Here is a 56,625-nt window from a genome sequence, read left to right as displayed (position 1 = left end):
GATCCACAAGGGTGCCGGCCCTGAGCCGTTTCACGTGAAACCGACGACGGCGAACTAGCGGACCGCGGTCAGCGCACGGTCGATGACCGCACGGTAGAGCGTCGACAGGTCGTGCCCGCTGGCCGCGACCGCCTGCGGCAGCAGCGACATCTCCGTCATGCCCGGGGCGACATTGACCTCGAGCACGTGGGCGGTGCCGTCCGGGGCGAGGATCAGGTCGGTGCGGGACAGGTGCCGCAGGTGGAGCGCGCGGTGCGCGCGCACCGCGACGTCCGACACGAGGGCCGCCTGGTCGGCGGTGAGTCGCGCCGGTGCGAAGAACTCCGTCTCGCCGGCCACGTAGCGCGCGGCGTAGTCGTACCCGCCGTCGGCCACGATCTCGACCGCGGGGAGAGCCTCCGGGCCGTCCGCGCCCTCGATCACGCTGACCGCGAGCTCGATCCCGTCGACCGCGCGCTCGATGAGCGCCGTCTCGCCGTAGGCGAAGCACTCCACCATCGCGCGCGGAAGGTCCTCGGCGCGGGTCACGACGGTGACGCCGAGGGCGGAGCCGCCCTCGGTCGGCTTCACGACCAGCGGCAGCCCGATGCGCCGCAGGATCGTGTCGAGCACCGGCTGTGCGCCGAGATCCCGGAACAGGCTCTGGGGGAGCGTCACGTAGTCGGGCGTCGCGATCCCGGCGCCGAGCAGCGCGGACTTGGCGATCGGCTTGTTCCACACCACGCGGCTCGCCCGCGGACCCGTGCCCACGTAGGGCAGGCCGATCATGTCGAGCACGTCGCGGACGGAGCCGTCCTCGCCGGAAGCCCCGTGCAGCAGCGGCCAGACGACGTCGGGCCGGGTCTTCTCCAGGAAGGGCAGGAGGTCGGCGTCGACGTCGTGCAGCAGGACCTCGAGGCCGGTCGCGCGGAGCGCCTCGGCGACGCGACGTCCGGAGCGCAGGGAGACGTCGCGTTCGTGCGAGAGACCGCCGGCCAGGACGACCACGAGCGGAACGCTCCGGCCGACGTCGGGCCTGGAGCTGAGGGGCGAGCCGGCGGTGCCCGGCGCGGCCGGGACGGGTGCGGGACTGGTCATCGAGGACTCACTCGGTCGGGACGGAGAGGGACGGACAGCTGCCATCGTGTCAGACGCGCAGGTCAGCGGCGTGACCGGCGGGTCCGATCGTCGACGCGGCGCGTCAGGCCAGGTCGGGTGCGGGGCCCTCGACGTCGTCCGTGTCGGGGTCGGGCTGCCCGGCGGTGCCGAAGAGCTGTACCAGCTCGGACTCGCCGTGCACGACCCCGGCCAGCCGGCGCACGCCCTCGCGGATGCGCTCCGGGGTGGGGAAGCAGAACGAGAGACGCATGTGGTCGGAGCCGCTGCCGTCGTAGTAGAAGGCGGTGCCCGGCACGTACGCGACGCGCGCGGTGACGGCCCGCGGCAGCATCGCCCGCGCGTCCAGGCCCTCGGGGAGCCGCACCCAGACGAAGAAGCCGCCCTGCGGCACGTTCCAGGACGCGCCGGGCAGGTGCTCGCCGAGCGCGCCCACGAGCGCGTCGCGCCGTTCGCGGTACGTCTCGCGGTAGGCCTTGATCTGCGCCTTCCAGTCGCAGGTCTCCAGGTACGTCGCCACGGCGAGCTGGGAGGCGTTCGAGGGCGACAGGACCGCGGACTCGCTGGCGAGGACGAGCTTGTCCCGCACCGCGTGCGGCGCGATGACGAAGCCGACCCGGTAGCCCGGCGCGAACGTCTTGGAGAAGGAGCCGAGGTACAGCACGCCGTCGGTGTCGTACGAGCGGAGCGCGGGCATCGGCTCGGTGTCGAAGCCGAGCAGCCCGTACGGGTTGTCCTCCACCACGAGGACGCCGTGCCGGCGGCAGATCTCCAGGATCTGCGGCCGCCGCTCGATGGACAGCGAGACACCGGCGGGGTTCTGGAAGGTCGGCACGGTGTACAGGAACTTCACGCGCCGGCCCGCGGCGGCGAGACGGGTGAGCGTCGCGTCGAGCTCCGCGGGGACCAGTCCGTCGGCGTCGAGCGGCACCTGGACGACGTCGGCCTGGTAGGAACGGAAGACGCCCAGCGCGCCGACGTACGACGGCGCCTCGGCGATCACGACGTCGCCCGGGTCCACGAAGATGCGGGTCACGAGGTCCAGCGCGGACTGCGACCCGGTGGTCACCACGACGTCGTCGGGATGGGCGGACACACCTTCCAGCGCGACGACCTGCGTGATGTGCTCGCGCAGCGACTCCTCGCCCTGCCCCGAGCCGTACTGCAGGGCCGTGGTGCCCTTGGTGACGATGAGGCGCTGCATCGCGTCGGCGATGACGTCGAGCGGCAGGCCCTCGAGGTACGGCATCCCGCCCGCCAGCGACACCACCTCGGGGCGGTTCGCCACCGAGAAGAGCGCCCGGATCTCCGAGGCGCGCATGCCGTGCGCTCGCGCCGCGTACGAACCGAACCACGGGTCGAGGCGGGTACCGGCAGTCTCGGGAAGCTCGTTCACGCACGTCAGTCTCGCACGCACCGTGTGCGAGACACAGTGGTCGTTCGTAGTGAAACGGTGAGATCAATCGGGTGGTGCCAGGGAGACCGGCTCGCGCCGGGCCCGAGCCGGCGACAGAAGAGCGCGTGCCCGGCACCACGTCCGGTCACGAGGACCAGGGGGCCGGGCACGCGCTCCTTGCACGCGGTGAGGGGACGGTCAGCCCGCGAGGACCTCGTCGATCTCCTCGGTCAGCGCGCGCTTCGGGCGGGCGCCGATGATCGACTTCACGACCTCGCCGCCCTTGTAGACGTTGAGCGTCGGGATCGAGACGATGCCGTAGTCCATGGCGGTCTGCCGGTTCTCGTCGGTGTCGATCTTGACGATCTTGATCTTGCCCTCGTACTCGTCGGACAGCTCCTCGAGGATCGGCGCGACCATGCGACACGGGCCGCACCAGGTGGCCCAGAAGTCGACGAAGACAGGAATGTCAGAGTCGAGGACCTCGGCCTTGAAGGTGTCGTCGGTGACCTTGATGGTGCTCATCCAGCATCTCCTTGTTCATGGCCCCGCGCGGGGCCGAGGGGGCAGGGTCGGTGGGCGCCGACCGGAGATCAGTCGTTCAGCGAGTCCAGGAACGCCTGGGCGTCGAGCGCCGCGGAGCAGCCCGAGCCGGCGGCGGTGATCGCCTGGCGGTAGGTGTGGTCGACGGCGTCGCCGCAGGCGAAGACGCCGGAAAGGTTGGTGCGGGTGCTGCGGCCCTCGACGAGGATGTAGCCGTTCTCGTCCAGGTCGACCTGGCCCTTGACCAGGTCCGTGCGGGGCTCGTGGCCGATCGCGACGAACAGGCCGGTCGCGTCCAGGTCGCGCACCTCGCCGGTGACGGTGTCCCGCAGGCTGAGCCCGGAGACCTTGCTGTCACCCGTGATGCCGGCGATCTCGCTGTTCCACGCGAACTCGATCTTCGGGTCCGCGGTGGCGCGCTCCGCCATGATCTTCGACGCGCGCAGGTCGTCGCGGCGGTGCACGACGGTCACCTTCGAGGCGAAGCGCGTGAGGAACGTTGCCTCCTCCATCGCGGAGTCCCCACCGCCGACGACGGCGATGTCCTGGTCGCGGAAGAAAAACCCGTCACAGGTGGCGCACCACGAGACGCCGCGCCCGGAGAGCCGCTTCTCGTCGGGCAGGCCGAGCTCGCGGTAGGCCGAGCCGGTCGACAGGATCACGGAGCGGGCGCGGTAGGTGTCGCCACCGCCCGTCACGATCGTCTTGACGTCGCCGGTCAGCTCGACCTGCTCCGCGTCGTCCCAGACGACCTTGGCGCCGAACTTCTCCGCCTGCTCCCGCATCGCCTCCATCAGGTCAGGGCCCTGGATGCCGGCGGGGAAGCCGGGGAAGTTCTCGACCTCAGTGGTGTTCATGAGGGCGCCGCCCGCGGTGACCGAACCCGCGATGACCACGGGCGCGAAGCCGGCACGAGCCGCATAGATGGCCGCGGTATATCCCGCGGGGCCGGACCCGACGATGACGACGTCGAGCACAGGGGCGTCGGTGGTGCCGGCGGCCGGAGCGGTGGTCTGTTCGGTCAAGGTGTTCTCCTCGAGTTCCATTGGCACACGCAACAACACGCGGGCGGGTCCCAGTGTTCCAGCCCTGGCCACGCACGGCTCGACCGTGGACGTGAGTCTCGACACACGGTATCGACATCCGTCGACGTATCCGGTAACAGAGCCGGTCCTGTCACGACAGAACACCGGCGGGAACGAACCAACTGCATGAACGTGGTTCGGACCCGCCGGTGTTCCGTATTGGTCGGTGCCGTCGTCGACGGCGGTCGGTCAGCTCAGCACGACCTCGTTCAGCTCCAGCCGGAAGCCGTCCGAGACCTGCGGCAGCTCGGTGACCCAGATCGTGAACGAGTCGCTCACGACGGGCTCCGACAGCTCGAAGGTGGTGGTATCCGAGAAGGTGCCCTCCGCGAGCACCTCGCCGCCCTCACCGCCCTTGAGGATCTGCACCTTGCCGCCAGGGGTGTTGGTGAGCAGCTCGATCTTGGTGACGGACGCCGGCTCGCGGAGCCGCAGCTCCAGGCCGAGGAAGTCCTTGAACCCGCCGAACGCGGCCCGCTGGTAGGTCGTCGTGAAGTAGAACGTGGCCGGGTCCGTGTCGAAGGCCCGCTCGACCGCCTCGGGATGGTCGAGCGTGCTGCCCTCCCAGTCGAGCTCGCCGAGCAGCGTCCCGGAGTCGATGACCGGTCGCGCCTCGGTCTCCGTGGGGGCCGACGGCTCGGTGCTGCCCCCGCCGTCCGCTCCGGCGGAGGTGGAGACGGACGGGGAGGGCGGGGCGTCGGCGATCACGTCGGGCGTGGGGGACAGGACCGCGTTGATGGCCCAGATGAGTCCCGCCACGACGGCGACGCCGACCAGGCCGAGCACGATCGGGGTCGGGTTCACGCCGCCGCGCTTGGGCGCGGGCTGGGTGGCGAAGCCGCCGTCCTGCTCGTAGTAGCCGCCGTTGTCGGGCGGGTAGCCGCCGGGCGCGTAGGACTGGGGCGGGTACTGCTGCGGCTGCTGCTGGGCGTACTGCGCCTGGTCGTAACCGGGCTGGCCCTGCGCGACCGGCTGGCCGTACTGGTCGTACCCCGCCGGCGGGTAGCCGGCCGGCGCGCCCTCGGGGGGCGGAGGTGGCACCGGGGCGTGCTGCTGCCCGTACGCCTGTGGCTCGTAGGTGTAGTCGTTCTGCTGTTCGGGATAGCCGGCGGGCACGTTGCCCGCCCCCATCGCCATGGTCTCGTCGTTTCGTGCGATCCGGCCCGTGGCGGGACGCCGCACGGGCGGGACTCCTTCGCCTCCGAACGCCTCGGCGATGGACTGCCGCCGCGGCTCCTCCGGCTCGGGTTGCACGAATCCAGGCAGCGATGCCACTACGGAAACCTCTCCCCACGGCGCGAGGGCCGTGGTGACGTCGTCGGGGTTCTTCGGCCCGTCGGTGCCGCCGGACGTGTTGAACGTCCGGGCCACCAGGCTGTCGATCTCGGTGTCCACGTGCGGGACCAAGCTGGAAAGGGGCGCCACGGCGCCGGAGTCGTCGACCTGCGCGGGCAGGGGGATCAGAGTGTCCTTCGCGATCCACTCCGCCTCGAGGTCCTGGCCGGGCCAGCGCGCGGTCATCGCGTAGTAGAGGAGGGCCACGAGGCCCTGGGCGTCGAGCTCCGCGGGCTTGACGTTGAGCGTGTCGCCCGAGGCGAGCCCGCCGTCGAGCCCCAGGCCCGTGATCCGCACCTGGTGGCCGTCGACCCGCAGCGCCTCGGGGCGCAGCGCGGCATGGTGCACGCCGCGGGCGTGCGCCACGGCGAGCGCGCTCGCCGCCTCGCCGACGATCGCCCGGGCCTGCTGCTCGTCCACCAGGCCGCTCGAGATGATCTCGGTCAGCGTGGTGCCGGTGTGCGGCTCGGTGACCACGTATTTGCGGCCCTCGGGGTCGGAGCCGGCGTCGAGCACCCGGACGAGGCGGGGATCCGTCACCAGTGCCGCGCGCCGCGCGGCGTCCAGGGCGTCGCCCGTATAGGGCCCGGTCACGAGGGTCACCCGGACGTCGCGGTCCAGGATCAGGTCGTGCGCTTCCCATGCGGTGGCCGCGGCAAGGTCGGTGGACGCCTGCTGACGCAGCCGGTATCTCTCGACCAGCACGGTGCCTGGTTCGACAGTGCTCACGCGGACCTCCTCGCTCGGTCGGGGGACAGTAGCAGGTACGTGACCGCCGGGATCACGCACCGTCGCCATGCTACGCGGAACCGCTGCGGGCCCGCCGGAACGTCGTCCGTATGTACGAAAGCGCAGCCCACACGTGTGAGCTGCGCTTCCCGTACGACGACGGCGCGCGTCAGCGCCGGAAGCGAGCCAGGACGGGGCCGAGCAGCCGGTCGAGCTCCCGGACCCGGAACAGGCGCAGGAGCAGGACGTAGACGCCGAGCATCACCAGGCCGCAGAGCGCCGTCACCCACAGGCCGCTGAGCATCGCGAGCACCCAGCCCCTGCCGAAGGCGAGTGCGTCGAACCCGCCGACCAGCTGGTAGACGCCCCACCCGGCACCGCCGGCGACCGCCGCGGCGAGCACCGCCTTGGCGTGCAGCACGAAGATGCGCCCGCCGTCGAGGCGGCCGCCGAGCTTCCGCTTGAGGCCGCCCGTGCGCAGCAGCACCGTGATCCAGTTCGACAGGGCGTAGGCGCCACCGGCGGCGACGACCCAGAGCTCGATCGGCAGCCAGAGCTGCGCGGCGACCAGGCCGGCCACCAGGGCGACCGTCGACGGCACGGTGATCCAGAAGACCGAGCGGCCGTCCTCGTAGGCGTAGTAGACCCACTTCATGAGCGCCATGCCGCCGAGCGGCACCAGCCCGAACGAGAGGGCCACCAGGACGGGCGCGATGAGGGCGGTGTCCTCGGCTCCCGCGGTCGGGACGATGAACGCGGTGAGCGGCCCGGCCAGCACCACGAGCGCCGCCGTGGCGAACACGGTGAAGACGCCGATGGTGCGCAGCCCCAGGGACAGATCGTCGCGGACCCTGTCGGTGTCACCCTCCTGCGCGGCCTTGCTGATCCCCGTGAACAGCGCCGTGGCGATGGAGACGGTGACCAGGGAGTGGGGGAGCAGGTAGATCAGGAGTGCCTGCGTGTAGGACGCGTTACCGGCGAACGACTCCGTGGCCGTGCTCGCGGCACCGGCCTCGGACGCGACCCGGGTCAGGTACAGGACACCCGCCTGCTCCAGGACCACGGCGGCGAACGTCCACATCGCGACGGCGCCCGCCGAGCGCAGGCCGATGCCCCGCAGGCCGAGGCGGAGGTTCCAGCGGAAGCCCGAGCGGAGCAGCGGGACGAGCAGCACGAGGGCCTGCGCCACGATGCCGAGCGTGGCCGTGCCGGCCAGCAGGACGGTGCGCGGGGTGTTCCACTCGGCGAGGTCGTTGATCCCGGCGTCGGCGCCACCGAAGACGGCCAGGAAGATCCCGAAGCCGAGCACGGAGACCACGTTGTTGGCCACCGGCGCCCACATGAACGGACCGAACTGCTCGCGGGCGTTCAGCACCTGGCCCAGCAGCGTGTACAGGCCGTAGAAGAAGAGCTGGGGGATGCACCAGTACGCGAAGACGGTGCCCAGCGCGAGCTGCTCCGCCGACCAGCCGTCGGTGTAGAGCATCACGACCCACGCGGCGGCACCGGTCAGCACGGCGGTGATCGCGAGGATGCCGACGGCCGAGATCGTGAGCAGCTTGTCGACGCGCTCCTGCGCGTTGTGCGCGCGGAACGCCTTGACGATCTGCGGCACGAGGACGGCGTTCAGCATGCCGCCCGCGAGGATCGCGAACAGCACGTTGGGCAGCTTGTTCGCGACGTCGAACGCGTCGGCGACGGTGCCCGTGGCGCCGATGGCGGCCACCAGCATCAGGTTGCGGACCAGCCCACCGAGGCGGGAGGCGGCCGTGCCGGCCGCCATCACAATCGAGTTGCGCCCCAGGTTGTTGGTCGACGACGCCGCGGCCGTCGGCGTCTCGGGCGCGCCCGGTCCGCTCGCGGCATCGGCGCTCGGGTCCGACGCTGGGTCGGTCGATGCGGTCACGGCGTTCTCCTGGGTCAAGCGACTACTCCCGTGGTCTGGGCCCCTGCCCGGCGCTGTTCGGCCGACGTGTGCGGCGGCCGAAACCTTACTCTGCCCGGACGGCCACGGAGTCCGCCGGCGCCGCCGGTGCGGAACCCGGCGCCTCGGCGGCCGTTCCCGTGGCCTCCTCTACGTCCTTGCTGGTGGCGCGGTACGGCGACCGCCCGCGGCGCACCGTGCGCCAGATCCCGGCCAGGAACAGCAGGGCGACGAGCCCCGCGGCGATCCAGGTGCCGAGCTCCTCCCAGCCCGCGCGGACGCGGACCTGGAACGACGAGTCGTCGTTGATCTTGGCGCCGTTCGGGGTGAGCACATGAGCGTCCACCCGGACGTCGCCCGAGCCGATGGCCCGCACCGGCACCTGCACGTCCATCTCCCGGCCTGCCGGGATGACCTCGGTGATGCGGTCGTCGACGGTCAGGCGCGGGTGGTCGGGGCGCAGCACCACCGTGACCGTCGCGTCGACGTTGAGCGTGTTGCGCACGCGGACCGGGATGTTGCCCTTGTCCGTGATGAAGTTGACGTCCTGGCGCGGCACCACGCTGACGGACTGCTTGGTGAGGGCGTTCGACGCCTCCAGGGTCTGCTTGACCAGCGTCTCCCGCAGCCCGGTGTCGGCGCGGTGCGCGACGGCGAGCGGGGCGATCAGGTGGGTGACACCGGGCTCCCAGATCTCGCGGGCGCGCTCGCCGGCGACCGACGAGAACGTGACGACGGCGTCGCGCGCCCGCTCCAGGGCCCTGACGCTTGACACGCCCAGCTCGGCCTTGGCCGCGCTGCGACTCGCCAGCTCGGCGCGGGCCACGTCCGGGGGGTCCTGCGCGAACAGCGTGTCGACGGTCGTGACGTCCACCCAGCCCGCCTCGTCGAGCTCGTCCAGGATCTTGCTCGCGCCCTCGGCGTCGGGCGTCCAGGTCCGCGGCGCGACGATCAGCAGCGACGGCGGGGTGGCCGGCGTCTGCGTCACGACGGCGGCGGTCTCGGCGAGCAGCCGCTGCGCGCCCTCGGTCGGGGTGGCCGCGCTGGTCGCGGCCTTCGTCGAGGTGGAGCTCTCCGCGGAGGTCCCGTCGTCCGCGCCCGACAGGTCGGTGGCGGAGAGGAAGGCCCGCGTGAGGGCGCTGTCGGCCACCGCGGCGCGCGCGGTGCCGCCCGGGACGCGGAGGTCGGCCCGGCCCGTCACGGTACCGGCGCCCTCGTACGCGAGTCCGCCGCTGCCGACGACGACCTGCCGGCGTTCCGCCGCGACTGCCAGGCTGAGGGTCGCGACGTCGGGCACGACGCCGTCGGCCGGCCAGGCCAGGTTGGTCCGCCACGACTCCGGGACCTCCCAGTTCCCCTCGCGCGGTGCCTGGAGGAAGCTGCGCGTGCCCGTGGTGCGCACGTTCGCGTGGGCGAGCGCGGCGAGGTCAGGGTCGTGGCTGGGGAGGGTGTACGTGGTGGTGTCCGCGGCGGCCGCGGTCATGCGCTCGGACCAGTCGATGAGCGCCGGGTCGTCCGACGCCGCGGCCACGCCGATGGTGTCGGGGTCGATCGCCAGCGACACCTTCGCGTTCTCCGCGACCTGCAGCACGCCGTCGAGGCGCTGCCCGGTCGCCGTCTGCTGAGCCAGCTCGATCTCGGCGGTGCTCGGGTCGGCCGGGTCGATCGCGGGGCTCGTGACGGCGGCCAGGACGCTGAGCTGCATGGGCGTCCGCTCGAGGCCGTCGGCGTCGTACACGAGGAAGGAGCGGGCGATGCCCAGGCGGCCCGAGGCGTCGCCGGCGGCGACGGCGAGCTTGCGCGCGCCGAAGCCCTCGAAGGTCTGGGCACCCGGGTCGTAGGTGAACGAGACGCTCTTGGACGCGCCCGGTTTGAGGTCCCCGACCGACTTCGGCACGGGCACGCCCCGGACCGGCTCGAGCAGGCCGGCCGTGGCCCACTCCTCGATCGCCAGGCGTGACGTGATCGCGACGTAGTCGATCGTCAGCTGGGCTACGGCGTCGGACACCGTGGCGTCGCTCGTGTTGGTGACCTCCGCGCGGATGGTCACCTCGTCCCCGGGACGTGCGACGGGGTGCGAGATGTCGGTGACGGCGACGTCGAGCGCCCCGGCCTCGGCGGAGGTGGTCGTGGCGAGCGGCTGGGTGACCGCGGCGTCGGTGGTGGCGCGCGCCGGCGTCGGACCGGTGGCGGCCGCCGGGGGCAGCGCGGACCCGACGAGCACCGCGCCCGCCAGGAGCACGGCGCCGAGCGTGCCGGTACGGCGGGCCGCCCGGCTGCGGGCGGGACTGCGGGAGAGGTCGGGCTGCTGCTTCATGGCAGGTCGGGGCGCTCCGTGGGGAAGGCGTCGGCGCGCAGCGCGTCCCGGAGGTTCCTCGAGGAGACGAGGAGATCCAGGGCGGCCGCGGCCAGTCGCTGCTCGTTCGGGTACGACAGGCGCTCGGCGAGCTCGTCCACCCTGACCCAGAGAGCGTCCTCGGCTTCGCCGTCCGGATCGTTCTCCACGGTCAGGTGACCGCCCTCCGCGCGCAAGAGGTAATGGTGCACCACCTTGTGCACCCGCCGGTCCTCACCGGTGAACCAGTAGTCGATCACGCCGAGCTCCGCCTGGATGGAGCCGCGGATGCCGGTCTCCTCGCGGATCTCGCGGATCGCGGCCTCCTGCGGGGTCTCGCGACCCTCGAGGTGGCCCTTGGGCAGGCACCACTCCAGCCGGCCGGTGCGGTTGCGGCGCAGCAGCACTGCCGCGCTGAACTCCTCGGGGCGCTCGGACTCGGCCCGCAGGACGAGTCCGCCGGCCGAGGTCTCGTCCACGATGGGCAGGTGCACGGGGGCGGTCGCGGCGGCGGCACGCCGGGCAGGGTTCACCCGCAACGGGGCCCCGCCGGGCGGCGGGGGCACCTCCGGGCGACCGTCTGGACCGTCGCTCGCCGGAACAGGGGTGGACATGCCCCAACACTACCGACTGACCACCCTTGATCTGGTCAGGTGAGGGGGTGCGGGCGGTTTCGGGCAGAGCTGGTCCCCGGTGAGTGGGGCCGCGCAGCGTCTGGGAGAATCTTGGGCTGTGTCTACCCCTGAGCAGGATCTGCTGCGCCGCGCGCTCGGCGTGCTGACCGAGATGGCGCCCGCCGCGCTCGAGCTGGGCGAGCAGTTCCGCGCTGCCGGTCACGAGCTGTCGCTCGTCGGCGGCCCGGTCCGCGACGCCTTCCTCGGCCGCGCGAGCAACGACCTCGACTTCGCGACGTCGGCCTCGCCGGACCAGACGCAGCGGCTCCTCGCGCGCTGGGGCGACGCCCACTGGGACATCGGCAAGGAGTTCGGCACCATCGGTGCGCGCCGGGGCGACGTCGTGGTCGAGGTGACGACGTACCGCACGGACAAGTACGACCCGGCGTCCCGCAAGCCGCTCGTGGAGTTCGGGGACTCGCTCGACGGCGACCTCTCGCGCCGCGACTTCACCGTGAACGCCATGGCCGTGCGCGTGCCCGACCTGACCTTCGTGGACCCCTTCAACGGGCTCACCGACCTCGCGGCCGGCGTGCTGCGCACCCCCATCGCGCCCGAGCGCTCGTTCGACGACGACCCGCTGCGCATGATGCGCGCCGCGCGGTTCGCGGCCCAGCTCTCGTTTCACGTGGAACCAGGGACGCTCGCCGCGCTGGTCGCGATGGCCGAGCGGATCGAGATCGTGTCGGCCGAGCGCGTGCAGGCGGAGATCACGAAGCTGATCCTGAGCGACAACCCGCGGGCCGGGCTCGAGGTGCTCACGGACACCGGCCTCGCCGAGCAGGTGCTGCCGGAGCTGCCGGCGCTCCAGCTCGAGATCGACGAGCACCACCGGCACAAGGACGTCTACCAGCACTCGCTCACCGTCCTGGACCAGGCGATCGCGCAGGAGACCGGCGCCGACGGCGCGGTGCCCGCCCCGGACCTGGTGCTCCGCCTCGCCGCGCTGCTGCACGACATCGGCAAGCCCGCGACGCGCCGCTTCGAGTCCGGCGGCGGCGTCAGCTTCCACCACCACGAGGTGGTCGGCGCCAAGCTGACCGCCAAGCGGCTGCGGGCGCTCAAGTACGAGAAGCAGGTGGTCAAGGACGTGTCCCGCCTCGTCGAGCTGCACCTGCGGTTCCACGGGTACGGCGACGGCGCCTGGACCGACTCCGCCGTCCGGCGGTACGTGACCGACGCCGGCCCGCTGCTGGAGCGGCTGCACCGGCTCACCCGTGCCGACTCGACCACGCGTAACAAGCGCAAGGCCAAGCGGCTCTCCGACGCGTACACCGACCTGGAGGACCGCATCTCCGCGCTGCGCGAGCAGGAGGAGATCGACGCGATCCGACCCGACCTCGACGGTACGCAGATCATGGCGATCCTCGGCATCTCGCCGTCGCGCGAGGTCGGCGAGGCCTACAAGTACCTGCTGGGCCTGCGCATGGAGCGCGGCCCGCTGGGCGAGGAGGCGGCGACGGAGGAGCTCAGGAAGTGGTGGGCCGAGCGGGCCTAGACGTGCGTCGGGTCGAAGAGGGCGCTGACCGACTCGCCGGTGTGGATGCGGCGGACCGCCTCCGCGAACGCCGGGGCCACGCTGATCACCGTCAGCTTGTCGTGGTTCAGCAGACCGGTCGACGGCACCGTGTTGGTGGTGACGATCTCGACCACGTCGGGGTCGGCCGCGATGCGGTGCGCGGCGTCGTTGGCGAAGATGCCGTGCGTGCAGGCGATCCGGACGCTGCGCGCGCCGTGCTCCCGGAGCAGGTCGAGGATCGCCAGGATCGTCGAGCCGTTGGCGATCTCGTCGTCGAGCACGATGATGTCGCGGCCGGTCACGTCGCCGATGAGCGAGGTGATCTCGACCCGGTCGCCGTCGAACCGCTCCTTCGCGGCCGCCGCCACCGGGATGCCGAGCATCTTCGCGAACGCCGACGCGCTCTTCGCGTTGCCCAGATCGGGGGAGACCACCGTGGCCTTCGAGAGGTCGCTCGGCAGGAAGTGCGCCGCCAGCTCCCGTAGCGCGTTGAGCTGGTCCGTCGGCACCCGGAAGAACGCGTGCACCTGCGGCGCGTGCAGCGTCATCGTGAGGATGCGGTTCACGCCCGCCGTCTCCAGCAGGTCCGCCACGAGGCGGCCACCGACCGAGATGCGCGGGGCGTCCTTCTTGTCCGAGCGCGCGTACGCGAAGTGCGGCATGACGGCGGTGATCCGGGCGGCCGACGCGCCCTTCGCGGCGTCGATCATCAGCAGGAGCTCCATCAGGCTCTCCTGCGCGGGACGCACCACTGGCTGTACGAGATAGACGTCGCGCTCGCGGCAGTTCTCCAGGAGCTGGACCTGCAGGCAGTCGTTCGCGAAGCGCTGGATGTTGATCGGGCTCAGCGGGACGTCGAGATCAGCACACATCTCCCGAGCGAAACGCTGGCCCCCGGTTCCGGCAAAGACCCTCACCTCGGCCATGGCTGGAGTCTACGGAACGTCGAGCCGACACGCCCGGCCGGAGCAGGCATCATGTGGATCGTGAGCCTCACCGAGTGGCAGGTCTGGGAGCCCTTCGTCGACGCGCTGCGCCGGTCGGCACCGCCCGGGACGGGCGTCAGCGAGTTCGCCGGCACGGTCGGCGGCGGCACCTGGGACGGGACCTACCTGGACGACGGCGACGCCGCCGCCCGCCGTGCGCACTATCGCGAGGCCGCGCGAGAGGCCGCCCGGACCGGCGGGCGGGGGCCCAAAGCAGAGCTCGATGACGCCCTCCGCGCGATCGCGGACCTGGCACCCGAGGCCGGGCAGCCGGTGCGGGTCGTGGCCGCGGCGGACCCCGACGACGACGTGGTCGAGCTGGTCACGCTGCCGCCCGCCGTCGTGTCCGGCCCGGTCACGCCGGTGCTCGAGGTGGTGCTGGAGCCCGGCGCGCTCCCGGCGCGGTACCGGGAGACGATCTCGCCGCCGCCCGACGGCACCCCGGCGGCGTCCGCGGACGCGGACGCGGTGACGCGGGTGGTCGCGGAACGGATGCCCGACGCCGCCGGCGCGGCGCCCGAGGAGATCGACGAGGCGGAGGCGGCCCTGCCCGACGGCGCGCGGCTGACCGCCGAGGTGCGGGCCCTGTACGCGGCGGCCGGGTCGGGCAACCTGCGGCTCGAGCCGCAGGAGGACCTGTTCGGCGGGTTCGAGATCGTGCCGCTGCACGGGAGCTTTCTCCGCGAGGCGTTCCTGCCTGCGGCCCGGTTCAGCACCTGGACCGCCGACGTCGGCACGTCGGCGCCGGCGGATCCCACCGGCCGGGTGCAGTCCGCGGTCGGGTCGCCGCTCTGGTTCCCCGTGGGCACGGACGGCGCCGGCAACGTCTGGGCCGCCGATCTCGCGCCGGGGCCGGACGGGCACCTGGGGCAGATCGTGCTGCTCGACCACGAGCAGCGGGCCGGGGCGACCTACCGGGCGGAGAGCCTGGCGGCGCTGCTCGCCGGTCAGGTGCCCGGATCCGATGATGCCGTTCCGGACAGGTCCGACGGGCCGGACGGCGGCGAGGCCGGCCCCGGCTCGGCGTCGGACCCCGAGTTCCTGAACCTCGACCCGGCCGCCTGGGCGGAGCGGCTCGACGCCGGAACCGTCCCGACCGGCCTCAAGGCCGCCGGATTCGTGCCCGACCGCGCGGTGCCGCCCGCCCTGCCCGAGGCGATCGCGGTGGCGAACCGGCTGCTGGAGCTGCGCGGTCAGGAGCTGATCGAGGTCACCCGGCTGACGCGCCCGGCGGCGGATCGTCCGCGGCGCAAGGGTCTGCTCGGCCGTCTCTTCGATCGCTGACGACGGCGCGCAGGCCGGCCGCTCGTGCTCGACGCCCTGCAAGGTCGCGGCACCTCACGCCCGGGTGCCGCGCGTTTCGTCGATGAGGTTCGTGCGCCGGACTCTGCTCCCTCGGAAGACCTACCCCGTCAGAGGGTGCCGGGACCGGTGAACTTCGTTCAGCGGGGGACCGGTTGATTCACCTGCGCTGAACAGTCCGGCACAGCCGGTGATGTCGGGTCAGGCGTGAACAAAATTCAGGAGGGCCGGCACGTGCCGATTGGGTGCTGTCTGCCTTCGGCTGCCCGGCTGCCCGGCTGCCCGGCGGCCCGCCGCCCGACGCGACGAGGGCGGGAACCCGGATGGGTTCCCGCCCTCGTCAGGCACGCGCGGCGACCGGCCGCTCAGGTGTCAGTGCCCGCCCTGGAACTCGCCGTCGGTCTCGGGCCGCTTGATCAGCACCGCCAGCGCGATGGTCAGGGCCATCACACCGGCGCCGATCGCGAACGCCAGGCTGGCACCGGACGTCAGGGCGTCGGCGGCGGACTCCCCGGCGGCCGTCAGCGTGTCCGACCGGAGCGTCATGATCGCGATGAACAGCGCGATACCCGCCGCACCCGCGACCTGCTGCACGGTGTTGATCGTGGCCGAGCCGTGCGAGTACTGGTGCGGCTTGAGCACACCGAGCGCCGCGCTGAACAGGGGCGTGAACACCGCGGCCAGGCCCAGGCTCAGCAGGACGTGCGCGCCGAGCACGTAGAACGGCGAGATGCCGGGGTGCAGGAACGCGAGCATCCCGATGCCGAGGGTCACGAGCACCGTGCCGGGCACGAGGATCGGACGCGGTCCGACCCGGTCGTACCAGCGGCCGACGACCGGACCCAGGAGGCCCATCGCGAGCGCGCCGGGCAGCACGATCAGCCCGGACTGGAGCGGCGACAGGCCCATCGCCTCCTGCAGCACCAGCGGCAGGACGATCAGGGTGCCGAGCATCGCGAGCATCGCGACCGCCATGATGCCGATCGCCACGCGGAAGTTGGACTCGAGGAACGTGCGCAGGTCCAGCAGCGCGGACTCGGTCCGCTGCCGCACGATCTGCCGCCAGATGAACAGGCCCAGGAACACCAGGCCGGTACCCAGCGGGATCCACGGGTTCAGCCCGCCGCCCGCGTGCGCGCCCTCGCCGAGGCCCGACAGGCCCCACACCAGACCGCCGAACGCGACCAGCGTGAGCAGCAGCGACAGCGGGTCGAGCGTGTGGTGCTCCTTCTCGTTGACGTCGCGGATCCAGAGCAGGCCGGCGACCAGCGCCAGCACCGCGATCGGCAGGACCACGCCGAACACGCCGCGCCAGCCGAGCGGCTCGAGGATCGCACCGGAGAGCGTCGGGCCGAGCGCCGGCGCCGCCGCGATGACCAGACCGACGTTGCCCATGACCCGGCCGCGCATGTGCGCCGGCACGATGGTCATGATCGTGGTCATGAGCAGCGGCATCATGATGGCCGTGCCCGTCGCCTGCACCACGCGGCCCGTCACCAGGACGCCGAAGCCCGGCGCGATCATCGCCAGCGCGGTGCCGACGGTGAACAGCGACATCGCCAGCAGGTACGCGCCGCGCGTGCCGAGCCGGTTGATGAGGAACCCGGTCGCCGGGATCACGACTGCCATCGTCAGCAGGAACGCCGTGGTGAGCCACTGGCCGACCGTCGGGGTCACGCCGAGCTCGTCCATGATCGGCGGCAGGGCCACCGACATGGTGGTCTCGTTGAGGATCACGGTGAAGGCGCTCGCCATCAGCAGCGCGATGGCCCGGAAGTGGCCGGGGGCGAGCTTGTCGGGGCGCGCCTGAACCGGGGCGTCGACCACGGCGCCGCCCGACGTCGGGCGGCTGGTGCGGTCGTCCAGCGGATCAGCGGTGTCAAGGATTTCGGTCGTCATGGGGATTGCCCTCTCGGTACGGTGCGCGGGCCGAGATCGAGAGCGACATTGCACACGACCTACGTCTAACGACGCCGGACCATCGTGGAGTATTCCCGGCGATGATCGCGACCTGTTTTTGTCGACGTCTGCGGTCAGCAGAAATCATCGGTCGGTCGTCGACCCGGACCGGACTCAGTTCCCCGTTGCGCCGGCCGGCTCGGCGTCGCCGGCCGCCGGGCCGCCCGAGGGGGAGACCGGCTCGGTGACCGGCGTCGCGACGCCGAGCGTCACGCCCTGCCCGGCCATGAACGGCTCCGGGTCCACGGCCTGGCCGTTCATCCGTACCTCGTAGTGCAGGTGGCAGCCCGACGACGTCCCGGCGCCCGCCGGGTCGATGCGCGAGTCGCCGCCCATGGAGGCGATCTGCTGCCCGGCCTGCACGGTCTGGCCCACGCGGACCAGGTTGGTGCCGGTGAGCAGGTGCCCGTAGGTCGAGTCGAGGCCCATGCCGTGCTCGATCCGGATCGTGTTGCCGGTGCCCCAGCCGGTCGCGCCGGAGATCACCACGCGTCCCGCCGCGGCCGCGTACACCTGCGTGCCGCACGACGCCGCGATGTCCTGGCCCAGGTGGTACGTCGACGCGCCCGCGATGCCGGTGTTGCGGGGGCCGAACCCGGACGCCTTGGTCCCGACGGCCGGGTTGGCCCAGCCGCCGATGCCCACGGCGGCCTGACCGACGGAGCCGGACATGCAGGGAGCGGCCGCCGCGGCGCCCTGGATGGAGCGGGACAGCCCGGCGAGGTCCTCCTTGTCGGCGCCGCTGACCAGCTGCATGACCTCCAGCGCCTGGTCCCAGTACTTCTGGTAGTGGTACGGGTCGGCGTTGCGCTGCGCCTTGTGCGCCGCGATGGTCGGCTCGAGCGTCTCCCAGCCGGTGATGGCGAGGAGGCGGTCGTAGAACCGGCCCGACGACTGCACCGGGTCGAGCCGCTCCTCGACGGTGCCGTACCACTTCTGCTCCTGGAACATGCCGATCGAGGAGGTCAGTGAGCCGTCCGGGTTGCGCACGCCGAACCGGTCGTCGCCGTAGTTCAGGTTGCGCATGCCGGACTCGCCCAGCGCCGTCATCACGGTGATGGCCTGCGCGCGGGCGGGCACCCCGCGCTCCTCGCCGACCTGGAGGATCACGGCAGCGTTCTGCAGCTGCTCGGCCGTGAAGCCGCCTGCGGCGTCGACCTGCCCGGCGGGTACCACCGACGCCGACATGCTGCAGCCGTTCTGCGACTGGTTCTCGCTGACGGCGCCGCCCACGAGCACGACCATCGCGATGACCGCCGCGGGGACCGCCAGGACGGCGGCGGCCAGGACGGCCAGCACGAGCACGGCACGCCGGGTCGAGTCGTCCTTCTTCCTGCCGTTGCCCGACCGCGAGGTCCGGACCGCCTGCGACACGGCCCGCGTCGCGAGCCCGACGGTGTCCCGCCCGCTCACGACCCCTCCGGCGGCCTGATCTGCTCGGCCAGCCAGGGTGCCGCGCCGTCGACCCTGGTCAGCAGCACCGTGTAGGCGCCGATGTCCGTGGGCACGGCCACCTCGGCGAGGAGCGTGGACGTCTCGTCGGTGACCTCCGGCTCACCGGTCACCTCGGTGACCGGCACGAGGCGCGGGTCGACGTCCTGGTAGACCGGCTGCGCCTGCGGCGTCAGGAGCGGCTTCAGGCCGTCCCACCAGGCGTCCCCCGCCTGGTCCTTCGCCGCGAACGCGGTCATGGTCGCCAGGGCCGCGTCGCGCGCGGCCTGCCGGACGGCCTTGTCCCACGTGGCCTCGACCGGCTCGGCCGGCGCGGCCTCGTCGAACTCCGGCTCGGCCGTCACCTCGACCGCCGGGTCACCGGCGCCCGGCTGCTGGTCGACCTCCTCGGTGGCGGGCGCATCGCCGGCGTCGTCGGACGTGCCCACGGGGTTGTCGAAGTCGTCCTGCCCGCCCGGCGTGACGACGTCGCCCACCTCCGCGGTCGGGTCGGCCGCGGGACCGCCCTCGCGGGGCCACCCGATCCAGGTCCCGATCGCGAGGACGATCACCGTCAGCACGACGATCACGGTGCGCTTCATGAGCGGCCCAGCCCCCGCATCTGTCGCCGTCCGGGGTTGTGCACGATGGCGGAGGGCTGCGGGCCGGCGCCCGGTGCCGCGCCGCCCTGCCGCGCCGCGTTCAGGGACTGGGCGAGCCGGGCCGCGCTCTGCGAGCGCTCTCCCCGCCGGCCGAGGCCGCGCACGGCCCCGAGCACCTGCTTGGCCTGTCCGGCCTTGCGGACCACCGTGAGCGCCTTGGACGCGCCGGCCGCCGCGGCGGACGTGCCACCGCTCGCGACCATGGCACCTGCCTGCAGCGCGATCGACGTCCCCGCGCGGCCGGCGCTGCCCAGCCGGTCGGTGAGCCGCTCGCCCGCCGTCGGCGGCAGGTGGGGCGACGGCTCGTTCGACGCCTTCTCGCCGGCGTTCGTCGCGTCGGGCACCTGGTCCCCGGCGGTGCGTCCGCCGTCGGGCGAACCGTCCTGGACGGTCCGGGCCGCGGTGGTCCAGGCGCTGCCGCCGGACCCGTTGCCCGGGCCGCCGTCCGGCCCGCCGTCGGGGCCCGAGGCGTCGACGGGGATCGGGACGGTCCGGTTGTCGTCGGACATGGCCCGCCCCGCTGCGACACCCGCCGCCGCGCCGGCGGCCGCGCCACCGACCGTCCCGGCACCGGGGGTGCCGTCCATGGCGGACGGGCCCGCCGCCGGGGGCGCGTCGCCGTCGACCTCCACGGCGTTGCCGTTCGGCTGCACCGGGGCCGGGCCGAGCCCGACGCCGGCCCAGGACTTGGCCTTGTTGTACCGGTCGCGCCACTTGGCGGTGCCGTCCCACGGCATCGCGGCGGGCTCGCCGACCTGGGAGGGGACGCCGGCGGCCGCGAGCTTGTCGGCCAGGGCCCGCAGGCCCTGCCGCACGCTCGCGCCCATGAGCACGTAGAAGACGGCGCCCGCCACGACCAGCGTGTTGAAGAGGTACAGCCGCACGAGGAACGGCAGGCCGCTCGTCGCGTCGTAGAAGCCGAGCAGCATCTTCATCCACGCGACCAAGAACATCGTGGCCATCGCGACGAGGATGCAGCCGAAGCCCACGCTCGCGAACGTGCGGAAGAGCTGGGCGCGCGTACCGCTGGAGATGACGCCGACGGGCAGCTGCCAGAGCAGCTTGATCGCCGACCAGCCGAGCAGCAGCACCGCGAAGATGGTGCCGCCCACGATCACCACGGACAGCAGCAGGAACACGAACCCGGTGGTGAGCAGGCTCAGCGTGGAGACGACCGTGCCGGCGTCGACCGTGGACGCCGCCTCCTGGTAGGCCGCGTCGCAGCCGCCGATCTCGTCGACGGCGTTCTCCCGGCCCACGTTCTCGGTGTAGGTGTCCTCGCAGCCCGTACCGTCGATGACCGAGCCGTAGTTGATGATCTGGTGCGGCGCGCGCAGCAGGGTGTCCACGAGCTGGCCCTTGAGGCCGTCCCGGATCACCGTCGCGTCGCGTTGGAAGGACGCCCCCTCGGTGGCGAAGCCGGTCGCGATGTCCATGCCGGCGTCCCGCGACTGCACGATCACGCCGTTCTGCCCGCCGACCACGGCCATCGGGTCGGCGAGGAACCCGGTGGCCAGCGCGGCGATCACGCAGCCGATGATCAGCTCCATGAAACCGCCGGCGTAGCGGCCCTTGAGCAGCCACCACCCGACCACGAACGCCAGGATGATCAGCATCAGGTTCAGCAGGCCGACCTGCGCGATCATGCCCTTGACGATGACGCTGAGCCCGGCGAGCGGCGCCAGGATGTAGCCGAGCCAGTCCATCCCGAGCACCCAGTCGAGCACCCAGATCTGCACCGCGACCATGTCGCGGTACCAGACCCAGAACATGCCCGCGAGGGTCGAGAAGATCTCGGAGTCGACGTTGAGCGGGTTCCACGGCGAGCCCGTGTCCCACTGGAGCGTGAACCGGTTGTAGTTCACGCCCTGCGTGTCCTCGAGGTTCAGCCCACCCTGCGGGTCGGCGAACGCGAGGGGCGCCAGCCGGATCATGCCCCGATCACCGCACCGGAGGAGCTCGTCGGCGTCGTCTTGACCGTCTGGGCGCGCTTCTCCACGAGCGGCGCCATGACCTTCGCCCGGCCGTACCGGGCCTGGAAGTCGCGGATGAGGCACTCGCCCCGGCGCTCCTCGACCACGCCGACGGCGGAGTCCGTCACCGGGGCGGTGCCCTCGGTGACCAGCTTGACCAGGCCCTCGTCGACCTGGGCGTCGGTCGGCAGACCGTGCAACCAGCGCAGGCCTCTGCGGGCCAGGTTGGAGTCGCGGTGGCGCAGCAGCACGCGGAACGGGATCAGACCGCGCACCACCTCGTTGCCGAAGTCCTCCTCGGCGTCGTGGCTGCCAAGCAGGAGCGCGGCCTTGTGCTTCCGGCCGTCGCGGATGAACGTGCCGATCTCCTCGGCCGCCTCGGGCGACGACATCGTCTTGGACGCCTCGTCCGCGGCGAAGATGTCGAGCCGGGAGCGGTCCGCGAAGCAGCGGTACCGGGCCAGGGCCGCGATGAGCGCGAACGTGGCGCGGCCGAACACCTTCTCGGCCTTGAGCTCGGCGAAGAGGTGCCCGTGCTCCATGTCGGCGCGCGAGGGCAGCTGCATCTTGTGCGTGTGCAGCACGATCGCGGGCGAGCTCAGGTCGAGCGGCGGCAGCGTGTCGTCGAACAGGGCGCGGCCGAAGTCGAGCTCCGAGAAGATGCGCATCTCGTCGGCCAGCATCCGGGCGCCCGGGAACTCGCAGTCCTCCTCGAGGTGCCGGGCGAGCGAGCCGAGCGACGTGATCTTGTGCCGCCACATGTACTCGGTCTGCAGCACCTTGGACAGCAGCACGTTCTGTTCCGACTTGGTCTGCACGGACAGCAGCACGGTGAGGAAGGCGCGAGCGACGCGGGGTGCCTGGGCGGGCGGCAGGATCCGCAGCGGGTCCATGGAGACCGTCGCGTCCTCCGAGATCTCGACGACCTGCGAGCCGGGGATCTCGGAGACGGCGATGCCCCACTCGCCCATCTCGGTGTGGTCCACCGCCATGAGCGTGGCGCCCATGTCGACGTTGTCCATGGCCACCGTCTTCATGCTCACCGACTTGCCCGAGCCCAGCTCGCCCACGAAGCCCATCGCGAGCGCCACGTCCAGCTTGTCGGTGGCGCCGGCCAGGTTCACGAACACCGGGTTCGGCCGGGCGGCCCCGTTCGAGATCTCCAGGGCGAACAGCGCGCCGGAGGTGTCGCCCAGCTCGGTCGTCGCGAACGGCACCGCCGCCGAGAAGGCCCGCGCCGTGGTGATCTGCGAGTACTCACGCACCGCGCGAGGCGTCGGCATGCCCGGCAGCGTGGCGTCGAAGAGCGTGGGCTGGATCGTCGGGTCGGTGCGCAGCGAGAACTGCATGGCGGCGAAGTACTTGGTCAGGTCGCGGGCGTCGTCGAGCGCCTGCTCCGGGGTGTGGCCCGAGACCGTGAACATGGTGGTGGCGTCGACCTCGACCTCGAGCTCGTCGGCGTCCATGACCGCCTGGTACTCGCCCAGGGCGCGCGCCGTCGTGTCCAGGGACGAGCCGGCGCGCTCCTCCTCGGAGCGCTGGTCGAACTGGTCGTTCAGCGTGCGGACGGCGCGCCGGTTGCGGTTGGTCACCTCGTCGCGCGAGCGCACCGTCATCCGGATGGCCCAGTCGCACGGCACACCGGACTCGTCGACGCGCCCGATCCACTCGCACCCCGGGTACACGATCCCGCCCGACGGCGTGTCGCTCACCACGAGCGTCGTCTGGTACGACGCGAGCTCGGGGTTGGTCGGGTCGAGCACCTTCACGTACGGCCGCTTCAGGATCTGCAGCGGGCCGAGCTTCTTCTCGGAGTCGGTCTGCCCCGCCGGGTCGATGAGCGCGGACGGCAGCACCGAGGGACCGGACAGGTGCATCTCGGCGTCGAGCGAACCGTCGACCGGCACCGCGGTGTCGAGCCCGAGGCCACGCTGCATCGCGTGGCCGAACATCCACGCCATCTCGGCCACGGACGCCGGCTGGGGGTCGAACGCCGAGGGCATCTCCTTGCGCAGCGCCTCCGCCTGGGCGGCGCGCTCGCCGATCGCGTGCCGGCCGGGCACGGAGCGCGGCATCATCAGGGTGTCCTGCAGCGTGGTCCAGCTCGCCTGCAGCGGCTCCATGAAGGCCTTGGCGCCGGGGTTGGCCAGGGGCGCGGCGATCCAGTGCACCCGCCGCCCGATCGGGATCTGCTCCAGGAAGTCGAGGGTGGCCTCGCACTCGGCGGCCCACGCCTCGCGCTCGGTCAGGTCGACGCCCTCGATCATCGCGAGGACCACGGAGGCCGGGTCGGTGGCCGCCGTCAGACCGAGGTGCAGGGACTCGCCGCGCAGCGCGCGGTAGAGCGCGGTGTGGTGGCGCCGCGCCGCGTGCTTCTTGTCGTCCGGCTGGAACGCGTAGGGCACGGGGGACACGCGCCAGACCGCCCACACGGTCCCGGTGCGGGTCCACATGAGGCCGTCGGTCAGGGCCGAGATGTGGCTCAGCATGGGGGCTCAGTCCTCTCGCGGGGTGGTCGGCGGGGTGGTGGGTGGGTTCTTCTGCTGGCCGGCGAGCAGCTGCCCCACACCGGTGAGGTCGCTGTTCCTGCGGTCCGCCGCCGCGGTCGCGGCGGCTGCCGCCCAGTCGGCCGGCGAGCGTCTGCTCGGTGGCGCACCGGGCTGTTGCCCGGGTTGCGGGCCTGGCCTCGGGTCGAGCCGCCGGCCCTCGAACGTCGCGTCCGCGGGTCCCCGGGCGGTCAGCTCCGGCAGGAGCTCGGTCGGCACGGGACGCACCACGGTCGGCGGGACGGCCTCGGCGGGCCGGACCGCGGCCCGGACGGGCTGGGCCACGTGAGCGGCGGCCCCAGGCACCACGACCATGACGCGGTGCGTCATCAGGCGCGGCTTGGGCAGGGCGACCTGTCCGCCCGACAGACGTCCCGGGCTGGAGGTCAGGTTCATCGCGTCCATGACGAACGCGACGGGGTTGCGCCCGGAGCTCGGGAGCTTGCCCGTGGCCCAGACGACGCCCACGACCACCCCGACGGCGACCACGATGTTCATGAAACCGCCGAGCTGCGCCCACAGCGGGGCGGTCTTCCACAGGGCGAACGCCACCACGGCGCCCGCTCCCACCTGGGTGATGGTGTACGGCCCACCCCAGATGCGCCCGCCACTGGGCAGCTTCCCCACGAGCATGGGAATGCGGCGGGCCTTCGTGTAGAACTTCGCGGTCTCGGTCACCGGACACCCTCCTCACCACACGCCGGGCGCGCGGACGCGCCCGTCAGACCAACCCTGTGCCTTGCCCCCAGCGCCTTGCCCATGTGTCTGACCTGCCGGTACCGGCCGTCAGAGAACTGTCTGCGTGTTCACGATCGCCGGGGCGGAGTCGAACTCGTCCCGGGCGAGGTCGGAGGTGACGTTGATGCCACCGTTCACGAGCCACAGGACGATCCCGCCGACGATCGCGGACATCAGGATGGCCGCGATCGACATCTTGGTCTTCACCGCGGTGATGACGACCATGAGGATGACGACCACGAAGGTCACGGACTCGATTGCGCTCTTGACCTCCTCGGACTTCACGGTGATGAGGTCGAGGAAGCCGTCGGCCATAACGATCTCGCTGATCATGGTTTCTCCTTCGTTACTCCCCGGCGGTGCCGGGGTCGATCGTGCCGGATGGCGTCGTGTCGATACGGACCGCCGGCTCAACGCCGGCAACCTCCCAGCGGCCGTCCCGCGCGACGAGCGTGAGGACGTACTGGGCGGTCGTCTTGTTGCCGTCGAGCCTGGTGAGCTCGGCGGTGATGAGGGCGTGCGTGCCGTCGCCGTCGGCGGGGTCCTCCGTGACCTCGTGCGAACCCTTGATGCCCGTCACGGCCACGGCCGAGTACGGGGCGGGGGTGATCGCCGAGACGGAGGTGCCGGGGGCCAGGTAGCGCGTGATCTCGCCGTCGCCCGCGATCATCGCCGCGAGGAAGCCGGTGGCGGACTGACCCGCGGCCGACGTCGGGGAGATGGTCTCGGAGTAGTCGAGGTCCGGGGCGTCCGCCGCGGCGGCGGGTCCCGGGACGGGTGAGGGCAGCGCGAGCGCCGTGACCGCGAGGTCCGGGCCGGAGTACCTGGTGTCCGTGCGCTGCACGAGCACGGGCACCTGGAAGTAGCGGCGCACCCAGACGAGCGCGACCTCGGCCTGCTCGCCCTTCGCGTCCGCGGGCGGCGGCGTCGAGCCCGGGGCGGGCTCGGCGACGTCGACGCCGACCGTCACGGACCAGACGGCGTTCTCCGCCTGCTCCACCTGCGCCACCGACGAGTCGCGGATGGTCAGGCCCTCCTGGGGGAGAGTTCCGACCGGGGCGTTCGTCAGGGAGGCGATGAGCTGCTGGTCGTTGCTGTCGGCCCGCAGCCAGGTCTCCACGAGCTCGACCGCGCGCTCGGTGGCGGCGGCGGACTCCGCGGTGCTCGCCGAACCCGCGGCCACGGCGACGGGCGCCGGCTCGGGCCGCAGCAGGGTCCACGCCAGGGCGGCGGGACCGGCGAGCAGCGCGAGCGCCAGCAGGGCGCCCCAGGCCTTGGTGGCCAGGGCCGGACCGTTGGACCACTCGACGACCTGCGGGGGAGGGTCGCCGTCGTTCCCGCCGCCGCCCGATGCCGGGGGAGTCGCGGGCCGTTCGGGTCCGCCCGCCCAGGGCGAGGCGGAACCGGGGGCGCCGTCGGCGGGGGCGGGCAGCTCGGCCGGCTTGGCGGCCTTCTTGCCCCGACGGCGCACGAGGAGCGAGCTCATCGGGTGTGCACCTCGTTCTGCAGGTCCGCGCGGATGCGCTCGCGGGCCTCGCGGGCGCTGCGCACGCGGGGGCTGTCGAGCGCCTCGGTGAGGCGGATGGTCGTGTCGTTCTCTCCGAGGGGGTCCTCGGAGAGGGATGCGATGAGGTCGCGCACCACGGGCGCCACCTCACCGCGTGCGGCGTGCACCTCGGCCGTGTCGCGGAGCAGCGACCACGTGTGGTCGAAGGCCGTAGGCCCTGGGTCCGCGCTGCCGAGGTCGGTGCTGCCGAGTCCGGCGCCGGGCGCCTGGTCGAGCTCGTCCTTGCTCATCTCGCCTCTCCCGTTGTTCCGTCAGTTGCGTCTGCTGAGCACAAATGGCTGGTGATGCGTTCGTGTGACATCGGTCGAGCAGGGGTTTTGCTCGACTGTGACGCAGGTCACATGAGCTCCGGACGAGCGGGCAACAGTGGCGGGCAACACCCTCCCGGTGGACTCGGGGCAGACGGAGGGGGGAACCGCCATGCCTGCACGCACACCGGCACCGGCATCAGGAACGCTGATGCGAGAGCTCGACCACGACTGGGCAGACCTGGTCCGTACGCGATCGTTCGCCACCGAGATCGATCGCTTCGTCGCACGGTTCCCCAGGCTCGCGGGACTGCGCAGGGGTGAGCCCGTGCGCCTCGCGCCCGAAGAGGCGGACGAGGTGCTGTACGCGCTCATCGTCGAGCACGCGAGCGGCAGCTTCGCCGCGGGGCGGGCGGTGCTGCAGTGCATGCTGCCCGCGGTCCGCACCATCGTGCGCAAGTCGCGCCGGCACTACCCGGACGTGCAGGACCTCGAGCAGGAGGCCGCCGCCGCGATGTGGGACGCGATCACCCACTACGACCTCGCGCGCAGCAGCCGCGTCGCGATGTGGCTGCAGGGGCACACCCTGACGCGCGTCGTCGGCGACCGGGCGCCGCACGCACGGGGCGGGCGAGCGAGCCGCGGCCCCCAGGTGGCGGAGATCCCCACCGACACGAACACGCTGACTGTCCTCGAGCGGCCGACGACGCCCGACGCGGGGCCCGACGCGGTCTACTCGCTCGCGAGCCTCTCGCTCGGCACCACGGGCGAGGTCCTCGACGTCATCGCCTGGGGGCTCGACAAGAGCGTCCTCACGCGGGACGAGTCAGCACTTCTGGCGCGGCTCTACGCGCCGGACCCCGATCTCCCGGAGTACGCCGAGCTCGGCTCGGGTCGCGGGAACTATCAGCGGCGGGTGGCCCACGAGCTGGGCATCTCGCACGCAGCCTTGCGCCAGCGGGCGAGTCGCGCAGTGCGACGGCTGGCGGAAGCCGTTCAGTCCGGTGGTCTGTCTGGGGGACAGCCGGGCGAACGGGACGGTGAGGGACGACGGCGGCCGACGGGCTGAGCACTGGGGGGTGCGTGATGCCCTGAAGGTCGTTCCAAGTCTCCTCATCGCGAGAGGGCCCCACCGCCAGCGGGGCCCTCTCGTTCTGTCCGGCTGCCTCGTGGCACTCGGTGTCGTCAAGGTTTTGCCGTCGATTCCTCCTCGAACCGCACCGCCGCGGCCGGCCCTATCTCACGGGCTGACCTGCGAAGTCAATGCCACAACTGTGGTTCTGACATGCCAGCGAACGATTGTCTGAGGGTCACTCAATATTCAAGTCTTCTCCACAACTTTGAAGTCTCCTTGACCTAGCGAGCATCCGGAACGCTGATTAGCGTTCAACCTGCCGGGTCCGGCCGTCTGCATGAGGATTACCTGCGGTGACACACCTGTGACACCGCAGGAGGCCTTCGACAGCACGGCGGGAGCACGGTGGAGACAGGCGCAGGCATGGGATCCTCTTCGGGTTCCGCTCCGGGAAGATCCCTGGCGGACTCTGTCGATGGGCTCGGAGGAGACGGCACGTTGAGCAGTGGCACGAAGGTCGCGAACCAGGACCAGCAGGCCCGGTCTGCGACAAGACCCCAGCGACCCGCACCACCCGGGCCGCTCAAACCCACGCGTGCCCGACGCCGGCCCGCCCTCATCGCGCTCGGCCTGGCGCTCGTGGCGCTGAGCGTGCTCGGGAGCGTCTACCTGACCACTTCGCTCGGGCAGACGTACCAGGTGCTGGCCGTGACGAAGGAGGTCGCGCGCGGCTCGGCGATCACGCCGGGCAACATCACCACCGTCGACCTGCCCACGGGGCCGACCGCGCTCCAGCCGATCTCGGCCGACGAGTTCGACCTGGTCAAGGACAGGATCGCGACGACCGACCTCAAGGCCGGCCAGCTCATCACGAAGGACAGCTTCGCGGAGGAGCTGCAGCCCGCCGCGGGGCAGTCGATCGTCGGCGTCGCGCTCGCGCCCAACCAGATGCCGACCACCTGGCCCAAGTCCGGGGATGCCGTGCGCATCGTCGAGACGCCGGCCACCGGCGGCGAGCCGCCCGCCGAGGCGCCGTTCTCGATCGCCGCCACCGTGGTCAGGAGCGATCAGTCGACCCTGGGTGACCAGGTGGTCGTCGACGTGCAGGTCGCCTCGAACAACGCCGCCGCGCTCGCGGCCCGCGCCGCGACCGGCCGGGTCGCGCTCGTGATCGACGCCGTCGGGGCCGGGTGATCCGGTGGCTCTCATCGCCCTGGCCAACGCGAAGGGTTCGCCGGGCACCACGACCGCGGCCCTCGTGCTGGCGCTCCAGTGGCCTCGTCCCGTGCTGCTCGTGGAGGCGGACCTCGCCGGGTCGTCGATCCTGGCCGGGTACTTCCGCGGGCAGCTGCCGCACGACCGCGGCCTGCAGCCCCTCGCCATCGCGCACTCCCACGGCGATCTCGAGGCCGCGTTCTGGGAGCAGACCATTCCGCTCGTTCGAAACGATCCGGACAAGAAGCTGCTCCCCGGCATCGTCAGCCCGCACACCGCCCCCGCCGTCGCGAACCTCTGGGGGCCGCTGGCCAACCAGCTCGTCGCGCTGGAGCGCGGCGGCATCGACGTGCTCGTCGACCTCGGCCGGCTCGGCACCGGCGGCGCGGTCCGGGAGGACCGCGAGCCGATCGTCCGCCTGGCCGACCAGGTGCTGATCACCACGGGTTCGCGCCTGCCCGACATCGCGGTGACGCGGGAGCTGGTCAAGTCCCGCACCTCCGTCGTCGACGCCGCGGCGCGCGAGCTCACCAACCTCACCGCCCTGACCGTCGGGCCCGGCCGGCCCTACGACGCGAACGAGATCGCGCGCACGCTCGGCCTCGGCACCGTGGGCTCGCTGGCGTGGGACCCGGTGAACGCCGAGGTGCTGTCGGTGGGCTCGCCCGCCGGCCGGCGCTACTCGACGTCGCCGCTGGTCCGGTCCGCCGGGCCGGTGATCTCGCGACTCCAGGACCGCACGGAGAAGCGGCGGGCCCGGTTCTCCACCGGGCCGAGCGAGGTGGGCCGGGGCACCGGTCCGCGCCGTCCGCCCGAGCAGTCAGGTGCCGGCGTCCGCTCCGCGTCGTGGAGCGGACAGGGCGCCGGACCCTGGCGGGGTGACGCGTGAACACCCCCGAGTTCCCGGACCTCTCTTCCCTGCCGATCTTCCACGACGCGGACGACCGGGCCCCGGCCCTCCCGCGTCGTGCTCCAGACACCGATGCGGAGAACATGACGGGCCGACGCCCTGCCGCCGTGCAGAACACCTGGAACCCGCCGGCCGCGGAGCCGGGCAACGGGCAGGCACGCACCGTCGAGCCCGACCGGGCTGCGCCCGCACGACCCGGGGGCGGCGCGCCGTCGCCGTCGGGCGGCGGGGCCTCGCCCTGGGTCGGGGCGGTGGCCCGGGCCGGCCGGGAATACCACGGCCAGCCCGGCAACCCGCGCCTGCGCGACTCCGAGTTCTGGCGCCAGGTGAACAGCCTGCGCGGCGAGGTGTCCTCGCGGCTCACCAACGCGCTGTCCACGCGCGAGCTGGACGAGGAGCAGCGCGAGGCACTGGGCCAGGAGCTGATCCAGCAGGTGGTGCGCGACCACAACGACGCCCTGCTCTCGGGCGGTCAGCGCAACTGGACCACCGAGTACCAGGTCGAGGTGACGCGGGCCCTGTTCGACGCGCTGTTCCGGCTCGGCCGGCTGCAGCCGCTCATCGACACGCCCGACGTGGAGAACATCGAGATCACGGGTACCGCACCCGTGCTCCTGCTGATGGGCGACGGCCGCCGGATGTACGCCGAGCCGATCGCCGACTCCGACGCCGAGCTCATCGACTTCCTGCAGTTCCTCGCGGCGCGCGACCCGGCGAACGAGCGCTCGTTCACGCGGGCCAACCCGTTCCTCAACCTGGACCTGCCCGGGCGCGTGCGGCTGGCCGCCGTCGGCTGGGTGGTCCCGTGGCCGCGCGTCACCATCCGCCTGCAGCGCCTGCAGTCGGTGGACCTCGAGCTGCTGCGCGAGAACGACACCATCGACACGGTGCTGGTCGAGTTCCTCACCGCGGCGATCCGCGCGCGCAAGTCGATCGTGGTGTCCGGCCAGGGCCAGGGCAGCGGAAAGACGACGCTGCTCCGCGCACTCTGCGCCGGGTTGGACCCCTGGGAGTCCATCGCCACGATCGAGACCGACTACGAGCTCTACCTGCACCTCGAGCCCGAGAAGCACAAGCGCGTGGTCGCGCTGCGCACGCGTGAGGGCTCGGGCGAGATGAGCACCTCGGGCCGGCGCGTGGGCGAGATCAACACGAACGTCAACGTCTACGAGTCCCTGCGGCACAACATCTCCCGCGTCATCGTCGGTGAGGTGCGCGGGCCCGAGATCGTGTCGATGTTCCAGGCGATGCAGATGGGCAACGGCTCGCTGTCGACGGTGCACGCCGACGGCGCGCGCGACGTCGTCGAACGTCTGGTCGGTATGGCCGTGCAGGACTCGACGCTGTCCGAGACCTACGCGTACCGGCAGGTCGCGCAGTCGATCGACCTCATCGTCTTCCTGCGGGTCGACACCGGGGGTGACGGCCGGCGCGTGCGCTACGTCTCCGAGGTCATCGAGGTGACGCGCGGCGAGGCCGGCAACCCGGTGGCGATCACCGACGTGTTCGAGCCGGGGCCGGGCGGGCGCGCGGTGCCCAAGGTGACGCCGTCGTTCCTCGCCGACCTGGAGAACGAGGGCTTCGACGCCAACCTGCTGAACTACCGGGACGGGCTCTGGGGGACCGCATGACCACGCTGATCGCGGTAGCCGTCGGGCTCGGTGTCGGCCTCGGCGTGTGGTTCGTCGTCGTCGGCGCGCAGCGGTACGAGCCGACGCCGAAGCCCAAGCGAACCACCCCGCCGTTCCACGGGCTGCTCCGGCTGCTCGGCCTGACCAAGGGCGGGCCGCTGTACCCGCAGCGCAAGATCCTCGGCGTCGGTGCGGTGGCGGGCCTCGTGGTCGGCATCCTGACCGGCTGGTGGTCGCTCGTGCTCATCGTGCCGGTGCTGATCGTGGGGCTGCCGTCCCTGTTCCGCACCACCACGCAGTCCAACGAGGTGGAGAAGCTGACCGACCTGACCGCCTGGGTGCGCTCGCTCATCGGCGTGCTGTCCGGCGGCGCCGTCGGCCTGGAGCAGGGCATCGCCGCGACGCTGCACAGCGCCGCGCCGTCCGTGCGGCCCTCGCTCGCCCGCCTCGTCGCGCGGCTGGAGGCGCGGCAGCCGATCAAGCCCGCGCTGTACCGCTGGGCGGAGGAGATGGACGACTACTCGGCGGACATGATCGCGTCGGCCATGATCCTGGAGTCGGACAACCGCACCGGCGCCGTCGCGCCCGCGCTGCGGCAGCTCGCGGAGTCGCTGTCGGCCCAGGCCAAGGCACGGCGCGAGATCGAGACCGAGCGGTCGACCGGGCGCGCGACCGTGCGCTGGGTGACGATCGTGACGCTCGTGGTCCTGGTGGCCACGGCGTTGTCCGGCTATCTGAGCGGCTACGACTCGCCCCTGGGGCAGGTCGTCGCCGTGGTGCTGTTCTGCGCCTACGTGGTCTGCCTGCTGTGGATGCGCCGCATCAGCCTGGGGCAGCCCATCCCGCGGTTCCTCCCCGACGAGCGGGGGGCCTGACATGTGGCCCTGGGCAGTCGCCAGCGGTCTGGTCGCGGGACTGGGCCTGTTCCTCGTGGTGCGGGAGCTGCTCCCGTCGACGCCGCGGCTCCAGTCCGCGCTCGACCGGCTGAGCGGCGACGACAAGGTCGAGCCCATCACGGTCTCCGACGGCACCGAGCTCACCGCGACCAAGCGGTACACGCAGGTGTTCGGGGCGTGGGCGCAGCGGCGCCTGCCGCTCTCCCTGCTGGGCCGGGGCGGGCCCACCCGCGCCGACCTGGACCTGATCGGCAAGACCGCCACCGACCACTACGGCGAGAAGGCACTCGGCACGGTCATCGTGCTGGTGGCCGTGCCGTTCCTCGGGCTGTGCGTCGGGCTGCTCAACCTGGGCATGCCGGTCGGGGTGCCGTTCGGGGCCGCCCTGCTGTTCGCGCTCGGCGCCTGGTTCCTGCCGGACCTCGACGCGCGGTCCAAGGCCAAGCGGGCCCGGCAGGAGTTCACGCGGGCCGTGTCGACCTACCTCGAGCTGCTCGCGATCGAGCGGGTGTCCGGCGCGGGCGCCACGCAGGCCACGTTCGCCGCGGCGCAGGTCGCCGGGTCGTGGCCGTTCCGGCGGATCGCCGCGGCGCTCGAACGGAGCCGGTGGGAGGGCCAGGCGCCGTGGGTGGCGCTGCGCGAGCTCGGCGAGGAGGTCGAGGTGGACGCGCTGGGCGAGGTCGCCTCGATCGTCGAGCTGGCGGGCACCCAGGGCTCGGCGATCCACGACCAGCTGCAGTCCAAGGCGGCGGCGATGCGCGACGCGCAGCTCGACGTCGAGCAGCAGATCGCGCACGACGCGACGGTCCGGATGACGGTGCCGGGCACCATGACCGTATTTGTGTACTTTTTGATGCTCATCTTCCCAATCGGGGTCACTATGTTTCAGACTGCTCCGTGAATCGGCTCGCCCCCGGTGGCGCCGAGGTGTCACACGAGCCGCGTCTTACCCATTTGTTGAAGTCGACATCACCCCAGGAGTCAACATGAACCAGCACCTGAGCCAGGGCCGGACGGTGGCGGCGCGCGCCGCCGCACGTGCGTCGCTGCGTGCGGCCGCGGCGCGCGGTCGCGTCGACGCCCTGAACACGCGCTTCGCCGAACGTTCGGCAGAGCTGCGCCGTCGCCTCGCCGACCGTGCGGGCGAGCCGGACGATGCCGGGCTGGAGTCCATCGAGGTCGTCGTGCTGTCCGTGGTGGGCCTCGGCATCGCCATCGCCCTCGGCGCCGCGATCAAGGGCCTCGTCGACCGCTACATGTCGCAGCTCTAGGGATGTAGTCCATGAATGAGCGCGGTGCCGCCTCGTTGCAGACCGTCATCACCTACCCGATCGTGCTGATGCTCATCTTCGGGATGGTGCAGGGCGTGCTCTACTTCCACGCGCAGAACACGGCACAGTCCGTGGCCAACGGGGCCGTGCAGGCCGCGCGCGTGGAGGGCGGCAGCATCGACTCAGGCTACGCGGAGGCGGCCTCGCGGCTGGCCCGCGGGGGCGACGCGTTCGCCTCGGTCCGGGTCTCGGTGACGCGCGGCGAGGAGATGGCCACCGCGACGGTGACCGGGTTGGCGCCGTCGATCGTCCCGGGGTTCCGCGGGTTGCGGGTGGAGCAGTCGGCGACCGGTCCGGTGGAGCGGTTCACGGCGCCGGTGGTCGGGCCGTGAGCGCCGCCGACGAGCGCGGCAACGTGGCGATCAACACGGCCGTCATCTTTCCCGTGCTGCTCCTGATCGGGCTGCTGCTCATCATGGCCGGCCGGCTGGTGCTGGCCGAGGGCGTGGTGCAGTCGGCGGCGAACGAGGCCGCGCGGTCGGCGTCGATCAGCCGGACGGCGAGCATGGCCGGGATCCAGGCGACGTCGACGGCGACCTCCACGCTGGTGAACTCCGGGGTGCGGTGCTCGTCGACGTCGGTGCGGCCGACCACGGACGCGTTCGCGCTGCCGCTCGGGACCGTCGGCACCATCACGGTGCGGGTCGAGTGCGTGGTGCCGCTGCGGGATCTCGGGCTGCCGGGCGCGCCCGGATCGCGGACGATCAGTGCGACGGGGACGTCGGTGCTCGACGCCTACCGGGGGCGGTCATGACCAAGGGGGCTGGGCGGATGTGGTTGCGGCGTGGGCGGACGGCGGCGACGCCGGGGGGAGCGCGAGCGGCGCGCCAGCGGGGCGAGGTGAACATCCTCGCGGCCGGCATGGTGCCTGCACTCATCATCGCGATCGGCCTGGTGGTCGACGGCGGCGGGCGACTGCACGCCGAGGACGAGGCCGAGTACGCCGCTGACCAGGCGGCGCGGGCCGCCGCACAGCAGATCCGGATCGACCGGGCGCAGCTGGGACTACCTCCCGAGGTGGATCCCGCGCGCGCGACACAGGCTGCCGCCGACACGCTCGGCGCGCTGGGAGTGCAGGGCGGGGTGACCGCCGTCAACGGCGCCACCGTCAGCGTGGGCACTCAGGTCACCTACAAGACGACGTTCCTGACGTTGATCGGAATCAGCTCGCTCAGCGTCTCGGCCGATGCCGAGGCGCGGGCGGTCCGCGGGATAGGACAGGAGGAATCCTGATGAGCACCTCGACAGCCCAGGGTCGTGCGGTGACCGGTGAGCCCGGCGCACCGCGAGGGGGCACCGGCGCGCGCGTGGTGAGGGGGCTGGGCGCGACGCTGCTGTTGCTGGCGCTCGTCGTCGGGATCCCGGTGGGCCTGTGGCTGCTCGGCGGACCGATCTGGACCGGACCGGTCAGCCTCGACCGCGTCGTCTCGCTGCTCAGCAGCCCCGACGTCACCGGGTCGGTGCTGATCGGCCTGATCAAGATCGTCGGCTGGATCGCGTGGCTGACGTTCGCGATCGCCGTCGTCATCGAGGTGGTCGCCGCGCTCCGCGGACACCGTTCGCCGCACGTGCGCGGGCTCGGTGCCCAGCAGCGTGCCGCGGCGGTGCTGGTCGGCGCCGTGATCACGATGCTCGTCGCGGCCCCCTCGGTGTCGCCCGCGATGGCCGCGCCCGTACCGGTCGAGCTGGGCGAGACCGGGACGGTGGCTACCGCGCCGGTCTCGTCGGAGACGGCGACGCTCGCGGGCGGGGCCACCGGTGCCGCCACCGGCGCGACCGAGCGGAGGGCAGCGGCCGACGAGGCGCCGGCGCCCACCTACACGGTGCAGCCGGGCGACTCGCTGTGGCGGATCGCCGAGCAGACCCTGGGCGACGGCGCGCGGTTCAAGCAGATCGCCGACCTGAACTACGGCGTGCCGCAGGCCGACGGGAGCGCGCTCGACGCCGGCAACTGGATCGAGCCCGGCTGGGTGCTGCGCCTGCCCGCGGAGGCGGCGGACGGCGCCGTCGTCCCGACCAGCACGACCGGGACCGACGGCGACGAGCCCGTGGGTCTCGGCCCGTCGAAGGGCGACGACGACGCGGGCGAGACCGTGGACGTGACCAACTCCCGGTCGGGAACCGCCGAGGTCGTCGTGGAGTCGGGTGACACCCTGTGGGGGATCGCCGAGGAGGAGCTCGGCGACGGCACCAAGTACCCGGAGGTGTTCGAGGCGTCGCGCGCCACGGAGCAGCCGGGCGGGGCGCGGCTCACCGACCCAGACCTCATTCTTCCGGGCTGGACGGTGACGGTCCCGGGTGCGGAGCCCGCGCGGGGCGACGGTGCCAAGGACGAGGGAGCCAAGGACGAGGGCACGCGCGGCGACGACGCCGAGCAGGGGACGCCGGGTGGTGCCGACGAGTCGACGTCCGAGGGGGAGTCCGCGGATACGGGCGCGGAGCAGGGCGGGGGAGCCGGGGCGGACGCCGAGCAGCCGGGTGGCGCGGAGGCCGGGGCCGGGCAGTCGGATTCTGGTTCTGACGCTGCCACGCCGGAGGCGGAGGGTACGGGCGACGACGCCGCTGCGGAGGCGGCCGGGGCCGCACGGATCGGTCAGCGCGCACCCGCCAAGGAGCCCGCGCCCGAGCCGGCGGCGCCGTCGGCCGAGGTGACGCCCGAGGGCGCCGTCGAGCCCGAGGACATCAAGGAGCCCGGCGGCGCGGGGAACGACGTCGTCGAGGAGCAGACGCCCACCGACGAGCAGCCCGCGGGCGAGCAGCCGGCCCGGGAGCAGCCCGCCGGGCAGGCCCCGGCCGGCGACGAGCCGAACCGCTCCGGGCAGAACGCCGCCCCGAGGGAGACGTCCGCCCGGGGCGAGGATGCGCGGCAGGACGGCGGGGATCGGGAGAACTCCGGTCGTGACGACGCCGGTCGTGAAGATGCTGGTCGCGAGGGCGCGGACAAGCCGGACCCGGCCGACGCCGCGACCGGTACCGCCGGGATCGGTCGCCCCGGTGGTTCCGACGCCGGATCCGGCTCCGGTGACAAGGAGCCGCGGCCCGAGCAGACCGCCGAGGGGAACCTCGTCCCGGAGCCGGCGCCCGCACCGCAGGAGCCGACCGGGCCCCAGTACGACGAGGTGACGCCCGAGGATCTCGAGAACGATCCCGACCTGGAGCAGGACCAGTCGGCGCCGCGAGGTTCCTCGCTCGACGAGACGGTGCCCGGCAGCGGGCTGATCGCCGACGAGCTCATGCCGCAGGAGCCCACCGAGGGGCAGAGCGACGAGAAGTCGGCAGAAGAGCGGCCGGCCGGCGATAAGCCTGCGGGCGAGGAGCCGGCTGCCGAGGAGACGTCGTCCGGGAGCGGCACGACCTGGGGCAGCGATCCGGCGTCCGACGACGTCGTGACGGGCAACGAGCTGGAGGGCGTGATCGAGGAGCCCGCCGAGCTCGTCCCCGAGACCGAGGTGGAGCCGACGTCCGTCGGAGGCGCGGGTGCCGCCGGAATTGCCGACTCCGCTGGTGCCGGCGCGGACGACGTGCGGCCCGAGGAGATCGCCGGCGACGAGCCGGTCGTGGAGCAGACCGCTCCCGAGGTCGCCGTCGAGTCGTCCCCGCCCGTGGCGGCGTCCGCCGAGGCGCCGGAGCCGGCCGAGGCCGGCGCCGCGGAGCGTGATCCTGCGGAGTCGGGGTCCGACACGATGGCGTCCGGGCCGACCGCGACGGCCACCGTGGCGGCGGGCGGCGGGTCGCTCCTGGACTCGGCCACCGACGTCGTGTCCGACCTGGCCGACGACATCGAGGAGTCCGTGGGCGTCCGCACCGCGGCCGGCGTCGGCGGGCTGCTCGCCGCGGGCCTGCTCGCGCTGGTCGCCGTCAAGCGGCGCCGGGTGCGCAAGGGCCGCGAGCCGGGCGAGACCGTCGTCGTGCCCGGGCCGGAGACACCGGCGGGTGTGCTCGAGCGCGACCTGCACGCCGTCGAGGACCCGTTCGGGCGCGACCAGGTGGACCGCGCGCTGCGCAGCCTCGCGGTGTGGCACCGCGAACGCGGCCTGCCTCTGCCCGGCGTCCGCATCGCGCGCCTGAAGAGCAACGAGTTCGTCGAGCTGTACCTCGACCGCGCCTCCGAGCTGCCCGAACCCTGGGCCAGCACCACCGACCGGTTCATCTGGCAGCTCGCGGCGGGCGATGCCGACGCGGCCGCCCAGGTCGGATCGGCACGCCCCGCAGGGGCCGAGGACGGCGAGGCGCCGTACCCGGCCCTCGTCACCGTCGGGCACGACGACGAGGACGCGCACCTCATGCTCGACCTCGAGAACCTCGCCTGCCTCGACATCCGCGGCACCGACGCGGCCGCCCAGGCCACGCTCGCGGCGCTCGCGGTCGAGCTGGCCACGAGCCTGTGGGCGGACGACCTCCAGGTCACCGTCGTGGGCACGCTCGGCGAGCTGCCCGGCGTGGTCGACACCGGCCGCGTCCGGCACGTCGCCGGCCTCGCGGAGATCCTGCGCGAGCTCGAGGCGCGCGCAGCCGACGTCGACCGTACGCTTGCGCAGGTCGGAGCGGCTTCCGTGGCCGAAGCGCGAGGTCGTGGGCTGGCGACCGATGCCTGGACGCCCGAGATCCTGCTGGTCGGCGAGCGGCTCGGCCTGACCGACCGTGCCCGGCTGGAGAACCTCGTCGAGCGGGTGCCCGGCGTCGGGATCGCCGCGGTGACGTCCAGCGCGGAGGTGGGGGACTGGGTGCTCGACCTGACCGGTGACCTCACCAACGGCGACACCACCCGCGGCATCCTCATGCCGGCCTACATCGCGGTGCGTCCGCAGCAGCTCGACGCCGCGACCTACGCGCAGGCCCTGGCCCTCCTGGCCGAACCCGAGACCGCACCCGGCCCCGAGTGGAGCCGTTCGATCGACCGCACCGAACCGACGCTCGAGGAGATCCCCGTGGAATCTGTCCGCGCTGGTGCCGCGGATTCCGACGTCGCCGTCGGCGAGGCGGCGAGCCTCGCTCCGTCGCCCGCTTACGCCGGGGGCGCGGTAGGTGGCACGACGACGCACGGCGCGCAGCCAGAGAGCTTCTCGCCGTGGGCGCGTGCCGCGGTCAGCGTGGCGACTCCGCCGCTGGGGACGCCCGTCGTCGGCGGGCCCGCATCCGGGGCTGCCGAACCGGCACCGGCGGAGGAGCCTGCCGTCGTCGAGCCGCCGATCGTGCGCGTGCTCGGCGACGTGGAGCTCGCCGGGACCACGGGCGTGGAGCTGCCCTCCACGCACCAGCGGCAGGCCACGGAGCTGATCGCGTTCCTGGCGTTCAACCCGGGTTCGCGCGGGTCGGACATCTCCAAGGCGCTGTGGCCGTCGCGCGAGCCGAACCTGGCGACGCGGCGGTCCGCGGTCTCGCGTGCGCGACGCTGGCTGGGCACCGACCAGAACGGCTTCGAGTACCTGCCCCGCTACTGGTCCGCCGACGACGGCGGCCAGGCCGACCTGGAGTCGGCCGGCTACCGCCTGCGCGGTGTCGCGACCGACTGGCACAAGTTCTGTGACCTGGTCGGTTCGGACCTCACGCAGACGCCGACGCCGGACCTGCTCGCCGCGCTCGACATGGTGCGGGGCAAGCCGTTCGAGGGCGTGCCGCTGCGCAAGTACGCGTGGGCCGAGCAGCTCATGCACACGATCTCGTCGGGCGTGGTGGACGTGTCCCACGAGGTGGCGCGCCGTGCGCTCCTGGCGGGCGACGTAGCGATGGCGCGGCACGCGTCCCAGGTGGGCCGGCTCGCCGACCCGGTGGACGAGCGGTCGTGGCGCAACGGGATCCGCGCGGAGATCGCCTCCGGGCGTCGCGACGCGGTCGGGCGGCTGGTCGACCGGCTGCGCGACCACCTGGAGCAGCTCGCCATGGACCCCGAGCCGGACACCGAGGAGCTGCTGGCCCAGGTGGACGAGCAGGACCGACGTCGGGAGCGTGCAGGGGGCTGAGGCCGGCATTCCGGGACGGCCTCTCGGGAACGTGTACCGCTGGGAGTGAGTTGCGGACAGTAGACAACGTCTACTGTCCGCAACCTTTTGCCCCGACCGCGCTACCGCCTAGTCGAACCCGCCCGGCCCGGGGATCGGCGCCAGGTCGATGGCGAAGCTGTCGGCGTCCTCGCCGGTGAGCTGCGCCAGCAGGGTGCGGATGGCGGCCTCTGCGTCGTCCAGGAGCACCGCATGCGCGACGGCGCCCGGGACGCCGACCGCGCGCAGGGTCCAGCGGCGCTCGCCGCGGTACGCGACCACCGTGTACCTGTTCACGCCGGTTTCGCCGGACGTCGCGCCGACGGGCGCTTCTGCTGAGGTGTCATGACCACAAGCCTGTAGAGGAAAGCGACGATCCGCTACTTGAGCACCATTGCCACTACGTTATGACGCCGTAAGAGGTCGACAAATCGCCTATCGCCCTCTTTTTCGATGCCGACCGCGGTGTTTGTCCTCAGAGTTATCCACAGGGCCCACTTTCCGGATCGCGGGTGCCCGGCTAGCGTCTTTCTCGGCCGTTGCGGATACGCAACGGCGTGGTCCAAGGGGCGGGGTGCGGGGATGAGCGGCAGGGTGATGCGCGCGTTCGGGCTGATCGTGACGGCCGGCTTGGCGCTGTCGGCGTGCACTGGGTCGCCGGGGGAACCCGAGGCGTCGGCGTCCTCGGTTGAAGACCCGACTCCTGTGGTTTCCGCGAGCCCGTCCCCGACGGTGCCGGCCAAGCCGGAGCGCCCGGAGGCGATGAACCGCAAGGACGCGAAGGGGGCTGCTGCTGCGGCGGAGTACTTCATCGAGCTCTACCCGTACGTGATGGCGACGGGGGATGTCGAGGAGTTCGAGGCGATGTCGCATAGGGCGTGCGGGTTCTGCGAGGACGCGCTTGAGCAGGCTGAGAAACTCCGATCGCGCAATGAGGCGTGGACGGGCGGGGAGATCAAGAGCGTTCTGCGCGAAACATACGAGCGAGACGAGATTACGGGTCTCTACCCACTCGATTTCGAGGTGGAACAAGCTGCCGCACGGATCACGGACTCCAGGGGTGCGACGGTCTTCGAGGGCGAGGATGAGCGGGCTACCTACCGAGTCGAACTCGGTCTGAGGGATGGCGATTGGGTCGTCGCGGAAATCGCATCGAGGCCGACGCAGTGAAGCGCATGCTCACCCGGATTTGCCTGGTCGCGGGATTGGTCGGGCTTGGGGTTTTCTACGCTTCAACTGCCGTTGCGGATGATCCATACGAGCAGTTTGGTGGCACAGCCCAAGGGCAGACGGTTTCGATCGATGCTGTGCGCAAGTCCCAGCCAGCGGGTGCATCCAGACCCAGTGTGGGGCAGCGCGCCGCTGGGTCCCTTGCACCGGTGCGTCAGTGGCGGGTTACTCCCGCGATGTGCTATCTCCGTGATCTCGGCGGTGCGACCGTTCTTGCGGAGTCCTGCGACGAAGGTCATCAGCTGGCCTACGAAGGCATCGAGTGCGAGGACGACGAGCAGGCTGTCGGCGCGCTTTTCGAGCAGCGCAGGCAATCAGGTGGCTGGACGGGCGCGGAACTCGTCGAGGACGAGTCCTGCCTGGCCGAGCGTCGCCGGCAGATCGACATTCCCGCCGCTGCTGCTCGAGCGTTCCAGGAGATGCAGATCGCGCCGTCGGAGGTGAACGTGCAGCCGCCCGACGGCTGGACGCTCGTCAACGTCGACACGATCGCCTTTACCGATCGGGAGCCGCGAACAGTCAGCACCGAACTGTTCGGCATCCCCGTGGAGATCCGGGCAGTGCCGAGCAACTATTCCTGGGACTTCGGTGACGGGACGCCGCCGTTGAGCACAACCGACCCGGGCGCGCCGTATCCCGAGCACACGATCGCGCACGGCTACGTGGAGCCGGGCACAGCAACCATCTCGCTCACCACCAGCTGGGGCGGCCAGTTCCGGCTGGCCGGGGAGCCCACATGGCGTGACGTGCCGGGCGAGGCGACCACGGTGTCGGCGTCAGACAGCCTGGAGATCCTGGAAGCACGAGCCCGCCTGGTGGAGGACCTGTACGGCGGGTGAACCGGTTTCCGCGGGCTCAAGTGGTCGCGTGCTTTGCGGCCGTGGCCTCGAAACAGCTGTCGATCAGTGCGGTGAGTTCGAGGGGAAGGGGGAGCTCTGTCGCTTCCTCGGGGGAGAGGTCGTCGTAGAGAGCGACGGCAACGGGTCCCGCCATGTGGTCGGCCGGCGCGTCCGTACAGAGCAGGATGCCGACGGTGGCGCTGTGGGTTTCCGGCAGGCGGACAAGATCGTCGACCAGCCCGACCGTGTACCGGGTGCGACCGATCAGTGCCGGATTGAAGCGTCCGACGTGTACCTGGATCGCGATGTAGCGCAGCTGAGTCACGTGGAAGAGGAGCAGGTCGACGGTGTAGTCCCGCTCGTCCTCCATCAGGGCCATATGCCGATCAGCCACGCAGATATTGCGTGCCGGCACGGCGAGCTCTTCCTCGAGATGGTCCACGACGATGCCGGTGAAGGTGCGGCGGAGAGACTCGGTGATCTCGTCGATGACGTCCTCGAACCCTTCGGGTCCGGACTCGGTGCGCCGGAACATGTTCATCGTTCGCCGGCCCGCTGGGTGTCTGTCAGATGGGTCATGACCCAAGCCTGTAGAGGGATTTCAACATCCGCCACCCGAGTTGCGTATACGCAACGAATCGCAAGGACAGGCCATGACAGCCCGCCCGTGGCATGACGCCCGCATGGCTATGCCTTGCCCCGTGTTGGCGAGATGTTGTGAATTATCACGGAGGCGCCTTGCCGGGAAGACCGATGTAGCGCACCCTTGGCTACGGCCGTGTTCACTGAGTTGTGCCCGAATTTGAGGGAGTCGCCGATGGTCTCGTCCGCCATCACGCCCAAGCGCACCATCGCCGTCCTCATCGGGGTCGCAGTCATAGCGGTGGCCGCGTTCGCGGTCGTGCGGTCGGGAGTGTTCGAGCCCGAGACAGTCCAGGGTGCGATCCCCGGCCCGGGCTCATCGTCCCCCTCGTCGTCGGTATCCGCGAGCCCGACGCCCCCTGCTCCGTCGGCGCAGCCGTCTCCGTCGCCGACGACGCCTGAGCAGATCAAGGCCCAGAACATCGCCGACGCGAAGGCCCGTCTCGAGAAGTACTACGAGACGACGGCGCAGGTCGCAAACAACGGCTACAAGGACTGGGACGAGGAACTAGATCCGTTCTGGGGTCACCCCGACATCTGGGGTCCGCTCGCCGCTTCCTACTCAGAACTTGCTCAGCAAGGGCAGTACACAACTGGAGCGGCGACCGTCGAGTCTTCCAAAGTGACCGACTATGCCGATTCCGCCGAGGGCGGCTTCGAAGAGGTCTCGTTGGCGGCTTGCGTCGACTTTCGAAGTGTGCGGACCTTCACTGAGTCAGGAGACGAGGTAGAGCGCGAAGCAGGGGCGCCTGAGAGGTACATCTTTGACTACGTCATGGCGCACCAAGGCCTAAACAGCGTTTGGACGGTCAATGAGCAGGTACCCCACCCGGAGCAGGCATGCTGAATTCTGTCCGTGCCCTTGGAACGTTTCGGCCGTGGATCCTTGCTGGCCTCATCGTCATCGCGAGCTTCCTCGTGTCGGTCCCGGCGAAGGTGGCAACAGCCGATGAGTGCACTCCGGTCACGTTGCCCGATGGTGTGATCATCCCGTGTGAAGGCGAGGTTGGCGGTGGAGATGACGAGGGTGGTGGCGATCCCGACGGCGGTGGAAATAGTCCCCGCATCTGTAGATCGCAGGGCGAGGAGATTCCATGCTCGTCGGACTATGGGAGCTGGAATGGGCGTTGCTATGTTCGTGCTGCCAACCCGCAGCCATCCAAGGATGAGCCGATGTGGCGCGGCAACGATGACGGCTACATCCTCGAATGCACCCCTTATGCGTGTGCGCAGGCTGGTGGGGACTTGACCGACTGTCCCGGTCATTCCTTCTACTGGTCCCCAGATGCGCCCGCACCCGTCGGTCCGTCCGCCGAGGAGCTAGCCCAACGAGCAGTAGCCGCAATGAACCTCAGCATGGGCCAGATCGGCTCCACCCCGCCGGCATCAACCGCCAACCAGAATCCGGTCGGCACCATCGGCCTTCCCATCTGGTTGTGGATCGCCAATCGGGCCGAGAACACAACTGGTCCGATCACCCGATCCGCCGGCGGGGGTGGCCTGACCGTCACGGCCACCGGCACGCTCGACCGGGTCGAGTGGACCCTGACCGCAGCGAACGGCACCACGGTGGGCGCGATCTCGTGCGACGGAGCCAACGCGCCGGGCACGCCCTACGACGGCCGCAACAGCGACGAGCCTTCGCCCACCTGTGGTTTCGGTGCCGACCTCAACGGCAGCCCGGGCAACCTGACCCTGACGGGTACGGCCTACTGGGTCGTGCAGTGGCAGAGCAGCGGCGGCCAGACAGGTGAGATCCCCTTCACGTCGCAGCCGAACAGCTCGCAGATCCGGATCGGTGAGCTCCAGGCGCTGCTCCGGGACTGAACCGCAGCAGTGCATCAACAGATCGACCGAGGGGCGGACCTGAATGGGCCCGCCCCTCGGTCGTTCCCCGGTTCCGGCGGCGGCTTGACCTATAGCGCGCTATAGGTTGTGTCATGGATCGTGTGCCGCCCTCCCTGACCCCGCAGCTCGATGTCGACGTCCCCGATGAGGGACTGTCGATCGGTGACGCCGCGGCCGCCGTCGGGCTGAGCGTGCAGACCCTGCGCTACTACGAACGCGAGGGACTGCTGCTCGACCCGACTCCGCGCCGCAGCAACGGTCACCGGCGCTTTCATCGCAACGACCTCGACTGGCTGGCCGGTCTGGTGATGCTGCGCGAGACCGGGATGCCGATTGCCCAGGTCCGTGACGTGGCAGCTCTGAGCCGGACTCCGGGAACGGAACGGGAGCGCCTCGCGGCGTTCGAGGAGCATCGGCGAGCCGTCGTCGCGCAGCTGAAGCGGACACGGGAGCACCTCGCGGCACTGGACATGAAGATTGCCGCGTATCGCGCATACGTGGCCCGCGAGGAAGAGACGATCCATGACGAATGACCACAGGCATGGGCTCGAGCCGGTACTGCTCGGAGACGGGCTGCGCGTACCGCCGCTCGGCCTGGGTGCGATGGGGATGAGCGCCTACTACGGCGCGAGCGACGAGGCCGAGTCCATCGCGACGCTGCGGCACGCCGTCGACGTCGGCGTGAACTTCATCGACACCGCCGAGGCCTACGGGCCCTTCGAGAACGAGAAGCTGATCGGGCGTGCGCTCGGCGCACGGCGGGACGAGGTGGTCCTCGCGACGAAGGCCTCCGCCGAGACCGACGACGACGGCACGATCCACGGCCGCAACGGCACGCCGGAGTACATCCGCAAGGCCGCGCACCGTTCCCTGAGGCACCTCGGCACGGACCACATCGACCTGTACTACCTGCACCGGGTGGACCCGAACGTCCCGATCGAGGAGTCCGTCGGCGCGATGGCCGAGCTGGTCACCGAGGGAAAGGTGCGACACATCGGTCTGTCCGAGGCCTCGGCCGCGACGATCCGCCGTGCGCACGCCGTCCACCCGCTGGCCGCGGTGCAGTCTGAGTTCTCACTCTTCGCGCGGGACGTACTGCACAACGACGAGCTGGCGACGATGCGCGAGCTCGGCATCGGCCTCGTGGCTTTCTCGCCGCTTGGGCGGGGAGTGCTCACCGACAGCGTGACGTCGCTCGACGACCTGGACGCAGACGACGCCCGGCGGACCCTCCCGCGCTTCCAGCCTGAGGCGTTCGCCGCCAACCGCCGGCTTGTGGAGCGAGTGGCGGAGATCGCTCGCCGGCACGGCGCGACCCTTGCACAGGTCGCCCTGGCGTGGGTCATCGCCGAAGGCGTGGTGCCGATCCCCGGCATGCGGCGCCGGTCCCGGCTCGACGAGAACGTCCGGGCCGTGGAGGTGGTGTTGTCGGAAGCAGAGCGGGCCGAGCTGGCTCAGGCGCTGCCGGCCGCGGACGTCGTGGGGACGCGGGACTACGTCGAGGTCGAAGCGGGGGCAGACCGGTAGCGGCGGATCGACGGATCCTGCGCCGGCGAGCCCCCGATCGTGTGCGGCAGGCGCGGGGTCCAGGATGGACCCCATGGCATCCACCAGCTCCGTCCTCCGCGGCATCGGCCAGGTAGCCCTCGGCGCCGCTCTGCTCACGGCCGGCATCGGCCACCTCACCAATGCTCGCAAGGAGTTCCAGGCCCAGGTCCCGACCTGGTTCCCGGCTGACCCGGATACCGTCGTGGTCGGGTCCGGGATCGTCGAGATCAGCCTCGGTACCGCGCTCGTGGCCACGTGGAAGCAGCCCGCCCGACGGCGGCTCGGCGCGCTGGTCGCCGCTTTCTTCGTCGCGGTCTTTCCCGGGAACATCGCTCAGCTGGTGGAGCGGCGGGATGCGTTCGGCCTGGACACGGACCGGAAGCGGGCGCTGCGCCTGCTGGGTCAGCCGGTCCTGGTCGCCTGGGCGCTCGCCTCGACGCGTACCCGGTCCGTCCAGGACAAGGGCTGACGTCAGGCGTCCTGGAACATCCCCACGCTGCTCGCGAAGTCGACCAGCTCGAACGTCGAGCCCGTGACGAGGGTGGCCCCCGCCGCTCGGGCGACGTCCGAGACCCGCTCGACGTTCCCGTACAGCACGAACGGGACGTGGGCGTCCGCCGCGCGGACCTTCGTGAGCAGGCGGAGCCCGGCATCAGGCACGTCGACGCCGGACTCGTGCCGGCCCATGTCCGAGATCACCAGACCGTAGCGTCGCGCGGTGAGCAGGTTCATCGCCTCGTCCGTGGTGCGCGCCGTGTCCACCTCGGCGCCCTCGCGCCGCCAGGACTCGGCGAGCATCGCGTTGTTCTCGGGGTGGTCGTCGACCCACAGGATCGAGTGGGGTGCCGGACCTGGCCGGGTGTCCTGCGTGTCCGGCCGACCGAAGTCGATCAGCTCTTCCGCTGGCTCGGCCTCCCGGTGCTCCGTGGCTTCCGACTCGCCCCAGTTGGCCTCCGACCCGTTCCCCACGGCGTCCGCCCAGCCGCCGGCCGTGCCCGTCCCGACGTCGTCCAGCCGCTTTCGCAGCGAAGCCACCTCGCGCTGCAGGTCCGTGATCATGTCCGACTGCTGGTCCGTCGCCTGCTTGAGGTTGAGCCGCTGCCCGCCGATCTCCAGCGTGACGTCGTCGGAGTTTCGCAGCTTCGACAGGAGCTGCCGTCCGAAGACCAGCAGCACGACGATCACGAGCAGGGGCCACAGGAGGCTGGCGACAGCCCCGATCAGGTCAGCGACAGGAGACACGGGAGCAAAGGTACAGGTCGGGCAAACCGAGCCCTCAGCCCTCCAGCAGCCTCCGGATGTCGTCGGCGCCCAGCGACCCCGCGAACGCCCCGGCGTCGTCGCTCAGCACGGCGTCGAACAGCCGGGCCTTGCGCTCCTTGAGCGCCATCACCTTGTCCTCGATGGTGTCCTCGGAGACGAGCCGGAACACCATCACGTTCCGCGTCTGCCCGATGCGGTGCGTCCGGTCGATCGCCTGCGCCTCCGTCGCCGGGTTCCACCACGGGTCGAGCAGGTAGACGTAGTCCGCCTCGGTCAGGTTCAGCCCGAACCCGCCGGCCTTGAGGCTGATCAGGAACACCGGCGCCGTGCCGTCCTTGAACCGGCCGATCACCTCCGGCCGGCGCCGCGTGGAACCGTCCAGGTACTCGTACGGGATCCCGAGCTCCTGGCACACCTCCGCCGCCTTGGCCAGGAACGACGTGAATTGCGAGAACACCAGCGCACGGTGTCCCTCGGCGGCGACCTCGGCCAGCTGCTCGGCGAGCAGGTTCAGCTTGGCCGACGCGACGCCCTCGTACTCCGCGTCCACCAGGGACGCGTCCAGCGCCATGCGGCGCAGGGTGGTCAGCGCGCGGAACACCGCGACCCGGTTCTCGTCGAAGCTGTCCAGCAGACCCAGCAGCCGGGACCGCTCCCGCTGCAGGTGGGTGTCGTAGATCCGGCGGTGCCGGGGGTCCAGGGTCACGCGGAGCACCTGCTCCTGCCGCTCGGGCAGCTCGGGCGCCACCTGGCTCTTGGTCCGGCGCAGCATGAGGGGCTTGATCCGGCGGCGGAGCCGGCCCAGGAGTGCCCCCGAGTCGCCCTCGCCTGCGACGGGCTTGACGTAGTCCTCGCGGAACCTGGTCGCCGACCCGTACAGCCCCGGCGCCACGATCGCGAGCATCGCCCACAGCTCCATGAGGTTGTTCTCCATGGGCGTGCCCGTGATGGCCAGCTTGAACGGCGCCCTCAGCCGGCGGGCCGACTCGTTGGCCCGGGTCTGGTGGTTCTTGGCGAACTGCGCCTCGTCGAGGATCAGCCCGCTCCACCCGACGTCGGCGAACGCGTCGAAGTCCAGCCGGAAGATCGCGTACGAGGTGACGACGACGTCCGCCCCGGCGGCCACGTCCGCCACCGACGTCCCGGCCTTGCGAGCCGTCGTCGGGAGCGTCACCACCTTCAGGTCCGGCGTGAACCGCGCGGCCTCGGCCGCCCAGTTGCTCACCACCGAGGCGGGCGCGACCACGAGGAACGGCGGCGAGCCCGGGGCCGCCTCCTGACGGGCCTGGGCCACGAAGGCCAGGGTCTGCACGGTCTTGCCCAGCCCCATGTCGTCGGCGAGGATCCCGCCGAGGCCGTGCCGCCACAGGAAGGTCAGCCACTCGAACCCGTGCTGCTGGTACGGCCGCAGCTCCGCCTTCAGGCCCACGGGCGGGGGCAGCGCCTGCGGACCCTCGGCGCCGTCCGCGGTGAGCGCGACCAGCTCGCTCACCGAGTGTCGCCACCGGTCGGACTGCTCGACGAAGTCGGCCACGTCCTCCAGCTCGGCCCAGAGGCTCGCGTTGAAGCGGCTGACCCGCAGCTTGCCCGGCTGGTCCGAGAGCCGCTGCGCCTCCTCGATCAGGGCCCGGAGCTCCGCGAACACCGGCAGGTCCGTGCGCAGCCAGGTGCCGTCGGTGAGCATGAACCGCTTCTGGTTGCGGGCCAGCGCGTCGAACAGCGACCCGAAGGGGATCTCGCGCCCGTCGGCCGCCACGGTGACGCCCAGCTCGAACCAGTCCATGTCGCCGCTGTCGGTGGCGCGCATGCTGACTACCGGCGTGGCCTCGAGCCCGCGGTACTCCGGCAGCTCGTCGCTCTCGACCCGGACGTCCGGCAGCGCCCGGAGCGCGGGCAGCGCCGTCGTCACGAGGTCCATCGCCCGCAGCCCGCGGTACACCTCGGGCGCCACGCGGAAGTGACCGAACCCGGGCAGCTCGCGCACCGCGGCCACGGCGCGGCCCAGGGTCGCGGTCTCCGCCGTGAGGTCGCGCAGGTCCGTGCCCGGCTCCAGCGCCGTGGTCAGCGGGTACTCCTTGTCCGACGGCGGGTAGGCCCACCGCCACGTCACGTGCACCTCGGCCGCCGACACCGCCTCGACGGACGCGACGAGCTCCGGCCGGGGCAGGTCCGGCAGGTCGACGCCGGCCTCCGCGCGGACCCGGACCTCGCGGCGCAGGAGCGGCAGGTAGTCCGCGAGGAACTCGTCGACCGCGTCGGCCGGGATGGCGACGTCGGACAGGTGCACCGCGGCGCGCTCCTGGTCCGTGAGCGGTGCCGCTGTCGGGCCCAGGGTGATGGTGCGGCCCTGGGACGACTCCTCGATCGCGAACAGGCCGTGGTCGCCGAGCGGTCCGACGGACGTCGCGGCCGTGACCACGCCGTCGAAGGCGACGGTCCGCTCCAGGCGCGCGCCGCCGTCGGGCAGGGAGAGGTCGAGCGAGACCGACGCCTCGTGGGCGAGCCGCACCGACTCCCGCCGGGACTTGCCGACCAGCTCGATCCCGAGCTCCGCGGCGTCGGCGAGGTGGTGCCAGAAGGGGCGGGCGAGCACGTCGTCCAGGCTGATCCAGTCGCCGGTGCTGAGGTATCCGTAGCCGCGCGGGCTCGTGGCGCGCAGGGCGTCGAGCGTCGTGAACCACTGCCGGACCGCGGGGTCCACCCCGCGGAGGAACCCGTTGCGGATGTAGTTCCACGAGGCGTTGCCGCCCACCCACGCGCCCCGGTCGTTGCGCTGCACGGGCCGCATCGACAGGGCCAGGTCGTTCGCGGCGGCGGCGCCGTCGATCCGCAGCTGCAGCGCCAGCTCCGGCGCCTCGTCGGGCGCCGGCCCGGCCGGCGGAGCCGCGGGCGCCGTGGGCACGAGCTGCTGGACGACCGCCTTCCACTCCGGCACCTGCGGCGCGCGGGTCAGCGACGAAGCGGACCGCACCAGCGAAGCCAGCCCGTCCGTCCCGGACTCCAGCAGCGTCGCCGCCACGTGCTTGCAGGCGGACCTGACCGGGCAGGTGCAGTCCGAGCCGACGACGACGGGCGGCCCGGGCGGGTCCTCCTGGAACTCGATGGAGCACGAGTAGGTGCTGCGGCCGCTGCCGCGCACCCACGAGATGAGCAGCATCTCGGCCGGCAGCCACTCCCACGAGATGACCCGGCCTTGCTGCTGGTACTCCTCACCGCGCTGGTACGCGCCGCTGCCCACCAGCAGCTTGATGGCCGCGGGGTGGATGCGCGGGGCGGGGATCGGCGGGGGCACCCATCCATGGTTCCACGCCGTCCGGCCCGCACCGCCGAGTTATCCACAGCGTGCCGCGCATCACACGGAGTGTCAGTGGTCTCTGGGAGGGTGTCCGCATGAACCCGTTGCCCGACGCCGGCCGCCGGCCCGCCGCGCTCAGCATCATCGCCCTCGCCCTCGCGGCGTGGACGGCGGTGCCGCAGCGTCTGCTCCTTCCCCGTGACGGCTTCGACCTGGGGTTCACCACGAACAATGTGATCTACGTGGTGGAGAACGCGGCGACGGCCGGGACCGTGCTGCTCGCGCTGGGAGCGGCGGCGCTCCGGGCCCGGCGGCTCCTGATCGCCGCGGTCGTGGTGGTCGGCGCGCACCTGCTGGTCCAGGCCGGCACGGCGGTGGTGCAGCTCGCGCTCGGCGCCCGGCCCGACCTGCTCCTGGGCACCTTGGCCGAGATCTTCGTGCTGGCGGTCGTGGCGACCGGCGTATTGCTCGCGCTGCTGCTGCGCGATCCCCGGACGGCGCGGCGGGCCGGCGTGGTCGTCGTCCTGGTCGGGGCGGTCATCCACACCCTGTGGACGAGCGTGCTGCTCCCGGTCGTCTCGATGCTGTCGTTCGGGGGCCTGCTGACCGGGATGATCGGATCGCTGCTGCTGAGCGCGGCGCTGGGGCTGCTCGTCGTGGCGGCGGCCGCGCTGTGCGGCTGGGCGGCACCCGTGACGCGGCGGATCGGGGCGCTGCTCGCGGCGATCGTCGCGGTGCTCGGCCTGCTGGCGGCGGCCGGCTCGTTCGGCGTACTCGGCGCTGGGTACGCGGTGGCGCAGATCCTGCAGGGGCTGCTGATGCTGACTGTCGTGCCGTTCGCCGTCGTCGCGGCCCGGCGCCCTGCGGTGGCCGTTACCCCTGATCCGGCCACCGTCGAGGCTTGAGAGAACTGCTATTTCGCGGAGCTGGCCCGGATCTCCTCCAGCGCCACGACCTCGAGGATCTGCTTGACGATGATCGGGCCGACCGACTCCCAGGAGAGCATCTCGGCGATCACCATGTAGGAGAGGTCGTCCCCGGTGAAGCAGCCGCCACGGTGCAGAGCGTTGAGCAGGCGGTGCTTCGGCCAGGTGAGTTCGTCGAGCCGCTCGACCCGCCGCACTGCGGGGTAGAGACGGCCGACGGGAAGGGGCTTGAGCCGCGTCACTGCGGCGTCGGCCAGGCGTGCGACGCCTACGTCGGTCTTGTTGTTGACCTTACCGACGTACCAGGCGTCGTCTTCGGCCATGACCTCGCGGAACCAGGGAAATACCTCACCCCAGGTTGGCGTCGGGGTGACGGCGGGTGCGTCGGACATGAACGGGAGCCTCCAGTCCCTGTAGGTAACTAGTCTCAATCCTTGCACCGTTCGACCGGCAAAACAGGCATGTTCGCCTCAAAAGACCGGACCTCATCCATAAATTCACCCGCTCACCGGTTGCCGCACCAGCGCAGCCGTGCGAGTGCCGCGGAGGCCGAACAGCAGCGCGGCCACGACATACCCGAGGGAGAGGGCGACGAAGAGGCCGGGCGACCAGCCGGCGTCCGGCACGAGGAAGGCCGCGAGGGCCGCCGCGCCGACGAACGCGGCGTTGTAGAGCACGTCGTAGAAGGCGAAGGCGCGACCGCGGTACGCGTCCTCGGAGTCGCGCTGCACGATGGTGTCGACGGCGATCTTGGCGCCCTGCGCCGCGAGGCCGAGCAGCCCGGCGGCGGTGACCACGGCGGCGAAGCCGGGCTCGGGCACGAGGATGAGCTGCGACACCCCCGCCACCAGGAGCATCACGGCGATCCAGGACTGCGGGGCCATGCGCCGCGCCAGCACCGCGGTGAGCAGGATCGCGAGCCCGCCGCCCACTCCGGTCGCCGCGATCACCGTGGCGAACATCGCGAGCCCCGCGGTCGGGTCGCCCGGATCGGCCAGCAGGTTGCGCGACATCAGGATCGACGCGATGAACACGACCCCGTACAGGAAGCGGTGCAGCGCCATGACCAGCAGTGCCTGGCCAGGCGTGCGGCGCGCGGCCAGGTAGCGCGCGCCGTCCACCAGGCCACGGACGACCACCACCAGCTCGTTGCGGATGGAGCCGACGGCGGGCTCGGCCGGACCCAGCAGCGTGCGCGACATCCGCAGCCCCAGCAGCGAGGCGCAGCCCATCACGACGCTCGCGCAGGCCAGCGCCGTGGCGTCGTGGACCCGGCCCGACGGCATCGCGAGGCTCAGCACGAAGCTCAGGCCGCCCCCGAGGAACGCCGCGCCCGCGCCGAGCGTCGGAGTGAGCGCGTTGGCCGTGAGCAGCAGGTCGCCCTGGACCACACGCGGCAGGCCCGCCGAGAGGCCGGCGAGCAGGAAGCGGTTGACGCTCAGGGCCGCGAGGCCCAGCACATAGATCGCGGGCGTGACGCCCTGCGCGAGCATGAGCACCGCCATCGTGCCGGTGATCAGCACGCGCACCGCGTTGCCGTACACCAGCACCTGACGCCGCTGCCACCGGTCCAGGAACACGCCGGCGAACGGGCCCACCACGGTGAACGGCGCCAGCATCAGCGCGAACGCGCCGGCGATCGCGGACGCCGACCCCTGCGACTCCGGACTGAAGAACAACAGGTTGGCGAGGCCCACCTGGAACATGCCGTCGCCCGCCTGGGACACGAGCCGCACCGCGAACAGCTTCCGGAACCCGGGAAGGCGCAGCAGAGCGCGTAGCTCGGCAAGGACGGTCACGCCGTCGAGCCTAGCCGCGCACGTCGCTCGCCACCCGGGCATGAGCGCCCGGAAGTTCACCTGCGCGACACCCCCGGGCCAGCCCACGGTCCGCCCACCGACACCGGATCGCGCGACGGTGCCGAGCGTGTCTCCTCACCGCCGCCATGCGGCCTTCATCGCTTCCGGCGCGGTTCTCGCGCTCGGCCTGAGCACGCTCCCGGCGATCGCCGCCGGCCACCACGCCCCGACCGGATCCACCGGATCTACCGGATCGTTCGGCGGGACCAGCGCACGCGAGACGTTCCACCGCCTCGCCACCTACCCCGTCTTCGAGAACGTCCCGGCGGGCACCGACCCCGCCGACGCGACCGTCGCCGAGATCTCCGCGGTCAGCGAGGACGGCCGGACCCTCGTCCACACCGACGCCGCCGCGCGGCGCATCGGCTTCGTCGACATCAGCGACCCGGCCGAGCCCAAGGGGCTGGGCACGCTGTCGCTCGCCGAGCTCGGCTCGGAACACGACGAGCCGACGTCGGTCGCCGTCGTCGGGGAATACGTGCTCGTCGTGGTCGACAGCTCGACGTCGTTCACCGCGCCCTCCGGCCGCCTCGACGTCGTCGACCTCGCGACCCGCACCCTCGTGCGCTCGATCGACCTGGGCGGGCAGCCCGACTCGATCGCCGTCACGCACGACGGCGCCCACGCCGTCATCGCGATGGAGAACCAGCGCGACGAGGACGTGCTGCCCGACACGGGCGAGGGCGAGGAGGGCGACCTCCCGCAGGCGCCCGCCGGGTTCCTGCAGTTCGTCGACCTCCCCGGCACCGACCCGGCGGCCTGGCAGGTGCGCCCCGTCGCGCTCGACGAGGCGGCGCTCGCGGCGGCCGGCCTGGACACCCCGCAGGACCCGGAGCCCGAGTACGTCTCGATCAACCCGTCCGACACCAAGGTCGCGGTGACGCTGCAGGAGAACAACGGTGTCGCCGTGCTCGACGTCGTCTCCGGCGAGCTCGAGAACGTGTTCTCCGCAGGCTCCGTCGCGCTGGAGGGCGTGGACACCGAGGACGACGGCGCGATCGACCAGACCGGCTCCGTCGAGGCCGCCCCGCGCGAGCCGGACGCGATCGGCTGGATCGACGACGAGCACGTCGCCACGGCGAACGAGGGCGACTGGAAGGGCGGCACGCGCGGCTGGACGGTCTTCGAGGCCGCGACCGGCGACGTCGTGTGGGACGCGGGCTCCTCGGTCGAGGAGCTCGCGGTCCGGGTCGGCCTGCACAACGAGGACCGCGCCGGCAAGAAGGGCGTGGAGATGGAGGGCCTCGCGGTCGCGACCCTCGACGGTGTCCGCTACGCGTTCGTCGGCTCCGAGCGCTCCAACTTCGTGGCCGTCTACGACGTCTCGCGCCCGGCGAAGCCGCGGTTCGTGCAGGTGCTGGCCACGACGAACGGCCCGGAGGGGATCCTGCCGGTCCCGTCGCGGAACCTGCTCGTCGTCTCCTCCGAGGAGGACGCGGCCGAGGACGGCGTCCGAGCGTCGGTCTCGGTGTTCGGCAAGGGGCAGCGCTACGCCCGCGTTGCCGGCACACCGGACTTCCCGTCCATCGTCTCCGCCGACGCGAAGACGTCGCAGGGCACGAAGAAGCCGATCGGCTGGACCGCGCTCGGCGCGCTCTCGGCGGATCCCGCCAAGCGTGACCGCCTGTGGACCGTGACCGACGCCGCGAAGTCGCCGACGTCGATCCTCTCCGTCTCGACCGCCGGCCAGCGCGGCAGCAAGAACGGCCCCGCGGTGATCGACCGCGAGATCGTCGTCACGGAGAACGGCGAGCCGGTCGGCCTGGACGCCGAGGGCATCTGGGCGCGGCCCTCGGTCCACGGCAAGGCGGGCGGGTTCTGGCTCGGCGTCGAGGGCGCGACCGGTCCGGAGAACGCCCTGGTGCGCGTCTCGGCGTCGGGCCGCGTCCAGGAGCGCGTCAGCCTGCCCGACGACGTCGCCGCAGGCCTCGGGAAGTGGGGCGTCGAGGGCGTGACCGGCACCGTCGACCGCGACGGCGAGCACCTGTTCGTCGCGCTCCAGCGGGGCCTGACCAGCGACGACGGCGTGGGCGGCTACGCCCGTATCGGCCGCTACGACGTCGCGACGGGGGAGTGGACCTGGTTCGGCTACGAGCTGTCCGAGCCGTCCGCCGACGGCGATTGGGTGGGCCTGTCCGAGATCACCGTCGTGGACCGCGACACCCTCGCCGTGATCGAGCGCGACAAGCTCAACGGGCCCGCCGCGAAGCTCAAGGCCGTGTACACGGTGGACCTGCCGAAGCGCGACCCGCGGCCGGGCACCGTCCCGGTGCTGCGCAAGAAGCTCGCGATCGACGTGCTGCCCGCGCTCCGCGCCACCAACGGCTGGACGCAGGAGAAGCTCGAGGGCCTCACGATCGGCGGCGACGGCCGGGTGTACGCGATCACCGACAACGACGGCGTGCAGGACGCGACCGGCGAGACGGTGTTCCTGGACCTGGGCAGCGCCCGCAAGATCTTCCGCTGAGTGCTGCCCCCGGTGGTCGAGCTTGTCGAGACCTGGTGAGGTCTCGACAAGCTCGACCACCGGCAACCATGGATCAGCCCCGCGCGCCCACGTGGATCGCCAGCGCCCCGTACGCCGGGACCGAGGCCGTGAACCAGCCGCCCGAGTCGACGGTCCGCTTCACCGAGCAGTCCGCGGCCGCGACGACGTCGCAGTACGTGCCCGCCGGGAGCGACGTCTGGAACGAGCGCTGCACGGCCGAGGCGGTGTTGTTCAGCACCACGTAGCCCTTGGCGCCGCGGCCGTAGGACACCAGGTTGCCGCCGTCGTCCCACCAGTTGGTGACCTCGGTGCCGGCCACCTCGTTGTGGAAGCCGACCATGCCGCGGATCTCGGTCCAGCGCTGCGTGCAGGTCCACCTGCCCGTGCCGCAGGTGGCGTCCGGGACCGTGGTCTCCGTGGCGCCCGGCGCTCCGGCGTCGTTGTTCGAGAACTCGTAGCCCGAGTACACGCTGGGCGAGCCGTACGGCCACGACAGCAGGAACGTGTTGGCCAGGACGTACTTGGCGCCCCACTTGTAGTTCATCGACTCGCCGTTGCGCTCCGTGTCGTGGTTGTCCACGAACACACCCGCCCGGTCGTACGGCAGCTTGCCGTCGCCGATGAACCGCAGGTTCTTGATCTGCCCGTCGAAGTCCGACCTGAGCTGGCGGGCGTAGTTGAACTCGTGTGAATCTCCGCTGCCCAGGTACTCGGACGGCTGGATCGGCTCGCCGGCGCCGCCGATCACCTCGTGCACCCAGAACACGTTCGGGTTGCCCATCCGCGCCTTGATCGCCTCGAGGTCGGACGCCGGGATGTGCTTCGCGGCGTCGATCCGGAACCCGTCGACGCCGAGGGACACCAGGTCGTCGAAGTACGCGGCGAGCCGGCCGCGCACGTAGTCCGAGCCGGTGCGCAGGTCCTGGAGGGAGACCAGGCGGCAGTTCTGCACCTGGTAGCGGTCGCCGTAGTCCGAGATGTTGCTGCGGCAGTCGTTGAAGTCCGCGGCGCCGTACGTCCCGGCGAAGCTGTCGTCCGAGAACTGCGTGCCGGCCACGCCCGTCCCGGACTGGCCGGCGCCCGCCATGTGGTTCACGACGGCGTCGGCGATCACGCCCACCCCGGCGGCGTCGCAGGTGGCGACCATGTTCGCGAACTCGGCCCGGGTGCCCAGCTTGGACTCGATCCGGTAGCTCACGGGCTGGTACGACGTCCACCACTGCGAGCCGCGGATGTGCTCCATCGGCGGGGAGACCTGCACGTAGCCGAACCCGGCGGGCCCGACGACGTCGGCGCACTCCGCGGCGACGGAGTCCCAGGTCCACTGGAACATGTTCAGGATGACGTCCCCGTCGCCGTGCTCCGGGGTCGCTGCCCGAGCCGGCTCGCCGGCGGGCGAGGCGGCGCTCGCGACCAGGCCCAGCGTCAGTGCGGTGGCGAACGTCGTCAGGGTGGCTAGCAGGCGTCGGGGCACGTTCGGATGGCGCGTCATGGCGGCTCCTTGCGGCGTCGTCCCGGCTGAGGCAGTGCGGCGTTGCACGGCCGTTTCCGGATTTTGCTGCAAGCCTTGCAGAAACGTACGACGACACGCCAGAGGCCCGGGT

Annotated in this window: 47 protein-coding genes; 22 read left to right on the top strand and 25 right to left on the bottom strand. The window is 71.8% G+C overall.

Translation table 11 applies throughout. The features are described 5' to 3' along the window. Positions 1 to 54: 54 nt before the first annotated feature. The 8 genes from ACFU5G_RS07325 to ACFU5G_RS07290 all read right to left on the bottom strand — a co-directional run bounded on the left by ACFU5G_RS07325 (position 55) and on the right by ACFU5G_RS07290 (position 11,056). On the bottom strand, positions 55 to 1,077 hold the full coding sequence (locus ACFU5G_RS07325) for a D-alanine--D-alanine ligase (protein WP_377242266.1): 1,023 nt from the start codon (positions 1,075 to 1,077) through the stop codon (positions 55 to 57). 103 nt (positions 1,078 to 1,180) lie between these two features. Next, positions 1,181 to 2,491, bottom strand: a complete 1,311-nt coding sequence (locus ACFU5G_RS07320; protein ID WP_377242264.1) for a PLP-dependent aminotransferase family protein — start codon at positions 2,489 to 2,491, stop codon at positions 1,181 to 1,183. 198 nt (positions 2,492 to 2,689) lie between these two features. Next, positions 2,690 to 3,016, bottom strand: a complete 327-nt coding sequence (trxA, locus tag ACFU5G_RS07315) for a thioredoxin (RefSeq protein WP_020017340.1) — start codon at positions 3,014 to 3,016, stop codon at positions 2,690 to 2,692. A gap of 68 nt (positions 3,017 to 3,084) precedes the next feature. Continuing rightward, positions 3,085 to 4,059, bottom strand: a complete 975-nt coding sequence (gene trxB, locus ACFU5G_RS07310; RefSeq protein ID WP_377242262.1) for a thioredoxin-disulfide reductase — start codon at positions 4,057 to 4,059, stop codon at positions 3,085 to 3,087. Positions 4,060 to 4,308: 249 nt separating this feature from the next. Beyond that, the gene (locus tag ACFU5G_RS07305) at positions 4,309 to 6,183 is read right to left on the bottom strand and encodes a hypothetical protein (protein ID WP_377242260.1); all 1,875 of its coding nucleotides are present in this window, start codon (positions 6,181 to 6,183) and stop codon (positions 4,309 to 4,311) included. Between the two features lie 169 nt (positions 6,184 to 6,352). Next, positions 6,353 to 8,089 (bottom strand): murein biosynthesis integral membrane protein MurJ, encoded by a 1,737-nt coding sequence (gene murJ / locus ACFU5G_RS07300; protein WP_377242258.1) that lies wholly within the window; start codon positions 8,087 to 8,089, stop codon positions 6,353 to 6,355. 85 nt (positions 8,090 to 8,174) lie between these two features. Next, positions 8,175 to 10,424: a DUF6049 family protein gene (locus ACFU5G_RS07295; protein ID WP_377242256.1), complete on the bottom strand. Its 2,250-nt coding sequence runs from the start codon at positions 10,422 to 10,424 to the stop codon at positions 8,175 to 8,177. Then, entirely contained in the window at positions 10,421 to 11,056 is a 636-nt protein-coding gene (locus ACFU5G_RS07290; protein ID WP_051109607.1) for an NUDIX hydrolase, read from the bottom strand. Before ACFU5G_RS07290 ends, ACFU5G_RS07295 begins: the two co-directional genes overlap by 4 nt. A 118-nt stretch (positions 11,057 to 11,174) precedes the next feature. Here ACFU5G_RS07290 and ACFU5G_RS07285 point away from each other — a divergent pair, with 118 nt between their 5' ends. Next, a complete protein-coding gene (locus ACFU5G_RS07285) occupies positions 11,175 to 12,614 on the top strand; it encodes a CCA tRNA nucleotidyltransferase (RefSeq protein WP_377242254.1) in 1,440 nt (479 codons plus the stop codon). Here ACFU5G_RS07285 and ACFU5G_RS07280 read toward each other — a convergent pair. Next, positions 12,611 to 13,561 carry a ribose-phosphate diphosphokinase gene (locus tag ACFU5G_RS07280; protein ID WP_377242252.1) on the bottom strand — a complete coding sequence of 317 codons (951 nt, stop codon included), beginning with the start codon at positions 13,559 to 13,561 and terminating at the stop codon, positions 12,611 to 12,613. The genes ACFU5G_RS07285 and ACFU5G_RS07280 overlap by 4 nt on opposite strands. Positions 13,562 to 13,621: 60 nt before the next feature. On the opposite strand from ACFU5G_RS07280, the gene ACFU5G_RS07275 reads away from it, so the two are divergent. Beyond that, positions 13,622 to 14,905: an SMI1/KNR4 family protein gene (locus ACFU5G_RS07275; RefSeq protein WP_377242250.1), complete on the top strand. Its 1,284-nt coding sequence runs from the start codon at positions 13,622 to 13,624 to the stop codon at positions 14,903 to 14,905. A gap of 390 nt (positions 14,906 to 15,295) precedes the next feature. Here the strand turns inward: ACFU5G_RS07275 and ACFU5G_RS07270 are convergent, their stop codons facing one another. From ACFU5G_RS07270 to ACFU5G_RS07230, 9 genes are all read right to left on the bottom strand, one after another. Then, a complete protein-coding gene (locus ACFU5G_RS07270) occupies positions 15,296 to 16,822 on the bottom strand; it encodes an MDR family MFS transporter (RefSeq protein WP_377242248.1) in 1,527 nt (508 codons plus the stop codon). A 174-nt stretch (positions 16,823 to 16,996) separates the two neighbouring features. After that, entirely contained in the window at positions 16,997 to 18,295 is a 1,299-nt protein-coding gene (locus ACFU5G_RS07265; protein ID WP_377242246.1) for a M23 family metallopeptidase, read from the bottom strand. Further along, complete coding sequence (locus ACFU5G_RS07260; protein ID WP_377242244.1) at positions 18,292 to 18,915, bottom strand: hypothetical protein; 624 nt, start codon at positions 18,913 to 18,915, stop codon at positions 18,292 to 18,294. The genes ACFU5G_RS07265 and ACFU5G_RS07260 overlap by 4 nt, the downstream gene beginning before the upstream one ends. Next, complete coding sequence (locus tag ACFU5G_RS07255; protein ID WP_377242242.1) at positions 18,912 to 20,909, bottom strand: hypothetical protein; 1,998 nt, start codon at positions 20,907 to 20,909, stop codon at positions 18,912 to 18,914. The genes ACFU5G_RS07260 and ACFU5G_RS07255 overlap by 4 nt, the downstream gene beginning before the upstream one ends. Continuing rightward, complete coding sequence (locus tag ACFU5G_RS07250) at positions 20,906 to 23,437, bottom strand: ATP-binding protein (protein ID WP_377242240.1); 2,532 nt, start codon at positions 23,435 to 23,437, stop codon at positions 20,906 to 20,908. Before ACFU5G_RS07250 ends, ACFU5G_RS07255 begins: the two co-directional genes overlap by 4 nt. A gap of 6 nt (positions 23,438 to 23,443) precedes the next feature. Continuing rightward, positions 23,444 to 24,172: a hypothetical protein gene (locus ACFU5G_RS07245; protein WP_377242238.1), complete on the bottom strand. Its 729-nt coding sequence runs from the start codon at positions 24,170 to 24,172 to the stop codon at positions 23,444 to 23,446. A gap of 108 nt (positions 24,173 to 24,280) precedes the next feature. Further along, on the bottom strand, positions 24,281 to 24,565 hold the full coding sequence (locus ACFU5G_RS07240; protein WP_020017354.1) for a hypothetical protein: 285 nt from the start codon (positions 24,563 to 24,565) through the stop codon (positions 24,281 to 24,283). Between the two features lie 13 nt (positions 24,566 to 24,578). Further along, positions 24,579 to 25,718, bottom strand: a complete 1,140-nt coding sequence (locus ACFU5G_RS07235) for a hypothetical protein (RefSeq protein ID WP_377242236.1) — start codon at positions 25,716 to 25,718, stop codon at positions 24,579 to 24,581. Further along, positions 25,715 to 26,029: a hypothetical protein gene (locus ACFU5G_RS07230; RefSeq protein ID WP_377242233.1), complete on the bottom strand. Its 315-nt coding sequence runs from the start codon at positions 26,027 to 26,029 to the stop codon at positions 25,715 to 25,717. The genes ACFU5G_RS07235 and ACFU5G_RS07230 overlap by 4 nt, the downstream gene beginning before the upstream one ends. A 229-nt stretch (positions 26,030 to 26,258) precedes the next feature. Here ACFU5G_RS07230 and ACFU5G_RS07225 point away from each other — a divergent pair, with 229 nt between their 5' ends. From ACFU5G_RS07225 to ACFU5G_RS07175, 11 genes are all read left to right on the top strand, one after another. Continuing rightward, the gene (locus ACFU5G_RS07225; protein WP_377242231.1) at positions 26,259 to 27,116 is read left to right on the top strand and encodes a sigma factor; all 858 of its coding nucleotides are present in this window, start codon (positions 26,259 to 26,261) and stop codon (positions 27,114 to 27,116) included. 504 nt (positions 27,117 to 27,620) lie between these two features. After that, positions 27,621 to 28,316, top strand: a complete 696-nt coding sequence (locus ACFU5G_RS07220) for an SAF domain-containing protein (RefSeq protein WP_377242229.1) — start codon at positions 27,621 to 27,623, stop codon at positions 28,314 to 28,316. Positions 28,317 to 28,320: 4 nt separating this feature from the next. Continuing rightward, complete coding sequence (locus ACFU5G_RS07215) at positions 28,321 to 29,226, top strand: hypothetical protein (RefSeq protein ID WP_377242227.1); 906 nt, start codon at positions 28,321 to 28,323, stop codon at positions 29,224 to 29,226. Beyond that, a complete protein-coding gene (locus tag ACFU5G_RS07210) occupies positions 29,223 to 30,878 on the top strand; it encodes a CpaF family protein (protein ID WP_377242224.1) in 1,656 nt (551 codons plus the stop codon). The genes ACFU5G_RS07215 and ACFU5G_RS07210 overlap by 4 nt, the downstream gene beginning before the upstream one ends. Then, on the top strand, positions 30,875 to 31,753 hold the full coding sequence (locus ACFU5G_RS07205; RefSeq protein WP_377242222.1) for a type II secretion system F family protein: 879 nt from the start codon (positions 30,875 to 30,877) through the stop codon (positions 31,751 to 31,753). Before ACFU5G_RS07210 ends, ACFU5G_RS07205 begins: the two co-directional genes overlap by 4 nt. 1 nt (position 31,754) lies before the next feature. Continuing rightward, positions 31,755 to 32,675 (top strand): hypothetical protein, encoded by a 921-nt coding sequence (locus ACFU5G_RS07200; protein WP_377242220.1) that lies wholly within the window; start codon positions 31,755 to 31,757, stop codon positions 32,673 to 32,675. An 85-nt stretch (positions 32,676 to 32,760) separates the two neighbouring features. Next, positions 32,761 to 33,045, top strand: a complete 285-nt coding sequence (locus tag ACFU5G_RS07195; protein WP_377242218.1) for a hypothetical protein — start codon at positions 32,761 to 32,763, stop codon at positions 33,043 to 33,045. An 11-nt stretch (positions 33,046 to 33,056) separates the two neighbouring features. Further along, positions 33,057 to 33,437, top strand: coding sequence for a TadE family protein (locus ACFU5G_RS07190; protein WP_377242216.1), 381 nt, complete (start codon positions 33,057 to 33,059; stop codon positions 33,435 to 33,437). Next, complete coding sequence (locus tag ACFU5G_RS07185; protein WP_377242214.1) at positions 33,434 to 33,859, top strand: TadE/TadG family type IV pilus assembly protein; 426 nt, start codon at positions 33,434 to 33,436, stop codon at positions 33,857 to 33,859. The genes ACFU5G_RS07190 and ACFU5G_RS07185 overlap by 4 nt, the downstream gene beginning before the upstream one ends. An 86-nt stretch (positions 33,860 to 33,945) precedes the next feature. Beyond that, entirely contained in the window at positions 33,946 to 34,338 is a 393-nt protein-coding gene (locus ACFU5G_RS07180; RefSeq protein ID WP_026366037.1) for a pilus assembly protein TadG-related protein, read from the top strand. Beyond that, a complete protein-coding gene (locus ACFU5G_RS07175) occupies positions 34,338 to 39,065 on the top strand; it encodes a LysM peptidoglycan-binding domain-containing protein (protein ID WP_377242212.1) in 4,728 nt (1,575 codons plus the stop codon). The genes ACFU5G_RS07180 and ACFU5G_RS07175 overlap by 1 nt, the downstream gene beginning before the upstream one ends. Before the next feature lie 108 nt (positions 39,066 to 39,173). Here ACFU5G_RS07175 and ACFU5G_RS07170 read toward each other — a convergent pair whose 3' ends face one another. Next, positions 39,174 to 39,380 (bottom strand): hypothetical protein, encoded by a 207-nt coding sequence (locus tag ACFU5G_RS07170; protein WP_377242210.1) that lies wholly within the window; start codon positions 39,378 to 39,380, stop codon positions 39,174 to 39,176. A gap of 285 nt (positions 39,381 to 39,665) precedes the next feature. On the opposite strand from ACFU5G_RS07170, the gene ACFU5G_RS07165 reads away from it, so the two are divergent. Together ACFU5G_RS07165 and ACFU5G_RS07160 are read left to right on the top strand one after the other, a co-directional pair. Further along, a complete protein-coding gene (locus ACFU5G_RS07165; protein ID WP_377242208.1) occupies positions 39,666 to 40,253 on the top strand; it encodes a DUF6318 family protein in 588 nt (195 codons plus the stop codon). Next, positions 40,250 to 41,152 (top strand): PKD domain-containing protein, encoded by a 903-nt coding sequence (locus ACFU5G_RS07160; RefSeq protein WP_377242206.1) that lies wholly within the window; start codon positions 40,250 to 40,252, stop codon positions 41,150 to 41,152. The genes ACFU5G_RS07165 and ACFU5G_RS07160 overlap by 4 nt, the downstream gene beginning before the upstream one ends. A gap of 16 nt (positions 41,153 to 41,168) precedes the next feature. Here the strand turns inward: ACFU5G_RS07160 and ACFU5G_RS07155 are convergent, their stop codons facing one another. After that, positions 41,169 to 41,687 (bottom strand): PDDEXK nuclease domain-containing protein, encoded by a 519-nt coding sequence (locus ACFU5G_RS07155; RefSeq protein ID WP_377242204.1) that lies wholly within the window; start codon positions 41,685 to 41,687, stop codon positions 41,169 to 41,171. 243 nt (positions 41,688 to 41,930) lie between these two features. Between ACFU5G_RS07155 and ACFU5G_RS07150 the strand changes: the two genes are divergently transcribed. From ACFU5G_RS07150 to ACFU5G_RS07130, 5 genes are all read left to right on the top strand, one after another. Further along, the gene (locus ACFU5G_RS07150) at positions 41,931 to 42,641 is read left to right on the top strand and encodes a hypothetical protein (protein ID WP_377242202.1); all 711 of its coding nucleotides are present in this window, start codon (positions 41,931 to 41,933) and stop codon (positions 42,639 to 42,641) included. Beyond that, entirely contained in the window at positions 42,635 to 43,621 is a 987-nt protein-coding gene (locus ACFU5G_RS07145; protein WP_377242200.1) for a hypothetical protein, read from the top strand. The genes ACFU5G_RS07150 and ACFU5G_RS07145 overlap by 7 nt, the downstream gene beginning before the upstream one ends. Before the next feature lie 113 nt (positions 43,622 to 43,734). Continuing rightward, on the top strand, positions 43,735 to 44,175 hold the full coding sequence (locus tag ACFU5G_RS07140) for a MerR family transcriptional regulator (RefSeq protein WP_377242198.1): 441 nt from the start codon (positions 43,735 to 43,737) through the stop codon (positions 44,173 to 44,175). Further along, positions 44,165 to 45,169 (top strand): aldo/keto reductase, encoded by a 1,005-nt coding sequence (locus ACFU5G_RS07135; RefSeq protein WP_377242196.1) that lies wholly within the window; start codon positions 44,165 to 44,167, stop codon positions 45,167 to 45,169. The genes ACFU5G_RS07140 and ACFU5G_RS07135 overlap by 11 nt, the downstream gene beginning before the upstream one ends. A gap of 73 nt (positions 45,170 to 45,242) precedes the next feature. Next, positions 45,243 to 45,659: a hypothetical protein gene (locus ACFU5G_RS07130; RefSeq protein ID WP_377242194.1), complete on the top strand. Its 417-nt coding sequence runs from the start codon at positions 45,243 to 45,245 to the stop codon at positions 45,657 to 45,659. 2 nt (positions 45,660 to 45,661) lie between these two features. Here the strand turns inward: ACFU5G_RS07130 and ACFU5G_RS07125 are convergent, their stop codons facing one another. Both ACFU5G_RS07125 and ACFU5G_RS07120 read right to left on the bottom strand, forming a co-directional pair. Continuing rightward, positions 45,662 to 46,432 (bottom strand): response regulator, encoded by a 771-nt coding sequence (locus tag ACFU5G_RS07125; RefSeq protein WP_377242192.1) that lies wholly within the window; start codon positions 46,430 to 46,432, stop codon positions 45,662 to 45,664. Positions 46,433 to 46,466: 34 nt separating this feature from the next. After that, on the bottom strand, positions 46,467 to 49,745 hold the full coding sequence (locus ACFU5G_RS07120) for an SNF2-related protein (RefSeq protein WP_377242189.1): 3,279 nt from the start codon (positions 49,743 to 49,745) through the stop codon (positions 46,467 to 46,469). 98 nt (positions 49,746 to 49,843) lie between these two features. On the opposite strand from ACFU5G_RS07120, the gene ACFU5G_RS07115 reads away from it, so the two are divergent. Next, on the top strand, positions 49,844 to 50,653 hold the full coding sequence (locus tag ACFU5G_RS07115) for a hypothetical protein (RefSeq protein ID WP_377242187.1): 810 nt from the start codon (positions 49,844 to 49,846) through the stop codon (positions 50,651 to 50,653). Between the two features lie 8 nt (positions 50,654 to 50,661). On the opposite strand, the gene ACFU5G_RS07110 is transcribed toward ACFU5G_RS07115, so the two are convergent. Further along, on the bottom strand, positions 50,662 to 51,066 hold the full coding sequence (locus tag ACFU5G_RS07110; RefSeq protein ID WP_377242184.1) for a hypothetical protein: 405 nt from the start codon (positions 51,064 to 51,066) through the stop codon (positions 50,662 to 50,664). Between the two features lie 105 nt (positions 51,067 to 51,171). Continuing rightward, the gene (locus ACFU5G_RS07105; RefSeq protein ID WP_377242182.1) at positions 51,172 to 52,473 is read right to left on the bottom strand and encodes an MFS transporter; all 1,302 of its coding nucleotides are present in this window, start codon (positions 52,471 to 52,473) and stop codon (positions 51,172 to 51,174) included. 127 nt (positions 52,474 to 52,600) lie between these two features. Here ACFU5G_RS07105 and ACFU5G_RS07100 point away from each other — a divergent pair, with 127 nt between their 5' ends. Then, the gene (locus ACFU5G_RS07100; RefSeq protein ID WP_377242180.1) at positions 52,601 to 55,000 is read left to right on the top strand and encodes an esterase-like activity of phytase family protein; all 2,400 of its coding nucleotides are present in this window, start codon (positions 52,601 to 52,603) and stop codon (positions 54,998 to 55,000) included. Positions 55,001 to 55,073: 73 nt separating this feature from the next. On the opposite strand, the gene ACFU5G_RS07095 is transcribed toward ACFU5G_RS07100, so the two are convergent. Continuing rightward, entirely contained in the window at positions 55,074 to 56,513 is a 1,440-nt protein-coding gene (locus ACFU5G_RS07095; protein WP_377242178.1) for an alpha-amylase family protein, read from the bottom strand. Between the last annotated feature and the right edge of the window lie 112 nt (positions 56,514 to 56,625).

The sequence above is a fragment of the Promicromonospora sp. NPDC057488 genome, from assembly GCF_042802395.1.
GTDB lineage: Bacteria > Actinomycetota > Actinomycetes > Actinomycetales > Cellulomonadaceae > Promicromonospora.
The sequence above is the reverse complement of the archived record's forward strand: the minus strand, read 5'-3'. Positions and strand labels throughout refer to the sequence as shown.

Bases quoted from the DNA above. Each gene is read 5' to 3' on its own strand.
- ACFU5G_RS07295 (WP_377242256.1), bottom strand. From the start codon at position 10,424: ATGAAGCAGCAGCCCGACCTCTCCCGCAGTCCCGCCCGCAGCCGGGCG.
- ACFU5G_RS07325 (WP_377242266.1), bottom strand. From the start codon at position 1,077: ATGACCAGTCCCGCACCCGTCCCGGCCGCGCCGGGCACCGCCGGCTCG.
- ACFU5G_RS07140 (WP_377242198.1), top strand. From the start codon at position 43,735: ATGGATCGTGTGCCGCCCTCCCTGACCCCGCAGCTCGATGTCGACGTC.
- ACFU5G_RS07175 (WP_377242212.1), top strand. From the start codon at position 34,338: ATGAGCACCTCGACAGCCCAGGGTCGTGCGGTGACCGGTGAGCCCGGC.
- ACFU5G_RS07165 (WP_377242208.1), top strand. From the start codon at position 39,666: ATGAGCGGCAGGGTGATGCGCGCGTTCGGGCTGATCGTGACGGCCGGC.
- ACFU5G_RS07155 (WP_377242204.1), bottom strand. From the start codon at position 41,687: ATGTTCCGGCGCACCGAGTCCGGACCCGAAGGGTTCGAGGACGTCATC.
- ACFU5G_RS07280 (WP_377242252.1), bottom strand. From the start codon at position 13,561: ATGGCCGAGGTGAGGGTCTTTGCCGGAACCGGGGGCCAGCGTTTCGCT.
- trxA (WP_020017340.1), bottom strand. From the start codon at position 3,016: ATGAGCACCATCAAGGTCACCGACGACACCTTCAAGGCCGAGGTCCTC.
- ACFU5G_RS07255 (WP_377242242.1), bottom strand. From the start codon at position 20,909: ATGATCCGGCTGGCGCCCCTCGCGTTCGCCGACCCGCAGGGTGGGCTG.
- ACFU5G_RS07260 (WP_377242244.1), bottom strand. From the start codon at position 18,915: ATGAAGCGCACCGTGATCGTCGTGCTGACGGTGATCGTCCTCGCGATC.
- ACFU5G_RS07110 (WP_377242184.1), bottom strand. From the start codon at position 51,066: ATGTCCGACGCACCCGCCGTCACCCCGACGCCAACCTGGGGTGAGGTA.
- ACFU5G_RS07190 (WP_377242216.1), top strand. From the start codon at position 33,057: ATGAATGAGCGCGGTGCCGCCTCGTTGCAGACCGTCATCACCTACCCG.
- ACFU5G_RS07115 (WP_377242187.1), top strand. From the start codon at position 49,844: ATGAACCCGTTGCCCGACGCCGGCCGCCGGCCCGCCGCGCTCAGCATC.
- ACFU5G_RS07195 (WP_377242218.1), top strand. From the start codon at position 32,761: ATGAACCAGCACCTGAGCCAGGGCCGGACGGTGGCGGCGCGCGCCGCC.
- ACFU5G_RS07095 (WP_377242178.1), bottom strand. From the start codon at position 56,513: ATGACGCGCCATCCGAACGTGCCCCGACGCCTGCTAGCCACCCTGACG.
- ACFU5G_RS07200 (WP_377242220.1), top strand. From the start codon at position 31,755: ATGTGGCCCTGGGCAGTCGCCAGCGGTCTGGTCGCGGGACTGGGCCTG.
- ACFU5G_RS07290 (WP_051109607.1), bottom strand. From the start codon at position 11,056: ATGTCCACCCCTGTTCCGGCGAGCGACGGTCCAGACGGTCGCCCGGAG.
- ACFU5G_RS07205 (WP_377242222.1), top strand. From the start codon at position 30,875: ATGACCACGCTGATCGCGGTAGCCGTCGGGCTCGGTGTCGGCCTCGGC.
- ACFU5G_RS07270 (WP_377242248.1), bottom strand. From the start codon at position 16,822: ATGACGACCGAAATCCTTGACACCGCTGATCCGCTGGACGACCGCACC.
- ACFU5G_RS07240 (WP_020017354.1), bottom strand. From the start codon at position 24,565: ATGATCAGCGAGATCGTTATGGCCGACGGCTTCCTCGACCTCATCACC.
- ACFU5G_RS07135 (WP_377242196.1), top strand. From the start codon at position 44,165: ATGACGAATGACCACAGGCATGGGCTCGAGCCGGTACTGCTCGGAGAC.
- ACFU5G_RS07145 (WP_377242200.1), top strand. From the start codon at position 42,635: ATGCTGAATTCTGTCCGTGCCCTTGGAACGTTTCGGCCGTGGATCCTT.
- ACFU5G_RS07250 (WP_377242240.1), bottom strand. From the start codon at position 23,437: ATGCTGAGCCACATCTCGGCCCTGACCGACGGCCTCATGTGGACCCGC.
- ACFU5G_RS07230 (WP_377242233.1), bottom strand. From the start codon at position 26,029: ATGAGCAAGGACGAGCTCGACCAGGCGCCCGGCGCCGGACTCGGCAGC.
- ACFU5G_RS07130 (WP_377242194.1), top strand. From the start codon at position 45,243: ATGGCATCCACCAGCTCCGTCCTCCGCGGCATCGGCCAGGTAGCCCTC.
- ACFU5G_RS07225 (WP_377242231.1), top strand. From the start codon at position 26,259: ATGCGAGAGCTCGACCACGACTGGGCAGACCTGGTCCGTACGCGATCG.
- ACFU5G_RS07235 (WP_377242236.1), bottom strand. From the start codon at position 25,718: ATGAGCTCGCTCCTCGTGCGCCGTCGGGGCAAGAAGGCCGCCAAGCCG.